38 protein-coding genes are annotated in these 46,704 nt (G+C 63.3%); 24 read left to right on the top strand and 14 right to left on the bottom strand.

Annotated elements, in window-relative coordinates; all coding sequences use genetic code 11:
• On the bottom strand, window positions 1-511 hold a 511-nt coding region (locus AWB80_RS38590; protein WP_143328233.1), incomplete at its 3' end, for an FUSC family protein.
• A gap of 4 nt (window positions 512-515) precedes the next feature.
• Window positions 516-1,025 (bottom strand): MarR family winged helix-turn-helix transcriptional regulator, encoded by a 510-nt coding sequence (locus AWB80_RS38585; protein WP_061179881.1) that lies wholly within the window; start codon window positions 1,023-1,025, stop codon window positions 516-518.
• 142 nt (window positions 1,026-1,167) lie between these two features.
• Between AWB80_RS38585 and AWB80_RS38580 the strand changes: the two genes are divergently transcribed.
• The gene (locus AWB80_RS38580; protein WP_061179885.1) at window positions 1,168-1,929 is read left to right on the top strand and encodes a YoaK family protein; all 762 of its coding nucleotides are present in this window, start codon (window positions 1,168-1,170) and stop codon (window positions 1,927-1,929) included.
• 2 nt (window positions 1,930-1,931) lie between these two features.
• On the opposite strand, the gene gcvA is transcribed toward AWB80_RS38580, so the two are convergent.
• The gene (gene gcvA / locus AWB80_RS38575) at window positions 1,932-2,813 is read right to left on the bottom strand and encodes a transcriptional regulator GcvA (protein ID WP_061179880.1); all 882 of its coding nucleotides are present in this window, start codon (window positions 2,811-2,813) and stop codon (window positions 1,932-1,934) included.
• Between the two features lie 108 nt (window positions 2,814-2,921).
• Between gcvA and ampC the strand changes: the two genes are divergently transcribed.
• The 5 genes from ampC to AWB80_RS38550 all read left to right on the top strand — a co-directional run bounded on the left by ampC (window position 2,922) and on the right by AWB80_RS38550 (window position 9,790).
• Window positions 2,922-4,085 (top strand): class C beta-lactamase, encoded by a 1,164-nt coding sequence (gene ampC, locus AWB80_RS38570; RefSeq protein ID WP_061179879.1) that lies wholly within the window; start codon window positions 2,922-2,924, stop codon window positions 4,083-4,085.
• A 222-nt stretch (window positions 4,086-4,307) separates the two neighbouring features.
• Complete coding sequence (locus AWB80_RS38565; protein WP_061179878.1) at window positions 4,308-5,276, top strand: ferritin-like domain-containing protein; 969 nt, start codon at window positions 4,308-4,310, stop codon at window positions 5,274-5,276.
• Window positions 5,277-5,346: 70 nt separating this feature from the next.
• Window positions 5,347-6,240, top strand: coding sequence for a LysR family transcriptional regulator (locus tag AWB80_RS38560; protein WP_061179877.1), 894 nt, complete (start codon window positions 5,347-5,349; stop codon window positions 6,238-6,240).
• A gap of 93 nt (window positions 6,241-6,333) precedes the next feature.
• Window positions 6,334-8,295, top strand: coding sequence for an aconitase family protein (locus tag AWB80_RS38555; protein ID WP_061179876.1), 1,962 nt, complete (start codon window positions 6,334-6,336; stop codon window positions 8,293-8,295).
• A gap of 52 nt (window positions 8,296-8,347) precedes the next feature.
• Entirely contained in the window at window positions 8,348-9,790 is a 1,443-nt protein-coding gene (locus AWB80_RS38550; protein WP_061179875.1) for an MFS transporter, read from the top strand.
• A gap of 18 nt (window positions 9,791-9,808) precedes the next feature.
• On the opposite strand, the gene AWB80_RS38545 is transcribed toward AWB80_RS38550, so the two are convergent.
• The gene (locus AWB80_RS38545; protein WP_061179874.1) at window positions 9,809-10,714 is read right to left on the bottom strand and encodes a LysR family transcriptional regulator; all 906 of its coding nucleotides are present in this window, start codon (window positions 10,712-10,714) and stop codon (window positions 9,809-9,811) included.
• A 104-nt stretch (window positions 10,715-10,818) separates the two neighbouring features.
• Between AWB80_RS38545 and AWB80_RS38540 the strand changes: the two genes are divergently transcribed.
• From AWB80_RS38540 to AWB80_RS38530, 3 genes are all read left to right on the top strand, one after another.
• On the top strand, window positions 10,819-14,355 hold the full coding sequence (locus AWB80_RS38540; RefSeq protein WP_061179873.1) for an indolepyruvate ferredoxin oxidoreductase family protein: 3,537 nt from the start codon (window positions 10,819-10,821) through the stop codon (window positions 14,353-14,355).
• Window positions 14,356-14,542: 187 nt separating this feature from the next.
• On the top strand, window positions 14,543-18,403 hold the full coding sequence (locus AWB80_RS38535; RefSeq protein WP_160147516.1) for an enterotoxin A family protein: 3,861 nt from the start codon (window positions 14,543-14,545) through the stop codon (window positions 18,401-18,403).
• 109 nt (window positions 18,404-18,512) lie between these two features.
• Window positions 18,513-19,451 (top strand): Gfo/Idh/MocA family protein, encoded by a 939-nt coding sequence (locus AWB80_RS38530; protein ID WP_061179871.1) that lies wholly within the window; start codon window positions 18,513-18,515, stop codon window positions 19,449-19,451.
• Window positions 19,452-19,453: 2 nt separating this feature from the next.
• On the opposite strand, the gene AWB80_RS38525 is transcribed toward AWB80_RS38530, so the two are convergent.
• Complete coding sequence (locus AWB80_RS38525) at window positions 19,454-20,485, bottom strand: LacI family DNA-binding transcriptional regulator (protein WP_061179870.1); 1,032 nt, start codon at window positions 20,483-20,485, stop codon at window positions 19,454-19,456.
• A gap of 150 nt (window positions 20,486-20,635) precedes the next feature.
• Here AWB80_RS38525 and AWB80_RS38520 point away from each other — a divergent pair, with 150 nt between their 5' ends.
• Both AWB80_RS38520 and AWB80_RS38515 read left to right on the top strand, forming a co-directional pair.
• On the top strand, window positions 20,636-22,024 hold the full coding sequence (locus AWB80_RS38520; protein WP_061179884.1) for an MFS transporter: 1,389 nt from the start codon (window positions 20,636-20,638) through the stop codon (window positions 22,022-22,024).
• Between the two features lie 36 nt (window positions 22,025-22,060).
• Window positions 22,061-23,218, top strand: a complete 1,158-nt coding sequence (locus AWB80_RS38515) for an L-talarate/galactarate dehydratase (RefSeq protein WP_061179869.1) — start codon at window positions 22,061-22,063, stop codon at window positions 23,216-23,218.
• 3 nt (window positions 23,219-23,221) lie between these two features.
• Here the strand turns inward: AWB80_RS38515 and AWB80_RS38510 are convergent, their stop codons facing one another.
• The 5 genes from AWB80_RS38510 to AWB80_RS38490 all read right to left on the bottom strand — a co-directional run bounded on the left by AWB80_RS38510 (window position 23,222) and on the right by AWB80_RS38490 (window position 29,334).
• Window positions 23,222-25,687, bottom strand: a complete 2,466-nt coding sequence (locus AWB80_RS38510) for a glycosyl hydrolase 2 galactose-binding domain-containing protein (protein WP_061179868.1) — start codon at window positions 25,685-25,687, stop codon at window positions 23,222-23,224.
• Between the two features lie 69 nt (window positions 25,688-25,756).
• Window positions 25,757-26,761: a DUF1839 family protein gene (locus AWB80_RS38505; RefSeq protein ID WP_061179867.1), complete on the bottom strand. Its 1,005-nt coding sequence runs from the start codon at window positions 26,759-26,761 to the stop codon at window positions 25,757-25,759.
• Complete coding sequence (locus tag AWB80_RS38500; RefSeq protein WP_061179866.1) at window positions 26,758-27,825, bottom strand: amino acid--[acyl-carrier-protein] ligase; 1,068 nt, start codon at window positions 27,823-27,825, stop codon at window positions 26,758-26,760. The genes AWB80_RS38505 and AWB80_RS38500 overlap by 4 nt, the downstream gene beginning before the upstream one ends.
• 4 nt (window positions 27,826-27,829) lie before the next feature.
• The gene (locus AWB80_RS38495; protein WP_061179865.1) at window positions 27,830-29,083 is read right to left on the bottom strand and encodes an acyl-CoA dehydrogenase family protein; all 1,254 of its coding nucleotides are present in this window, start codon (window positions 29,081-29,083) and stop codon (window positions 27,830-27,832) included.
• Window positions 29,080-29,334 carry an acyl carrier protein gene (locus tag AWB80_RS38490; protein ID WP_061179864.1) on the bottom strand — a complete coding sequence of 85 codons (255 nt, stop codon included), beginning with the start codon at window positions 29,332-29,334 and terminating at the stop codon, window positions 29,080-29,082. Before AWB80_RS38490 ends, AWB80_RS38495 begins: the two co-directional genes overlap by 4 nt.
• A 444-nt stretch (window positions 29,335-29,778) precedes the next feature.
• Between AWB80_RS38490 and AWB80_RS38485 the strand changes: the two genes are divergently transcribed.
• On the top strand, window positions 29,779-30,462 hold the full coding sequence (locus AWB80_RS38485) for a YdcF family protein (protein WP_244206976.1): 684 nt from the start codon (window positions 29,779-29,781) through the stop codon (window positions 30,460-30,462).
• Window positions 30,463-30,468: 6 nt separating this feature from the next.
• On the opposite strand, the gene AWB80_RS38480 is transcribed toward AWB80_RS38485, so the two are convergent.
• Together AWB80_RS38480 and AWB80_RS38475 are read right to left on the bottom strand one after the other, a co-directional pair.
• Window positions 30,469-33,138, bottom strand: coding sequence for an excinuclease ABC subunit UvrA (locus tag AWB80_RS38480; RefSeq protein WP_061179862.1), 2,670 nt, complete (start codon window positions 33,136-33,138; stop codon window positions 30,469-30,471).
• Between the two features lie 213 nt (window positions 33,139-33,351).
• Window positions 33,352-33,774: a hypothetical protein gene (locus tag AWB80_RS38475; RefSeq protein ID WP_061179883.1), complete on the bottom strand. Its 423-nt coding sequence runs from the start codon at window positions 33,772-33,774 to the stop codon at window positions 33,352-33,354.
• A gap of 600 nt (window positions 33,775-34,374) precedes the next feature.
• Here AWB80_RS38475 and AWB80_RS38470 point away from each other — a divergent pair.
• Together AWB80_RS38470 and AWB80_RS38465 are read left to right on the top strand one after the other, a co-directional pair.
• Complete coding sequence (locus tag AWB80_RS38470; RefSeq protein ID WP_061179861.1) at window positions 34,375-35,130, top strand: FadR/GntR family transcriptional regulator; 756 nt, start codon at window positions 34,375-34,377, stop codon at window positions 35,128-35,130.
• A gap of 212 nt (window positions 35,131-35,342) precedes the next feature.
• Entirely contained in the window at window positions 35,343-36,299 is a 957-nt protein-coding gene (locus AWB80_RS38465) for a sulfonate ABC transporter substrate-binding protein (protein ID WP_061179860.1), read from the top strand.
• A gap of 33 nt (window positions 36,300-36,332) precedes the next feature.
• On the opposite strand, the gene AWB80_RS38460 is transcribed toward AWB80_RS38465, so the two are convergent.
• Window positions 36,333-37,526 (bottom strand): porin, encoded by a 1,194-nt coding sequence (locus AWB80_RS38460; protein WP_061179859.1) that lies wholly within the window; start codon window positions 37,524-37,526, stop codon window positions 36,333-36,335.
• A 268-nt stretch (window positions 37,527-37,794) separates the two neighbouring features.
• Between AWB80_RS38460 and AWB80_RS38455 the strand changes: the two genes are divergently transcribed.
• Complete coding sequence (locus AWB80_RS38455; RefSeq protein WP_061179858.1) at window positions 37,795-38,019, top strand: hypothetical protein; 225 nt, start codon at window positions 37,795-37,797, stop codon at window positions 38,017-38,019.
• A gap of 15 nt (window positions 38,020-38,034) precedes the next feature.
• Here the strand turns inward: AWB80_RS38455 and AWB80_RS38450 are convergent, their stop codons facing one another.
• Window positions 38,035-39,024, bottom strand: a complete 990-nt coding sequence (locus tag AWB80_RS38450) for a sulfonate ABC transporter substrate-binding protein (RefSeq protein WP_061179857.1) — start codon at window positions 39,022-39,024, stop codon at window positions 38,035-38,037.
• A 221-nt stretch (window positions 39,025-39,245) separates the two neighbouring features.
• Between AWB80_RS38450 and AWB80_RS38445 the strand changes: the two genes are divergently transcribed.
• From AWB80_RS38445 to AWB80_RS38400, 9 genes are all read left to right on the top strand, one after another.
• Window positions 39,246-39,440, top strand: coding sequence for a hypothetical protein (locus AWB80_RS38445; RefSeq protein WP_061179856.1), 195 nt, complete (start codon window positions 39,246-39,248; stop codon window positions 39,438-39,440).
• 106 nt (window positions 39,441-39,546) lie between these two features.
• Window positions 39,547-40,674 (top strand): FMNH2-dependent alkanesulfonate monooxygenase, encoded by a 1,128-nt coding sequence (gene ssuD / locus AWB80_RS38440; RefSeq protein ID WP_061179882.1) that lies wholly within the window; start codon window positions 39,547-39,549, stop codon window positions 40,672-40,674.
• 35 nt (window positions 40,675-40,709) lie between these two features.
• Complete coding sequence (locus AWB80_RS38435) at window positions 40,710-40,931, top strand: hypothetical protein (RefSeq protein WP_061179855.1); 222 nt, start codon at window positions 40,710-40,712, stop codon at window positions 40,929-40,931.
• Window positions 40,932-41,235: 304 nt separating this feature from the next.
• A complete protein-coding gene (locus AWB80_RS38425) occupies window positions 41,236-41,703 on the top strand; it encodes a rhodanese-like domain-containing protein (RefSeq protein ID WP_061179853.1) in 468 nt (155 codons plus the stop codon).
• A gap of 34 nt (window positions 41,704-41,737) precedes the next feature.
• Complete coding sequence (gene epsC / locus AWB80_RS38420; protein WP_061179852.1) at window positions 41,738-42,682, top strand: serine O-acetyltransferase EpsC; 945 nt, start codon at window positions 41,738-41,740, stop codon at window positions 42,680-42,682.
• Entirely contained in the window at window positions 42,679-42,936 is a 258-nt protein-coding gene (locus AWB80_RS38415; RefSeq protein WP_061179851.1) for a helix-turn-helix domain-containing protein, read from the top strand. Before epsC ends, AWB80_RS38415 begins: the two co-directional genes overlap by 4 nt.
• A gap of 102 nt (window positions 42,937-43,038) precedes the next feature.
• Window positions 43,039-43,971 (top strand): family 2A encapsulin nanocompartment shell protein, encoded by a 933-nt coding sequence (locus tag AWB80_RS38410; RefSeq protein WP_061179850.1) that lies wholly within the window; start codon window positions 43,039-43,041, stop codon window positions 43,969-43,971.
• Window positions 43,946-45,922: a family 2A encapsulin nanocompartment cargo protein cysteine desulfurase gene (locus AWB80_RS38405; protein WP_061179849.1), complete on the top strand. Its 1,977-nt coding sequence runs from the start codon at window positions 43,946-43,948 to the stop codon at window positions 45,920-45,922. Before AWB80_RS38410 ends, AWB80_RS38405 begins: the two co-directional genes overlap by 26 nt.
• A 111-nt stretch (window positions 45,923-46,033) precedes the next feature.
• The coding region (locus AWB80_RS38400) for an NtaA/DmoA family FMN-dependent monooxygenase (RefSeq protein ID WP_143328232.1) at window positions 46,034-46,704 on the top strand (671 nt) is incomplete at its 3' end.

Genomic DNA, 46,704 nt, shown 5'->3' with positions numbered 1-46,704 from the left:
CGTCCGTTCGTTCGATGAGCGTCGGCGCGAGCCGGCTCGGAAACACCGCGCTGCCGACGACGCTCGCCACCACGATGCCGAGCAGAATCTCTTCGGTGCGCGTGATGGCGAGATCGAAAACGGTGGTCGGGTTGGTGACGGCCGGCAGTGCGATCAGCGGCAGCGTGTAGCCCGCGAGCAGAAACACATAGCTGCGCGCGCTGCGGTCGAACATCGAGAGATAGAGCAGCGTGCCCGTCCACAACGCGACGATCACGCTGAAGAGAAACGGCGACTCGACGAACGGCGGCACGATCAGCACCGCGCCCGCCGCGCCGATCATCGTCCCGAGCGCGCGATAGAGCGCCTTCGAGCGCGTCGCGCCGACGAACGGATTCGAGACGATATAGACCGTCGCCATCGCCCAATAGGGGCGCGGCAATTCGAGCGCGAGGCCGATATACAGCGCGATCATCGCGGCGGCGAAGGTCTTCGCGGAAAAGAGCCACTCGCGCGCGGATGGAAAGGCCATGGCGCTAGGCTCCGCGCTTTGCGGCGGAGCGGGCCGGCTTCGCGGATTCGTCGACCGCTTCGAGCGCGGCGAGCAGCTTCGCGTCCGGCGACGCGCCGAACGCGTTAAGCACGCGCAGCGTCGTTTCGAGATCCTCGCGGCTCACGCCTTTCAGGAGCCGCGCGCGCAGCGTGACGAGGCGCGCTTCCATGCGCGCGGTGACGGCGCGGCCTTCATCGGTGAGCGTGATGGTCTTCGCGCGCTTGTCTTCCGGGTCTTCGTCGCGGCGCACCAAGCCAGCCGAGCAGAGTTGATCGAGCAGGCGCACGAGCGACGGACCTTCGATGCCGACGTGCTCCGCGAGCGTCACCTGACGCACCGCCTCGCCGAGCCGGTTGGCCGTGAGCAGCGGCACGGCGCACGCTTCCGACACGCCGTACGAAGCGAGCACGCCGTGACTCGTGCGGCGCCAGCGTCGCGCGGCCAGCACGAGCGTGCTGCTCACGGAGCGGCGCAGAATGTCGAGATGGGTCATGCGGCGGCATTATAGCGAGAAGTCTATTCGTTAGCATCCTATCGACTTATGTTTTTTCTTTCAGAACGTGTACGGCGAAAGGAGGCCGGGCACGCAAATTGTCGTGCTATCTTTTCGGCTCGACCATCTCGAACGCGCCGCCATGCCGATCGCCTATCTCCGGGGCCTGACTTCGCCCAGCCGCACCGATTCCGCGAACCGGCGCCTCGGCTGCGCACTGGCCTTCGTCGCCGGCGCGGCGAATGCAGGCGGCTTTCTGGCTGTCGGGCAATACACGTCGCACATGTCGGGGCTCGTTTCTTCGATCGCCGATAACCTCGTGCTCGGGCAGGCCGCCTTCGTCTTTTCCGCGATCGGCGCGGTGGGCGCGTTTCTCAGCGGCGCGGCCACGTCCGCGGTGCTCATCAACTGGGGACGACGGCGTCGCGCGCACAGCGTATTCGCCACGCCGCTGCTGCTCGAAGCCGCGCTTCTACTCGTGTTCGGCGTGCTCGGCGCGAATCTGGAAACGCATCGCGTGTGGGACGTGCCGTTGACCGTCGCGCTGCTGTGCTTCGTGATGGGCCTGCAAAACGCGATGATCACGAAGATCTCGAAGGCCGAGATCCGCACGACGCACGTGACGGGTCTTGTCACGGATATTGGCATTGAAATCGGCAAGAGCCTGTACTGGAACCGTGGCGTCGCGCGCGATGACGCCGGCTATGTGCGCGCCAATCATGCGCGTCTCGCGCTGCTGAGCGCGCTTTTCGCGATGTTCATGCTCGGCGGTTTCGCGGGCGCAATCGGCTTCGCGCATCTGGGCTTCGCGACGACCGTGCCGCTTGCCGCGCTGCTCTTGCTGTTCTCGTCCGTGCCGCTCGCGGACGATCTTGCTGCGGGCCGGCGTCGCGCGCGCCGCTGATCTCACGGCGATTGCGCGGCCTCTGCGACGATCCAGTCGCGAAACAGCTGCATGCCCGGCGAGAGCCGCCGCGACTTGAGCCACGTGAGCCAGTAGCTGCCGGTTTTCACTTCGATATCGAACGGGCGCACGAGCAGTCCTGCCTGCAATTCGCGCACGAACATGCGCGGCGGCGCGAGCGCGACGCCCGCGCCTTGCACCGCGGCTTCCACCATCAGGCGCGATGAGTCGAACACGGGGCCGTTCATCGTCCACGCATCGAGCGCGGCAGCGTCGAACCAGTCGGTCCAGTCGTCGGCGCGATAGGAGCGCAGCAGCACTTCGTTCGCGAGATCGGACGGCTTGTTCAGGCGGCGCGCGATATCGGGCGCGCAGAGTGCGGCGAGCGGCGCATCGAGCAGGAGCGCGTTGTGGGTCGCGGGCCAGTTGCCGGTGCCGAAGCGGATCGCGAAATCGAGCCCTTCCGACGCCGGATCGACGAGATTGTTATGCGTGAGCAGCCGCAATTCGACGAACGGATGCGTCTCACGAAACGCTTTCAGCCGTGGCATCAGCCAGCCGACCGCGAACGTGCCGACCACGCCGACGGTCAGCACCTCATGAAAATGGCCGCCTTCGAATTGCTTGAGCACGGCTTCGATGCGGCCGAACGCGTCGCTCAGCACGGGCAGCAGGGCGCGGCCTTCATCCGTGACATGCAGACCGCGTGGCAGGCGTCTGAAGAGCGGCGTGCCGAGCCGCTCTTCGAGTGCGCGCACTTGCTGGCTGACGGCCGCCTGCGTGACGTTCAGTTCCTGCGCGGCGCGCGTGAAGCTCAGGTGCCGCGCGGATGCTTCGAACGCGCGCAGCGCATTCAGGGGAAGATGAGGTCGCATGGCTCGCATAAGATTTTCTATTGCCTGCGGCAAATTATCCTCGATTGTCGAAGCGCGAAAAAGAGCGGATATTTCGCTTCGTTCCAATCATGCAAACCAGAACGAAGGATCAAGACGATGAAGTTTCGTGCGCTGAGTCTGTTGGCGGCAGCCATTTTTTCTTTTGGCGCGATATCACGCGCCGCGTATGCCGGTGACGCGGACGGAATCCAGTCGACCGTCGATGAGACCATCAAGCCCTTGATGGCGCTGCACGGCATCACGGGCATGGCGGTGGGCGTGGTCGTGCAGGGCAAGCCATACGTGTTCGATTACGGGCTGGCGTCGAAGACGACGAAGCAGCCCGTCACGCGCGATACGCTTTTCGAACTCGGCTCGATCAGCAAGACGTTCACCGCGACGCTTGCGTCCTACGCGCAGATCGAGGGCGATCTCTCATTGAGCGATCCGGTGAGCAGGCATCTGCCGTCGCTCGCGGGAAGCGAGTTCGGCAAGGTGACGCTGTTGAATCTCGGCACGCACACGCCGGGCGGGTTGCCGCTGCAAGTGCCCGACCAGGTTCACGACAATGACCAGTTGATGCAGTACTTCAGAACGTGGCGTCCGGCTCAGCCGCCCGGCACGATCCGCACGTATGCGAATCCCGGCATCGGCACGCTCGGTCTGATCACCGCGAAGAGCATGCGGCAGGACTTCGATGTGCTGATGCAAACGCGCCTCTTTCCCGCGCTCGGCCTGAAGCACAGTTATATCGACGTGCCCGCAGCAAAGCAGCGCGACTATGCGCAAGGCTACGCAAAAGATGACACGCCGATCCGCATGAAGGGCGGTGTGCTGTCCTCGGAGGCATACGGCGTGAGATCGACCGCCGCCGACATGACGCGCTTCCTGCAGATCAACATGAACATGGTGCGTATCGATCCGGCGTTCCAGCGCGCCGTCGACGCCACGCACACGGGCTATTTCCAGGCCGGTGCGATGACGCAGGACCTCATCTGGGAGCAGTATCCGTATCCGGTCGCGTTGCAGGCGCTGCTCGACGGAAACTCGGCGGCGATGATCATGAACGCCACGCCCGTCACCCGCATCGATCCGCCGCAAGTGCCGCGCGACGATGTATGGATCAACAAGACCGGCTCGACCAACGGCTTCGGCGCGTATATCGCGTTCGTGCCGAAGGAGCGCGTGGGCATCGTGATGCTGGCGAACAGGAACATCCCGAACGAAGAGCGCGTGAAGGCCGCGTACGCGATCATCACGTCGCTCGTCCAACACCAGTAAAGCGATGTGCATCCGCACATCGAAATAGATCGGCGCATATGCATCCGGCTCGTTCATCGGGCCGTATGTCATAACGGAGACGCCGCACCCTCATGCCTTTAACTCAGGTCCTTCGATCCGGCCTCCGCTTGCATAACGCCAGCGTGAGCGCATCGTCGGACCGCATCTTCGGCCTTTCGTCCGCGCCATTTCATATCGTCGGAATGTTTTCGGAGAAAGGTCATGTCGAATGCGAAACCTCTCATTGAGACGCTGGATCGTCGTGTCGAGCGGCGCGAGCGTCGCCGTCAGTTTTTCAGGAACGCCGGGGGCCTGGGGTTGGGACTCGTCGGCGGCACATTGATCAGCGCATGCGGCGGCGGCTCTGGCGATAACGCGAACGCGAATTCGAGCGCGCCCACGGACGCGGAGATCCTCAACTTCGCGCTCAATCTCGAATACCTCGAATCGCAGTTCTACTCGTTCGCCACGACGGGAGCGGGGCTGGCCGCGAGCATGACTGGCGGTGTCGGGACGATGGGCACGGTAACCGGCGGACAGCAAGTGCCGTTTCAGGACCCGGTGGTGAAGGCCTATGCCAACGAGATCGCGAAGGACGAACTCGAGCACGTGACGTTCCTGCGCTCGGCTCTCGGCGGCTCGGCGGTCGCGCAGCCCGCGATCGATATCGGCGGGACCGATCCGAACGGCGCGTTCTCCATGGCCGCGCGCGCGGCGGGTCTCGTGGGCGCGGGCGTCGCGTTCAATCCGTATCAGGACGACAACAACTTTCTGCTCGGCGCGTTCATCTTCGAGGACGTCGGCGTGACCGCGTACAAGGGCGCGGCGCCGCTCATCAGCAACAAGACCTATCTCGAAGCGGCCGCTGGCATTCTCGCCGCCGAGGCCTATCACGCGGGTCTCGTGCGCACCGTGCTCTATGCAAAGGGTATCCAGATGGGCAGCCTCGTCACGGCCGCCAATGCGATATCGAAAGCGCGCGGCAGTCTCGATCACGTCGGCACCGACGATCAGGGCATCACCGGCGCGACGCCTGGCTCGTCCAACATCGTGCCGCTCGACGACAACGGCCTCGCGTTCAGCCGCAACTATGCCAACGTGCTCAATATCGTGTATCTGACGAGCGCGTCGACGACCAAGGGCGGCTTCTTCCCGAACGGCGTCAACGGCACGTTGCACATGAGCGCATAGTCCCGCCGACGCTTCGTGATTCGCAAGGGCCCGTGACATACTTCGCCATTGGCCCTTGCACGTCACACGAATGCGTATCGATCCCTACAGTCTCGAGCTTTTCATCTCGGTCGTCGAGGAAGGATCGATCGCGCGCGCTGCGAGCCGCAGCCACATCGCGCCTTCCGCGTTGAGCAGACGCATCGCGGATCTCGAAGCGGCCATCGGCGTCGCGCTGCTGATCCGCTCGCCGACGGGCGTGCAACTGACGGAAGCGGGTCAGCACGCGTATGCCAGCGCGCGTTCCGTCCACGGCCAGCTCGAAAGCATGGCGCGCGAAATCCAGTCGATGAGCGGTCAGATCGCGGGCGTCGTGCGACTGCATGCGAACGCATCGGCGATCGTCGGCTTCCTGCCGGAGCGGCTCACGCGGTTCAAGGCGCGCTATCCGCTCGTCGAGATTGCGCTGACCGAGCAGATCAGCGATGAAGTCATCCGCGCCTGTCTCGACGATCGTGCGGACGTCGGCATATCGGCGAGCGCGAAGACGCCCGCGGGCCTGGACTCATGGCACTTCGCCAGCGATCCGCTCATGGTCGTGCTGCCGCCCGCGCACGAACTCGCGCAGGCCGGCGCGCTGAGCTTCGCCGAAGTCACGCGCTTTCCGCTCGTCGCGTTGCAGGCGGGCGGCTCGCTCGATCAGACCTTGAAAGAGCACGCCGACGCCGCGCGCCTGCCGCTCAACGTGACGGTCACAGTCAATAGTTTCGATGCCCAATGCCGCATGGTCGAAGCGGGGCTCGGCATCGGCATCGTGCCGACGAGCGCGGCGTCCGCGTTCGCGGGGTCGCGCAACTTCGTGCGCGTGCCGTTGCGTGAGACCTGGGGCAGCGGCCGTTGCCTGCGCGTGCATGCGCCGCGCAAGTCGTCGCGTCTGAAGGCGGTGCAGGCGCTGATCGATACCCTCATCGACGGCAAGGGTTAATACGGACATCGCGTCTCGCGATGCCCCCTGTGACGAACGAACACTTCGTGCATGCGCGCATGTGCGTCTAGATTGACATCGAAGGAGAATGCGATGGCCAAACTGGATGTGAGCGGACGAGTCCTGTTTCTGTGCGTGGACCCGGCAAACGTCGAGCGCCAGCTCGCGGGCGAGGATCTGACGCCCGATGAAGCAGGCGCGCTGCGCGACGATGTTTCCACCGACGAAATCACGCCGATCAGCGTGCTCACGCGTTTCGACGAACGTCTCGGTCAGTGTCCGTATGTGGGTTTTCATACGGGCGGGCGCAATCCGGTGGGCGTCGATGCGGTGCGCGCGGGCCGCTTTCAGGTGACGGTTGCGGGCAATCGATATGGCAAGGGATCGTCGCGCGAGCATAGCCCGCTCGCGGAATATCACGCGGGCATTCGCCTCGTGATCGCGCGCAGCTTCGAGCGGATCTATCGGCAGAATGCGGACAATCTCGGGCTATTCACGTCGACGGATTTCGGCCTGATCGAGCGAATCCGGCGCGGCGAGGCGATCGATATCGACGAGCTCGTAGCCGGTCGCGATCCGCTCGCCGCCGCGATCCTGAGGAGCGGCGGGCTGCTGCGCTATGGAAAGTCGCACATGCAGCGAGTCGGCGCTGGCGCGACATCGGTCGATGACACGCCGCGCACGCTCGTCGAAAAGATTCTCGCGCGCCATGCATTGGTCACCGATGCCACGAACGCCTCGCTCGAACCGGGCAACGGCATCTTCGTGCGCGCGGACTGGCGCTTCATCCACGAGTACTACACCGGCATGGCGGCGCATATGCTGCACGCGGCGTTCGGGCGCCCGCTGATGCTGCGCGATCCGGGCAGCATGCTCGCGTTCGAGGATCATCTGTCGTATTCGCATCGCAGCGAACTGCATATCAGGAATGGCTTGCTGCCGAACGTGCGTGAATTGTCGGAAGCCCATCGCGCTTTCGCGCGTGACTACGATGTGCGCAATCACGGCTATCTGAGCGAAACGAAGAGCGATGTCGACGAAGGCTCGGAAGGCATTTCGCACGCGATGATGGCCGAGCGTTACGCATTGCCGGGGCAGGTCGCCGTCGGCACGGATTCGCATACGCCGCATAGCGGCGCGCTCGGGTGCGTCGCGTTCGGCGTCGGCACGACGGACATGGCGAACGCGTTCGTCACGGGCGCGGTGCGGATGACCGTGCCGCAGTCGTTGCGTATCGAACTGAGCGGTCCGATTCCCGAAGGCGTGACGGCGAAGGACATCGTGCTGCACTTGCTCGCGGATTCGCGCATCCGCGCGGGCGCGGGCGTCGGCAAGGTGTTCGAATTCGCGGGCACGGCCATCGCGAGCCTGTCGACCGACGAGCGCACGACGCTCACCAACATGACCGCCGAACTCGGCGGCTTCACCGGCATCGTCGCCCCCGACGATGAAACCGTGCGCTTCCTGAAAGAGCGGCGCGGCATCGACTTCACGATCGAGCCGTGGATGCACAGCGACCCAGGCGCGCGCTACGCCGACGTGATCGGCATCGATTGCGCGCGTCTCTCGCCGATGCTCGCCGCGCCCGGCGATCCCGGCAACGGCGTCGCGCTTGCCGCGCTCGATCAAAGGCCGCGCATCGATATCGCCTACGGTGGTTCATGCACGGCGGGCAAGCGCGAGGACTTCGATCACTATCACGATGTGCTTTCATGGGCCGCCGCGCGCGGCCTGCGCGTGCCGGATCATGTGAAGCTCTATCTGCAATTCGGCACGCAGGACGTGCGCGACTATTGCATCGAGAAACGTTATGTCGATGCGTTCGAGCGCGTCGGCGCGATTCTGCTTCAGCCTTCGTGCGGCGCGTGTGCGAACTGCGGACCGGGTTCATCGACCGACGCGCAGCAGGTCACGATCAGCGCGATCAATCGAAATTTTCCGGGCCGCTCGGGTCCGGGCAAAGTGTGGCTCGCAAGCCCGCCGACCGTCGCGGCGAGCGCGCTCGCGGGCAGCATCGCATCGTTTGCGGAATTGCAGCATCGGTTCATGAAGTAAGCAGGATCGAGCCGCCATCGATGCGGCATCACAATACATACAGGAGACAGCAATGGCCATCATGCAGGGCACTTCGCGTCTGCACGACGCTCCCGGCCTCGCGCTAACGGACGCGCCCGCGCTCGCGGACACCGCGGGCATTTCGGCGCGACTCGACCGGCTTCCCGCGACGCGCGCAGTGTGGAAGCTCGTCTTTCTGTTGAGTCTCGGCTTCTTCTTCGAGCTCTACGATCTGCTATTCACGGGATACATCGCGCCGGGCCTCGTGAAGAGCGGCATTCTCACCGCGACGACCGCGGGCCTGTTCGGCACGACGGGCGTCGCGAGCTTCATCGCCGCGTTGTTTTGCGGGCTGTTCATCGGCACGATCGCGTGCGGCTTTCTCGCCGACCGCTATGGACGGCGCGCGATCTTCACGTATTCGCTGCTGTGGTACGTCGCGGCGAATACCGTGATGGCGTTTCAGGACACGGCGCTCTGGCTCAACTTCTGGCGTTTCGTTTCGGGATTGGGTATCGGCGTGGAGTTGGTTACCATCGGCACGTATATGTCGGAGCTCGCGCCGAAGCATCTGCGCGGCCGAGCCTTCGCCGTGTGCCAGGCGATCGGCTTTTCCGCCGTGCCGGTGGTTGCGTTTCTCTCGTATCTGCTGGTGCCGCGCGCGCCGTTCGGCTTCGACGGCTGGCGCTGGGTCGCGATGGCGGGCGGCGTGAGCGCGCTGTTCGTGTGGTACTTCCGGCGCAATCTTCCGGAAAGTCCACGCTGGCTCGCGAGCAAAGGCCGTGTCGAGGAAGCCGATGAAGTCCTGCGCCGCCTGGAAGACAAGGTCGCGCTGCAGTATGGCAAGCCGCTGCCCGCACCGGGACCGTCCGACCCGATCGCCAGAAAGGCTGGTTTCGCCGACATGTGGAAACCGCCGTATCGCACGCGCACGGTGATGCTCATCATCTTCCATATCTTCCAGACGGTGGGTTTTTATGGATTCGCAAACTGGGTGCCGACTCTGCTGGTCAGGCAGGGCGTGACGGTGACGTCGAGCCTGCTTTATACGACCGTGATCGGGCTTGCTGCGCCGCTCGGTCCGTTGCTCGGCTACTGGATCGCTGATCGTTTCGAGCGCAAGCATGTGATTGTGTTCATGGCGGGGGTGAATATCGTTGCGGGCTTGTTGTTCAGTCAGGCGTCGGCGGCGGTGATGATCGTCTCGCTTGGCGTGATGCTTACGCTTGCGGGCAACATCATCTCGTTCACGTATCACACGTATCAGCAGGAGCTTTATCCCACGATGATCCGCGCTCGTGCCGTCGGTTTCGTGTATTCGTGGAGCCGGTTGTCGGCGGTGTTCAGTTCGTTCGTGATTGCGTTCGTGCTGAAAGAGGCGGGCGTGACGGGTGTGTTCGGGTTCATCGCGGGCGCGATGTTGCTCGTGATGCTGTCCATCGGATTGATGGGGCCGCGCACGCTTGGGAAGTCGCTCGAAAGCATTTCGCATTGAGCGCTTGATTCACGCGTGCTAACCCCCGCACGCGTGAATCAGAAACTGCTGCACGGCCGTCGAAGGCGTGCTCAGCGTCGCGCCCTTGCGCCAGATCATGCCAGCTTCCATGTGAGGAATGGCATCGTTTACCGGCCGCGCCTCGATGCGCTTGCCTTCGAGCGACCACGGTCTGAAGACCATATCCGACAGCACCGTGACACCAAAGCCGTGCGCCACGAGTCCACGCAGCGCTTCCATCGAACTCGTTCGAAACGCGATATTCGGCTCGATGCGCTTCTTGTGCCAATAACGCATCGTCGATTGCTCGCCTTCATCGACGGTAATGAGGATATAAGGATGCTCGGCAATATCCTTCAACGACACCGCCTGCTGCTGCGCGAGCGGATGCGACGGCGCGACCCACAACTGCCGCCGCGAGCGCATCAGCACCTGACTGTCGAAGCGATTCGGCCGCTGCAGATTCGATAGCAGAACCACGCCGATATCGACATCGCCATTCGCGACCGCGTCTTCTATCTGCGGCCGCTCCATGTCGCGCAGATCGAAATCGATAAACGGATACGTCGCACGGAAGCGCGCGAGCAATTCCGGCAAAAAATACCCGAGCACCGTATAGGACGCCGCGATGCGCGCAACGCCGCGCATGTCGTGCGAACGAAACGGCGTCTTGTGCAGCGCGTCACGCGCGGCATCGAGAACGCGGCGTGCATGGTTGTGGAAATCCTGACCACCGGGCGTCAGCGCGACCCCTTGCGGCAGGCGCTCGAACAGCTTCGTGTCGAGCGCGCTTTCGAGGGCCAGGACGGCGTTCGTGATCGCCGATTGCGACACGTGCTCGTTCGCCGCCGCCATCGAGAACTGGCCGGTTTGCGCGGCGGCCACGAAATAGCGCAATTGCCGGAGCGTGAGATCGAAGGCCATCTGATTTTCGAATACCAGAGTTGTTTATTCGTGATTTTACGATAGCAAGTCGGCTTTCTATACTCGCCAAAAAAGACCATTCCCGAATCTGGAGACACGCCCCCATGAATGCACCCGATCGCTCCGCACTAGCCGCCGCCGACGTTTCGCTGGACGACAAATACACGCTGGAGAAAGGCCGCGTCTATATCAGCGGCACGCAGGCGCTCGTGCGTCTGCCGATGCTGCAGAAAGCGCGCGATCGCAGGGCGGGGCTGAACACGGCCGGGTTCATCTCGGGCTATCGCGGCTCGCCGCTCGGCGCGCTCGACCAGTCGCTTTGGAAGGCCAAGCAGCATCTGAAGGACAACGACATCGTCTTTCAACCGGGCGTCAACGAGGATCTCGCCGCGACCTCGATCTGGGGCACGCAGCAGGTCAATCTGTGGCCCGGCGCGACGCGCGACGGTGTGTTCGGCATGTGGTACGGCAAGGGTCCGGGCGTTGACCGCACCGGCGACGTCTTCAAGCACGCGAATTCCGCAGGCACCGACAAGCACGGCGGCGTGCTCGTGCTCGCGGGCGACGATCACGCGGCGAAATCGTCGTCGGTCGCGCATCAGTCGGATCATGCGTTCATCGCGGCGGGCATTCCGGTGCTGTATCCGTCGAATGTTCAGGAGTATCTCGACTACGGCCTGCACGGCTGGGCGATGAGCCGTTACTCGGGCCTGTGGGTCGCGATGAAATGCGTGACCGACGTGGTCGAATCGACCGCATCGATCGATCTCGATCCGGACCGCGTGGAAATCGTCACGCCAACCGACTACGCCGTGCCCGAGGGCGGCCTCAATATCCGCTGGCCCGATTCGCCGCTCGCGCAGGAAGCGCGTCTGCTCGACGAAAAGTGGTACGCGGCCTTGGCCTATGTGCGCGCGAACAAGCTGAATCGCGTCGTGCTCGACTCGGACAAGCCGCGCTTTGGCATCATCACGGCGGGCAAGGCGTATCTCGATGTGCGTCAGGCGCTCGTCGATCTCGGTCTCGACGATGCAACCTGCGCGCAGATCGGCCTGCGCGTCTTGAAAGTGGGCTGCGTGTGGCCGCTCGACGCACAGGACGCGCGCGCATTCGCGACGGGTCTCGAAGAGATTCTCGTCGTCGAGGAAAAGCGGCAGATTCTCGAATACGCGCTGAAGGAAGAGCTTTATAACTGGCGCGAGGACGTACGGCCACGCATCTACGGCAAGTTCGACGAACGCGACAACGAAGGCGGCGAATGGTCCGTGCCGCGTGGCGACTGGCTGCTGCCCGCGCATTACGAGCTATCGCCCGCGCTGATCGCGAAGGCCATCGCGCGGCGTCTTTCGCGTGCGGATCTTCCCGACGATGTGCGCGCCCGCATGCTCGCGCGCGTCGAAACCATCGAAGCGAAAGAGCGCGAAGCGATCAAGCCGCGCGTCGATGTCGAACGCAAGCCGTGGTTCTGCTCGGGCTGTCCGCACAACACGTCGACGCGCGTGCCCGAAGGATCGCGCGCGCTCGCGGGCATCGGCTGCCATTACATGTCGATGTGGATGGACCGCAAGACCGAGACCTTCAGCCAGATGGGCGGCGAAGGCGTTGCGTGGATCGGCCAGATGCATTTCTCGGGCGACAAGCACGTATTCGTCAATCTCGGCGACGGCACGTATTTCCATTCGGGTTTGCTCGCGGTGCGCGCGGCGATCGCGGCGAACGCGAACATCACGTACAAGATTCTTTATAACGACGCCGTGGCGATGACCGGCGGCCAGCCCGTCGATGGCGTGCTGACCGTGCCGCAAATCGCGCATCAGGTGCATGCGGAAGGGGCGAAGCGCATCGTCATCGTGACGGACGAGCCGCAGAAATACGATGCGAAGATCGCATTGCCGGAAGGCGTGAACGTGCATCATCGCGATGAGCTGGATCGCGTGCAACGCGAACTGCGCGATACGCCAGGCACGACCATTCTCATCTACGATCAGACCTGCGCGACGGAAAAGCGCCGTCGCCGCAAACGCGGCACCTATCCCGATCCGGCACGCCGCGCGTTCATCAACGACGCCGTGTGCGAAGGCTGTGGCGATTGCTCGGTGCAATCGAACTGCCTGTCCGTCGAGCCGCTGAACACGCCGCTCGGCACCAAGCGCAAGATCAATCAGTCGTCGTGCAACAAGGATTTCTCGTGCGTGAACGGGTTTTGCCCGAGCTTCGTGACGGCTGAAGGCGCGCAGGTTCGCAAGCCGAAAGCCGCTGCGGGCGCGAAGCCCGATTTCGACAGCTTGCCGTCGCCTGCGTTGCCCGCGTTGTCGAAGCCGTACGGCATTCTCGTGACCGGTGTCGGCGGCACGGGCGTCGTGACGATCGGCGGATTGATCGGCATGGCGGCGCATATCGAGCGCAAGGGCGTGACCGTGCTCGATATGGCCGGTCTCGCGCAGAAAGGCGGCGCGGTGCTGAGCCACGTGCAGATCGCGCCCGAGCCGCGGGCGCTGCATGCGACGCGCATCGCGACGGGCGAGGCGCGCCTCGTGATCGGTTGCGATGCGATCGTGTCGGCATCGAACGATGTGCTCTCGCGCACGCGGCACGGCATCACGCAGGCCGCGATCAATAGCGGCGCGACCCCGACGGCCGAGTTCGTCACCAACGCGCAGTGGACCTTTCCCGCGACGCAGACGGAGCAGGCGCTGACGGACAGCATCGGCGCGGGCTGTGCCTTCATCGATGCCAACGCGCTCGCGCTGAAGCTGCTCGGCGACACGATCTATTCGAATCCGCTGTTGCTCGGCTTTGCGTGGCAGAAGGGCTGGTTGCCGCTGGAACTTGCGAGCCTGAAGCGTGCGATCGAACTGAACGGCGTGGCGATCGAAAAGAACTTGCTCGCGTTCGACTGGGGACGATTCGTCGCGCAACACGGCGTGGGCGAACTCATCAAGCCCGCGCAACACGCGATCGTGATGAAGATGCCCGAGTCGCTGGAGAATGTGATCGCCACGCGTGAAGCGTTGCTGACGGCGTATCAAAACGCGGCGTATGCGCGGACGTATCGCAGCGTGATCGAGCGCATCCGCGAAAAGGAAAAGCCGCTGAACGCGAAGCTGCCGCTCACGCGAGCGGTCGCGGTGAATCTCGGGAAGCTCATGGCCTATAAAGACGAGTACGAAGTCGCGCGTCTTTATGCGGACCCCGCGTATCTCGACAAGCTGCGCGAGCAGTTCGAAGGCGAGCCGGGCCGCGATTACAAGCTGATGTTCCATCTCGCGCCGCCGCTGTTCGCGAAGCGCGACGAGCGCGGTCATCTCGTGAAGCAGCGCTTCGGCGCGTGGATGTTGCCCGCGTTTCGCGTGCTCGCGAAGATGAAGGCGCTGCGCGGCACGTCGCTCGATGTGTTCGGCAAGACGGCCGAACGCCGCACGGAGCGCCGGATGATCGCGGATTACATCGCACTGGTCGATGAATTCTGCGCGACGCTCGATGAAGCGCGCCTCGATACCGCGCTGCAACTAGCGAAGCTGCCCGACGAGATTCGCGGCTTCGGCCATGTGAAGGAGCGCAACATGGCGGCGGTAGACAGCAAACGTGAACGCCTGATCGCGCGTTATCGCTCGTCAGTTGAAATCGCGGCGACGGCTTGAGCGTCTTACGCGCCGCGTTTCAGTGTTCGAAACTCGAGACATGCTATAGAAACACTAGCGGAGTACCACACGGGGAAGGAGGCTGACCGGACACTGACTGGAATTACTACGCGAGAAGTCGTTGCAGGTGCGATGGCTCTCTCGTCGTCTCGTCGATGCAAGACGAATGTCCAGTCGGGAGTTTCAAATGGATGTCTCGAACGCAACGTCTGTAGCCCCTGCGCCGGTGCAGGATTCCTCTTCGGGCCAACAATACAATCAGAACACTAACGGGTCGTCGGCTGGTGACGCGCCGAAACCATCCGATAACAACAAGGATGCCAACAGTAGTGGGGGCGCATCTTCAACTGATGCAACGAATTCTTCGGGCGACGGTGCAGGAACAACCACGAACGACTCGCCCGTAGCCACATCCGGATCGACTTTATCGAAGAGCAATCACGACCCCGCAGATCGAGCGCACAGCACTGATTCCGGACAATCCGGCACGGCCGCTTCAGCGGGGCAGGTCGACGCGTGTCGATCGACGCTCGGGCAGATCGGCACAGCGCAATCCAGTTCGGATGAGACATTCGGCGCGGCCTCACACGTTTCGTCCGTCACGACGACGCAGTTCCACGCGAAGACGGACGAATCGAATCAGACCTCGGTTCCATCGCCTGTCGGGAGCAAGGAGAAGAGTGACCTGACCACCGGCGCGGCGGGCGCTGCGCGCTCATCCGCCTCCGACGACGGAGGCAATGCGCAGCGACCGAAGGTCCAGTCCGGCGGAATTTCTACACGCTTGCCAGCCCCTCCGTCGATGCAAGTCGCAGCCGGGGCAGACGCCGAAACGACGCGGACGGCCCGCGGCGCGTGCGTTGGCAAATGTCCGGAGGGTTTTCGCGACAATCGTGGCGGACAAGCTTTGCAGACGAACGCGATCGCTTCGGCACGCTTCGATCAGGCCGACTACGAACAAACGCGCGGCTATGAAGCCGGAGGGATGTGCGAGGGCGTGGTGCGAGAGGCCATGCGCCGCGTCGACAGGTCAACCGAGACAAACCCGCCCTCGCTGGTTACGGTCGCCAACGGGATGAGCACGGATGCCACAAGCAGGTCGGGTGATCGCGCCGATATGTTCTCTCGCATCGATCGATTTCAGACCAATCGTAACTCGCTGAGTTTCGCTCAATACACCGCAAATCCACCGCGACTTTTCAACGACGCACATCAGACAAGAGACGCGCGCATCGATTCGATGCTCGGGGCTCTCCACGACCGCCTGAGCCCCAACGATCTCGCCTACATTCAGCTAAGCCTGGAATCGACGGTGGGGCCTAACCGGCAAGATTACGGTCATGCAATAGCCGTACAGCGGGAGAACGATGGACTTTACGCGATCTTTGATCCCAACAACGGTGCATTTGAATATCAGAATTGGGAGCATGCGAGCCAGGCGTTCCGTCAGTACATGAATTCCGCCTACACAGATACTCAATATCGGCTTGCCCCCTTCCTCGCTCAGATATATTCCCGACGGGCTCAGCCGGGTAATGCGCCAGCGCCGGCCCTTCCGGCCCGACTGGGCTCGGCCGGTATTGGACCACCGGAGGACGCATCTGACTATCATTTCTACCACGATAGCGCGGACCGGTCGAATAACCTTTCGATCGATGGGATGCTTAGTCGTGGATGGGGGAGGGAGGGCATTCGCGAACCCGAAGAGACCTTTGGCAGTTATGTCTTGACAAGAGCCGCCCAGAATGACGCAGGTCTTCAGGCGGCGACCAGGTCGATAGATGACGAACTGCACTCTCCGGGACGCAAGCGAAAGACAGTCAGCGCTATGACTGCCTTGCACGACCAGTATCAATCAGCCTCCGTCACTGACCTGCGGAATCGTATCCGCCACAGCGGAAGTCTCGACATTCAGAGCGCGAATGATCTGATCAGCGAACTGAGAACAAACTTCGGCGGAGGGTATACGTCGGACATGGCCGCGATGGGCCTCGAAAACGATATGGCCGTCATCGATCTGAGCGTTGGAAGACCAGCCACCTCACCGGGCACATCATCCGATGTACCGGTTAGCAGCCATCCGATCCTTGTGCAAAGGCTGCATCCTTCCAACCAATTTGAGCGCGACCAATACGAACTTTACGACTCAAACCACGGAGCGTTTCACTACGCGAATTTCGAACGCCTGGCCGCCGCTGTGCACGGAATTTACGATAATGGCTACTCTTTCGATGGCGGCATTCATCACGCAACGACAACCTGGTATGCCGACACTCGCGTAGCCCATATCGGGGGAGGCGTGACGCTGGCCGGGAACAATCCAATCGGGTTGTCACCGGCAGCGAACGTCACGCTGGATGAAGCAGCACGCAGGACTAACGCCACGAACGATCACGAATTTGCGCTGCCGCAGGCGGACATTCCCCCTCAACCGGACTTCGGCCGTCCTTCGACTGAGAGCGCGATGACGCATGTGGAATTCAAGCGTTCAACCAACGAACAGTCGAACTACAAACCATGGATGCTGCTGCGCCCATCGACGATCACGCCGGCCGACTTAGAGAAACAGGGTGGATTCAGCGCCGGTCAGACCCCTCTGCGCGACGTTAACCTGCAGACTCACAATTTCGATGTGGCCTCTCATGGGCGAGACATCGATAGCGCGGGGTATCTGGGCACGTTCGCGACCTCGAGGGTCGCACTCCAACGCCTTGCCCTTCAGTCGACAAGCGGCTACATCTATGCTGTTGCGCCATCCCCCAACATGGTAGACGTGAACGCCAGCCTGGGCGAGCAAAATACCTTGTATCCGGACGAACATGAATTCGCCGCAATGGGGCGCATTTTTCACACGCAGATCATGGGTTGGTGGCCAGTAAAGGATGGACACGTAGGCGCCTTGAGTCTGAATCCCGCGTACAGATGGAACATCTTTAGTTTCACAGATACGGCAGGGGCGCAGCCTCAACTGGCGCGGTTTCCGATGAACAGCTCCGCCTGGAAGGATGAATCCCACAAATCGTTTGTCACGCCTGTCTTTAGAGGCAGCAAGGAAGTTGGATTCGCTCTCAAGCAGGATCCGAATATTGCGCAAGCCGAGTTCTACAACGATGCGCTGATGAAACTCGAACACAGAGCGAAGGATATCGAGAGCGGAAAAGAGTATCGAGGACCTATGACCATTCGGGCGTATGGCGGTGATGGAACGCCGTATATCTTATATGCCGATCGCGGCGACAACGTCTATGTCGGAAGGGAAAGCAGCGCGAATGCCGCAGGCAACACCACCAAATTTGTGATGGGCGCCGATGGACGCTTCCACTATCCAAAAAATTACAGCAAGGTCTTGCGCGTTGATTCGAATGGTTCTCTCTTTGTCGGCTCGGTCTATTCCAGAGCGGGCAACACGAACGGTGTGTTCCAGATCATTGGAAATCACATCATGCATCTTCAGGATATGAGGTATTTGACAGTCGGGAAAAGTTGGTACACGCCGTTCCTGACGGACTATGATGCCGGGTCTCGCTCGAGCTGGAAATTCACGGATAGGAGCGGCGCGCGGGTATTGCCTTCATTTTCCCATCTCAATACATACAGTCGGGGGTCGTTTCCGGGCACGCCAGAACAAATGTATAGATTTGAACAGGATCCGGATACCGCGCTGCCTAAGGGGGCAACTAACTTCGTTACTGAAGTGCCGGGGAGTCGGCTCAAAGGAAATTGGGGGAAATTCGAGCCAAACTTCCTTACGTTTGACCTCACCGACCTGAGACATTCCGTTCAGTGGTTGGATCAGCATCGTGCTGCCTTGCTCTTCCGCGACGGTTTCTACGCAACCGTAGTTGGCCCAAACCACCTTGAAGTCCGTACACTAGGTGGAGAGCTTGTCTACGACGAGACACTTCCGACCGCTGAAACCGCAGGAACGTACAATGGCGGCTATTCCAATGCAAGGGGCGAGCGGATTCGGGACGATGTCTGGCAGAAGATCAGAGAACGCGAGGACGCGCGTGCAAGACTTGCAGCGAGTTTCGCCGAGCCCGCGTGAGGACGACGCTGACATTCTCGCGACGGGACGCGAGACGCTGATGTTGCGCCGGGTCAAAAAGCGTTATCGTTAGGCTTGCAAACAAACGCGGAGTCAAAGGAGACATCGCATGAAAGGCGTTCATAAGCTCGCCGTCGTCGGCATAGGCAAGATCGCGCGAGATCAGCACTTGCCCGCGCTCGCCGCGCAGTCGGGGTTCGAACTCGTCGCGTGCGCGAGCCGCAATGCGAGCGTCGAAGGCGTGCGCAACTATCCGGATATCGACGCGCTGCTCGCCGCCGAGCCCGCGCTCGACGCCGTGTCGCTATGCGCGCCGCCTCAGGTGCGCTACACGCAGGCGCTGGCCGCGCTCGAAGCAGGGAAGCACGTCATGCTGGAAAAGCCGCCAGGCGCGAGCGTGAGCGAAGTCGAAGCCTTGCATGACATCGCACGGGCGCGTGGCTGCACGCTGTTCGCTTCGTGGCATTCGCGCGCGGCGAGCGCCGTCGAACCGGCGCGCGCCTGGCTCGCATCGAAAGAGGCGGGCGCGATTCGATCCGTCGAAGTGCGCTGGAGGGAAGACGTGCGCTGCTGGCATCCGGGACAGCAATGGATCTGGGAGCCGGGCGGCCTCGGCGTGTTCGATCCGGGCATCAACGCGCTGTCGATCGTCACGCGCATCCTGCCGCACGAAGTCGCGTTGCGCGCGGCCACGCTCACGGTACCGAGCGATACGTCCACGCCGATCGCAGCCGAACTCGATTGCATCGCGACCAATGGCGCGCCGGTACGCGCGGTGTTCGACTGGCGTCACGGTCCCGTCGAAGAGTGGGATATCGATATCGATACCGACGCGGGCCGCCTGTCGATGTGCGAAGGCGGCAAGCGGCTGTCCATCGCGGGCAAGGAGATCGATCTCGGGCGCGAACGCGAATACGCCGCGTTATACGAGCAATTTCACGCGCTCATCGAAACGAAGTCGAGCGATGTCGATGTGCGTCCGCTGCGTCTCGTCGCCGATGCGTTTCTCACCGGACGACGCATCGAAACGGAAGCGTTCGGCCGCTGACCTCAGGTGCTCTGCCGCTCGATGATGGTGAAGCCGGTATCGATGCGCACATCGGCGGGCGGCGCATCGGCATTGAAGCGTTGCAGCAGCGCTTCGGCCGCCTTCATGCCGATGGTCGCGCCATCGATGCGCACCGTCGACAGCGCCGGGTAGACATGCGCCGCCGTGCTGAGATCGCCGAAACCCATCACAGCGAGATCGCGCGGCACGTCCATGCGGCGGCTCGCGGCTTCGGCGAGCACGCCTTGCGCGAGCGTATCCGAACTGCACACGACGATTTCAGGCGCACCCGATTCCAGCATGCGGCTCAATCCTTCGCGCCCCGCCTGCAAGGTCGCGGGCGCGGGCAATACTTCGAACGCGGGCTTCGCGACACGATGCTTCGTCAGCTCGCGCTTGAGGCTTTCGCAACGCCGCAAGCCGCGCGGATCGTCGACGGACACGATCCCGAACCTGCGATACCCTTTCGCCAGCAAATGTTGCGCGACCTGCTTGCCCACCGCCTCATGCGAGAAGCCGATCATCATGTCGATAGGCTTGTCCGTCAGATCCCATATCTCGACGACCGGAATGCGCGCCTTCGTGAGCCGCTCGATCGTCGCCTTGCTGTGACTCGTTCCGGCGAGCACGATGCCATCGGGACGGCGGCCGAGAATGGCCTCGACGAGCGCTTCCTCGCGCTCGGGCGAATATGCGGTCAGGCCGAGCAAGGTCTGATAGTTCGATGACGTCAGGCCGTCCATCAGCGCCTGTACGGTGTCGGAGAAGATCGAGTTCGCAATCGTCGGCAACAGGATCGCGACGAGACGGCTCTTGCTGCTCGCAAGTCCGCCAGCCAGCATGTTCGGCACATAGCCGGTCTTGCGCACCGCTTCGAGCACCTTGCGTTGCGTGTCGCTGCGCACGAGTTCGGGACGGTTGAGGGCGCGCGAGACGGTCATCGGCGCGACGCCGGCCACGCGCGCGACATCGATCAGCGTGACGCTTTCGCCTGGGCCCGATACGGCAGTTTTTCGTTCGAGTTTCTTCACCATCTCAATCGTCCCGTGCGCGCTCCCGTTCAATCATCGAATTAGACCACGCGCCGGATCACGCGCAGCGGCGTCAGTGTAAACCATGATGATTGCGCAATCACAAATGCTTGAATGATTGCGCAATCATTGTATCATCCAGTGCATATATCGATGCCGCCAGACTCAGGAGACGCCTTGGAAACCGCACTGCCCAATACGAAGCGCACTAACGTGCGCTGGCTCATCCTCGCGATGATCTTCATCGTCACCGTGTTCAACTATGTCGATCGCGCGACCTTGTCGATCGCCGCGCCGAGCATGCGTCACGAACTCGGCTTCGATGCGCTGACGATGGGCATCGCGTTCTCCGCATTCGGCTGGGCGTACACGGGCATGCAGATTCCGGGCGGCCTGATCCTCGATCGCTTCGGCGCGCGCATGGTGCTGGGCGTCAGTCTCATCGTGTGGTCCGCGCTCACGTTCATGCAGGGCTATGTGCATCTGTTCGCGTCGGCGTTCGTCGCGCTGTTCGTGATGCGGTTCCTGATGGGCATCGCGGAATCGCCCGCGTTTCCGTGCAACAGCCGCCTCACGGTGATGTGGTTTCCGAGCGCCGAGCGCGGTCTCGCTACGTCCGTCTTTCAGCTTGCGCAGTACTTCGCGCTTGCCGTCTTCACGCCGATCATGACCTACACGGTCAGCGCGTGGGGCTGGCATTACGTGTTCTATACGACGGGCGCGGTCGGCATTCTGATCGGCTTGTGGTGGCTCAAGGCGGTGCGCGAGCCGCAGCGCGATCATCGCGTGAATGCGGCCGAACTCGATTACATCGCGGCGGGCGGCGGTCTGCCGAAAATGGGCGACAGCCCGCAGCCGTTCAAGTGGAAACAGGTCAGCGCGATTGCGGCGAACCGCATGATGATCGGCATCTACATCGGCCAGTTCTGTCTCACGTCGATCACCTGGTTCTTTCTGACGTGGTTCCCCACCTATCTGATCGAAGCGAAGGGCATGTCGATCCTCAAGGTCGGTCTGGTCGCGGCGTTGCCGGCGATTGCGGGTTGCGTCGGCGGATTGATCGGCGGCGTGTGGTCGGACTGGATGTTGAAGCGCGGCTTCTCGCTCACCGCCGCGCGCAAGACGCCGATCATCTTCGGCCTCGTGCTGTCCAGTTCGATCGTCGTCGCGAACTATGTGCAGTCGACCTCCGTCGTGATCCTCGTGATGTCGATCGCGTTCTTCGCGAAGGGCGTGGGCAATCTCGGCTGGTGCATCGTCGGCGATGTATCGCCGAAGCACGCCATGGGCATCAGCGGCGGCATCTTCAACTTCTGCGGCAATCTGGCGAGCATCGTCACGCCGCTCGCGATCGGCTGGATGATCAAAGAGACCGGCTCGTTCGAAGTCGCGTTGACCTATATCGCGTCGCTCTCGCTAATCGGCGCGTTCGCGTATCTCGTGATTGTCGGCAAGCTGCAGCGGCTCGACCCGGACGAGCGCGACGGCGCATCCGGCGAGCGCAGCGCGCCCGCAACACTCGAACCGCGCCACGGCAGCTGAACGCGCACGCACTCACTTCTTCAAAGGACACGCTTCATGAACACGACCTCGCTCATCAACGGAACATCGCACGATCAGATCAAGTGGATTCGCATCGCGTCGACCTTTCTTCCGCTCGCCAATCCGATCAGCGACGCCAAGGTGCTGACGGGCCGTCAGAAGCCGATGACGGAAATCGCGATGCTGTTCGTCGAGATCGAAACGGCCGACGGTCATCGCGGCCTCGGTTTCAGCTATTCGAAGCGGGCGGGCGGTCCCGGCCAGTTCGCGCATGCGAAGGAAATCGCGCCGGTGCTGATCGGTGAAGATCCGAGCGATATCGCGCGCCTGTGGGACAAACTGGCGTGGGCGGGCGCATCGGTGGGGCGCAGTGGCATGGCCGCGCAGGCAATCGGCGCATTCGACGTCGCGTTGTGGGATCTGAAGGCGAAGCGCGCGAATCTGTCGCTCGCGAAGCTACTCGGCGCGCATCGCGATTCCGTGCGCTGCTACAACACGTCGGGCGGTTTTCTGCATACACCGCTCGATCAACTGCTCGTGAACACGGACGCGTCGCGCGAGAAGGGCATCGGCGGGATCAAGCTGAAAGTGGGCCAGCCGGATTGCGCGCTCGATATTCATCGCGTCGCGACCGTGCGCAAGCATCTCGGCGACAGCTTCCCGCTGATGGTCGATGCAAACCAGCAATGGGACCGTCCGACCGCGCAGCGCATGTGCCGAACGTTCGAGCAGTTCAATCTGATCTGGATCGAAGAGCCGCTCGATTGTTACGACGCCGAAGGCCACGCTGCACTCGCCGCGCAATTCGATACGCCGATCGCGACCGGCGAGATGCTGACGAGCGTGTCCGAGCATTGGGACTTCATCCGGCAACGCGGCGCGGATTACCTGATGCCGGATGCGCCGCGCGTCGGCGGCATCACGCCGTTCCTGAAGGTGGCGGCGCTCGCGGATCATGCGGGTCTGATGCTCGCGCCGCACTTCGCGATGGAACTGCACGTCCATCTCGCGGCGTGCTATCCGCGCGAGCCGTGGGTCGAGCATTTCGAATGGCTCGAACCTTTGTTCAACGAACGGCTCGAAACGCGCGACGGCCGCATGATCGTGCCGACGCGGCCGGGCCTCGGATTGACGCTGAGCGATCGGGTCGCGGGATGGACCGCGCAGGAAGCCGAGATCGGCGCGCGTGCGTGAGTTTCATCGAGCGCGATACGCCGCGCTGCGGATCGCGTTGATCGCGGACACATCGCCCTCGGGCGCGGCGCGTACGTTCGCGTGCCGCGCAACGAGCGGAATGCGCCGCGTGCTGCCCGGCGCGAGATGAAACCAGTCGATCCGCGCGTAGTAGTTCGGATCGACGACATGCACCCAGCGCGCAAGCTGATCCGTTCCGACGACGAGACTCCAGCCGTCGTCATCTTTCTCGACGGCGACATGCAGGCCGATATCGCGCCGCTCGCCAACCGACGGATCGGGAAAATGAAACGCTTCCGATAGCACCGCGCCCGTGTCCGTATCGCGCAGCACGACATGCGTCGCATCGTGCGCACGCGGGCCGAAGCGGTACGCATACGCAATATCGAAGAACGCGCCGATCAGCGCATTCGACGACACGCGCTGCACGCTGCGCGGCTGCAACACGAGATCGCGCGAGCCGCCCGCGACCTTCACCGCGCCATCACGCAGACAGACGAGTTCGACGCGTGCCCGAATTTCGCGCGCGGTTTCGTTGACGAGATGCACGTCGAGGCCATCGAGTCCTTCATCCAGAATCAGCGCCTGCACGGGCTGCAACACGCGTGCGAGTCCATGCAACGCACTCTTCGGTACGCCGAGCACATCGATCACGCCCCAGCCCGCGCCCGGCCGCACATCGAGCAGATTCCATACGATGCCGCCCGCGCAAGTTGATCCCTCGCGACGCCATTCCGAGAACACCGCGCCGATCACATCCGCAACGACTGCGCGTGAGAGTTCCAGGTATCGCTCGGGATTTTCATAACGCAGACGCGGCACATCCAGACGATAGAGCGAGTGCATGTAGTGCTCACGCACATCGTCGAAATCCCATGCGGAGCCGGGATCGCGCGGCACGCCTGCTTTCCAGCGCGGTTCGTGCGCACGCGGGTTCGGGATCGCGCGCAACGCGACATCATCGGGGACGTTCGCGAAGGCGAGGCACTCGGACGCGAAACGCACTTGCGCGCGACGGACGTCATCGAACGAGCGCTGATAGGCGGGCACGCCATAGTAATGCGTGATGCCGCCGCGAGTGTTGAAGGGCATCGATTCAGTGTCGCCGGGCGCCGCGCTCGGCGAATTCACGACATACGCGACATCAGGCCGCCGCGCGGCGATCGCATTCGGCAAGAGTTCGGTGAAGAGGCGTTGCTGATACGCGTCGAAAGGCAGGCCGAGCATCGCCGCCTGCTGATGCACTTCGCTTCCGCCGCACAGTACCGCAAGCGACGCGAAGCGGCGCGTGCGCGTGAGAAATTGCTCGGCTTCGCGCTGCACGCTGCCGCGAAAGGTTTCGTCGTCGGGATAGTCGAAGTTCGCGAACGCGAAGTCCTGCCATACGAGTACGCCGTGCTTGTCGGCGAGTTCGTAGAAGGTGTCGGATTCGTAAAGCGTGATGCCGCTCACGCGAACGATGTTGAGGCCAGCGTCGCGCATCAGCCTGAAGATGCTGTCGAGCTTTTCGCGCGGCGCATCGAGTGCGACGATATCGGCCGAGGTCCAGCACGCGCCGCGCGCGAACACGGGCACGCCATTCACGACGAGCTGAAAGCCCTTGTTATCCGCGCCACGATCGACTTCGATCGTTCGAAAGCCGACGTCGCCGAGCGCGATATCGCCGAGCTTCACGGCGTAAAGCGACGGCTCACCGTGCGTATGCGGAAACCACGCACGCACGTTCGGCACGCGCACCTGGCCCGTGAGCGTATGCGCGTCCTGCCATTTCAAAGTGGCTTGCGTTTCGCCGCATTGCAGCGTGACCGGCGTGTGTTCTTGCGCATGAAAGAAGCGCACGGCGATATCCAGAAGGCCGTCGTTTCCATCGATGCGCGTCTGCATGTCCACGTTGTCGATGCAGCTACGCGATTCGCCGATCAATTCGATTGCGCGCCACGGCCCCGCCGGTTGAATCGTCGGGCACCATCCGGACATATGCCCGAGCAGCGTCGTGCGCACGTTGCGCAGCGTCGCCGGTTGCGCGAGCTTCGGACGCCAGCGCGCGCGTCCACGTTTTGCCGCGAGCGCGGGCGCGATCGAGCGAAAGCACAGATGCAGCATGTGATCGCCGTTCAGATCGACATCGAGATCATGCGCGACGAACATCGAATCGGTATCTAACAGCTTGCGATCGTCGAGCCATATCTCCGCGATGGTCGCGAGTCCGTTGAAGCGCAAACGGCGCTTGCCGTTTCCCGAGAGCTTCACGCGATACCAGTGATCCGCGTGCGCGAACGGTTGTGCGAGCGCTTCATCGCTCACGCCCGACGCACGCAAGGCCGATGCGATCGTGCCGGGCACGGGCGCGTCGATCCACTGCGCGAACGTATCGAGCGATGCGGGCGTGGCGCATGCGCCCGCGGGCGTGCTCACGCACTGCCAGCCTTCGGACAGACGCCGCGGCGCGTGCGCGGACAAGACCTGCATGAACCTTCCTCGTTGATGGAATCCGATGAACGACACCGAAGCCGCGCGTTGACAGCGCGGCTTCGGCGTTCAGAGAAAGCGCGCGGCGAGCGGCTCGATGACTCTGTCGTAGGCAGCCTGCATCGATTCGAGACAGTCCTCGCACGGATCGATGCGCGAGCGCATGCGTGCGCGCGCGAGACGGAACTGCATGACCATCGCTTCGCTGGCGATGGACTGCGCGTTCGCTTGAATCTCGCTCGCCACTTCCACGCCGTGCCGGTTCAGCCAGCCGAGATACTTCGACAGCAACTCGAAGTTCGAGCCGAGCTGACGCATCACGTTGAACGTGTAGAGGTGATAGTACGCAGGGTCGCGTTCGAGCATCGCGCGCAAGTGCTCGGGAAATGCTGCACGCCATTGCGCGACCGGGTTCGTCGCGGGGTGCTCCACGAGCCGCAACGCGAGCAGTTCGACCGAGCGTTGCACCATCGCCTGGCCTTGCAGCGGTGCGCGCGCGCGCTTCACGAACTCGACGTAAGGGAAGAGCGCGTGCACATCGCTTGCGAGGCCGGGCAGCAGACGGAACACGCCATCGTAGTCTTCGCCCGACAACGCGAAGTAGCCCGCGTTATGGAAGTACGTGATGCGCTTCGCATCGGTATCGATCTTGTCGATGGCGATGGTCGTCTTCGTATGCGTCTGCCGGTACGCGGTCGCGCGCGTATCGGGCAGATAGTACGAGTCCATCTCGGCCACCACCATCTGCCCGCGCCGCGTCTGCTCACGCACGTGCGCTTCCAGCGTGTCGTAGATCGCGAGCTCCTGGGCCTGCAGGCCGTAGAGCCGCGCGATATCGTCGAGCGAGAACTTCGGGAACGTGAACTGATCGCCCTCGAACGCCTGCGTCACCGTGAAGCCGAGCGCCGCATGCGGATCGCAGCCATAGTGGTTCAGCAGTTCGATCCACAAGTCGACGTAGCAGTTCGTCTCCAGCCACACGCGCTCTTCGCGATGCAGCGCGTGCTGACGAAACTCGCCGTCCGCGGATGCGGGCGCTTGAGTCACGGCTTCTGCCGGCGAGGGTGCGTTCATGCTTCGCTGCCCAGGCTGGCGAGACCTTGCTCGATGAGCGGCGCCTTGTCGCCCCAGAGCAACTGACGCACTTGCTCGGGCCACGCTTTGACATCGAGACCGTGATGACGGAACAGCGCGAGCGTCGTGCGCTCCATGCCGAATCCGACACACGCGGTATGCGCGACCTGATCGTCGGCCTGGCTGATGTGCCACAGCTCGCCGAAGTGGTCCTGGTGATAGTTGAACGAGAGGCACGCGGTCGGACGGTCGGGCGTGGCGACCGGCACGAGCAGTTCGAACTTGAGCTGCTGCGCGCGCTGGCTATCCGCGACGATCATGCCGCCGCGACCGAAGAACGGATCGTTGGCGAGATCGATCTCGAAGGGCAGTGCGAGCAGATTCACGAGCAGCGAGCCGCGCTCGATCCACTTCTGACGGAACTCCATCACCTGCTCGGGGCTTCCTACGCGAATGTACTCGCGCATGCGGAACATCTGCATGCGGCCCGGATCGATGGACGGCTCGTGACGGAAGCAGTACGAGAACGCATCGAAGGTCGCGCCGTCTTCGGCGAGCTTGCCGCGCTTCGCGACGAGCGGATAGATCGGGTAGCAGGCGGCCGGCGTGAGCACGAGGCGCGTGGGCTTTTGCTGATCCATCCAGTCGTCGGAACGCTCTTCTTCCTCGCCGATATGCACGATCTTGTCGAGCGCTTCGAGCAGGCGATGATGCCCGCGGTCAGTGCCCTGGAACGAGTGGATCGTGCCCGCGAGATTCGGGAAGCTCTTCAGATACTCGCTGTCCTCGAAGTCGCGGCGGCGCATCGCGGGCGGGAAGCGCAGCACTTCCGCTTTTTGATCCGCGCCGAGCATCGTGATCGCCTGATTGAGACGCTCGACGACATCCTCGAATACTTCGCTGCGGCCGTAGAGACCGTCTTCGCCCGTGTCGAGCAGAATCCCGGCTTCGATCAGGCGATCGCGCAAGGTCAGGTCCGATTTGTCGTACGGTGCCCGAGTCTCTTGTGATTGTGCTTGTGCTTCGGCCTGCATCATGGCGGCCTGTTCCGTCGGCATGTTCATATCGTCAAATGGTTCCCGTTGCGGCGCGCTGAGCAAGCAGCAGATTCGCCGTGTTCAATTCGATGCGGTCGTTGCTGATCATGAGCGGGGCGGAATGCAGATCGCGCAGATGGCGCCCCACGCTGAACGGCGTGTCGTTCTTGTAACCGGCCATGCCGCAGATCATCAGCGTCTCCTGCACGACATGCACCGCCGATTGCGAAATCGCCAGCTTGAGCATGTTCAGATCCGCGTTGATGCCGATCGACGCCGCGAGCGGCGCGTCATCGTCATTGCTCTGGCTCGCCTTGCGCGCCGCGCGTTCGGTCTGCGCGGCCTCGACATTGGCGAGCGATTCGCGCAGACGCGCCTGCATCATCTTGATGAGCGTGAGCACTTGCGAGAGCCGCGCAGCCGAAGGCGGCAACGCGGGTTTGCCACGCGCCTGATTGCGGAAGAACTGATGCGCGCGGTTGGCCGCGTCGCTCGCGATCCCGCACCATACTGACGACCACAAGGTATGCGATACCGGCAGCATGCTTTCGTCGGCGATCTTCGAGAACGGCGTCGGCAGGATCTGTTCGGCCATGCCGCTCGCGACGAGACGATGCCCTTCGCTGCACGTGCCGCGCATGCCGAGCGTGTCCCACGTGCCGCGCTGTTCGAGCGTGAAGGTATCGCGGGGAGCGACGATCAGCACCTGATCCGAAGGCGGCGCATCCGGATGACGGCGAGCCGTCACGAGAATGCAGTCGGCATACTTGCCGTAGGAAATGGTCGGCGCGAGCTTCTCGATGCGAAACGCGTTATCGACGAGATCGACCGCGCATGCGCTGGTACGCATGTTGCCGCCGATGTTCTCTTCCGATGTCGCCGATGCGAGCAGCAACTGCTCGTTGACCATGCGCGCGAGGAAATCGCGCTGCCACGCGACGTTCACGCCATGCTCGACGATGCACACGACCTGGCTCTGATGCATCGCGTAGATCATCGCGGAGGATGCGCAGCCTTGCGCCAGCGCTTCGCACAAGCGCGCGACGCCGGTGAGCGAGAGGCCATCGCCGCCATACGCTTTCGGGATCATCGCCGAGAAGAGGCGTTCATCGCGCATCGCGGCGATCGCTTCTGCGGGAAAGCGCGCCTCGCGGTCCACTGCATCGGCGTGTTTCGCAGCAATGGCCGCGACGCGCTTCGCGGCTTCGATCAGCTCGCTTTCGCCGCGCGCGTGCACGCTTTGCGCAAGCTCGGCTATTTCCAGCTCCTGAGCGGGCGCGTTCATGCTGCCGCCTGCTGCTGACGACGCAATTCGTCGACGGCGGACGCGAGCGAATCGACGCTCGAGAACAGGCGGCGCGTAAGCATGTGATCGGGAATCTCGATGCCGAATTCGTCTTCGATCGCGAGCATCACGTGTACCGTGGCGAGCGAGGAGAGACCTGCGGCATAGAGATCGTCGCCGTCGGCGAGCGTGTCGATAGGCACGTCGAGACGAGCGGACTCGGCGAGGATGCGACGCAATTCAGTTTTCATTGTGTATGTTTTCCCTTGTACCCGGCCAACGGTGCAGCTAATCCGGAGTGCGGCGATGAATTCTTATCGAATGCCGCAGTGCTCCGGGACTCAAAGTCAGTATTGTTGTTCGCGTCTCGTGAAGACGCCTTTGCAAGCGCCCTCGCGCGTTACTGTCTTGTTTCTCGTTTGATCGTATTTAACGAATTACGAGGCCCCTGCGTCCGTGCGATGCCGCACGGTTGGCTTCGATGAGAATCCGGCGCTTTGTGCGATATCAAGCATGCTGCGAAGTAACGGCATCATTCGAACTGACGCGGGGCGCGGGTTGCGGCGATGCAGGTAACTCCTGCTTCTTTTGCGAAGTGGACCTTGCAAAAACTATGCGCAGGTCGAAAGGTGTTTGAAAACTTATTGAACGGGGTGAGGTAATTGATACTGACAGTTTTATTGGTGACATTTGCTGTGTTGGCCATCGCGTGGAAGAGGCGACGCATCGCCGTTATTCTCGCTGCGGGTGTCGTGTTCTGGCTGCTAGGGAGTTGGTTGCCCGGTCCGCTCGTGCGGCTTGCGAATCATGGCTACGGTTCCATGATCGAGCCGAAGCTCGGCGCGCGTACGGCAATCATCGTGCTTGGCGGTGGGACCTGGTATGACCGGCATAGGCGTCTAGTGCCGAAGGGCGATTCGATGACGCGCGTCGAACTCGCGGCATCGCTTTATAAACGCTGCGTCGAAACGGAGAGGCAATGCTTCGTGCTTATGAGCGGAGGCAATCCGCAACATCATGAACAGAGCGAGGCGGATTTATACGGCGGCTTGCTCGTCGATGCCGGCGTGAAGCGCGCCGACCTGATTCTGGAGAACGAGAGTCTCGATACCTACGAGAACGCCCGCAATACGGAGAAGATACTGCGCGCGCGGCAATACGATGCTTCAGTGCTGATTACGTCGTCTTTGCATATGCGGCGTGCATTGCTCGCTTTCGATGCTTTCGACCTTCATCCTCAACCGGCGGTCGCCTTTATTCGGGTTCCAAGAACGTGGTGGGTACCGCACAGGAGGGGATGGTTCGATGCGGACAGCGCGTTGCATGAATTGATCGGTATCGCACGGTTTCATGTGTGGCGATGGGTCGGGTTGTATTAGATGGACCTAAAGATTCATGGCGTCCCGCAAATAAGTGGACGTTCTACTGGAAGCAAACTTCGCGACGCTCGACGGCGCACCCGCGACCACGATCCTGCCGCCATCCTCACCCGCGCCGGGACCGATATCGATGACCCAATCGGACAGCGATGCAACGCGCATGTCATGCTCCACGACGACCACGGTATTGCCCGCATCCACGAGCCCATGCAATTGCGTCATCAGCCGGTCGACGTCGGCGGGGTGAAGGCCCGTCGTGGGTTCATCGAGGATATAGAGCGTATCGCCTCGATGCGCTCGCTGAAGTTCCGTCGCGAGCTTGATGCGCTGCGCTTCGCCGCCCGAAAGCTCCGTCGCGGGCTGCCCGAGCCGCAGATAACCCAGTCCGATATCGCGTAATACGGCGAGCGCGCGCATCACGTTCGGTTCATCGGCGAAGAAAGCGCAAGCGGCGTCGACGCTCATGTCGAGCACATCCGCGATGTTCTTGCCTTGCCATTCGATTTCCAGCGTCTGCGGGTTGTAACGCGAGCCCTGACACGTCGCGCAGGACGTATAGACGCTCGGCAGGAACAACAGTTCGACGCTGACGAAGCCTTCGCCCTCGCATGTCGGGCAGCGCCCTTGCGCGACGTTGAACGAGAAACGCCCCGCGCCGTAGCGGCGCTTGCGTGCGGCGGGCGTATTCGCGAACAGCTTGCGCACGTGATCGAAAAGGCCCGTATAGGTCGCGAGGTTCGAGCGTGGCGTGCGGCCGATCGGTTTCTGATCGACACGCACGAGACGCCGGATCGTTTCCATCCCTTCGACGATGCGTCCGTCAGCCGATGCAGCCGCTGGCGTGAAGAGCGGGTCCTGTTCGTCTTCCTCCGTGTCGTCGAGCGCGCGCCCGAGCCGTTGCGCGACGAGCTCGGGCAGCGCCTGACTCACGAGGCTCGACTTGCCCGATCCCGATATGCCCGTGACCGCCGTGAAGGCGCCGAGCGGAAACGCGGCGTCGATGCCATGCAGGTTGTTGCGCGTGATGCCTTCGAGCCGCAGCCAGCCGCGCGGCTCGCGCGTGGCGCGTGCGATCGTCTGCTTCGGCGCGAACAGATGCTTGCGCGTCTGCGATTCCTCGATCGATGCGAGGCCGTCGGGCGGCCCGCTGTACAGCACGTGACCGCCGCGCTCGCCCGCCTCCGGACCGACATCGACGAGCCAGTCCGCCCGGCGCATCGTATGCAGATCGTGCTCGATGACAAAGAGCGAATTGCCCGCGGCCTTCAGGCGTAGCAAGGCGGCGAAGAGCGCTTCGCTGTCGGCGGGATGCAGGCCCGCGGAGGGTTCGTCGAGCACGTACACGACGCCGAAGAGTTGCGACGCGAGCTGCGTAGCGAGTCGCAGACGTTGCAGTTCGCCGGAGGACAGCGTGGGCGTCGCGCGGTCGAGCGACAGATAACCGAGGCCGAGATCGATCAGCGTGGCGAGCCGCTCCAGCAGTTCAGCGGCGATGCGCTCGGCGGCGGCGCGTTTCTCGCTGGAGAGGTTCGCGGTGCGGCGCACGTCCGGCGCGGCCTTGTGCGCCGAGCCGCCTGCCGCGACGCGCTTGGCGGTGGCCGCGATCCGGTCTTTCTTCGCGAGCGGCGAAGCTGGCGCGCCGTCGTCATCGGGCCACTCGCCGCGCGCGATGGGCCCGAGCAGATCGGCGAGACGGTTGAGCGGCAAGCGCGCGAATTCGGCGATATCGAGGCCCGCGAAGGTCACGGACAGCGCCTCCTTCTTGAGCCGCTTGCCGTGACACGCGCGGCAATCGCTGCCAATCATGAAGCGCGACACGCGCTTTTTCATGAGCGCGCTTTGCGTGTGCGCGAAGGTATGCAGCACGTAACGGCGCGCGCCGGTGAAGGTGCCCTGATAGCTCGGTTCCGCGCCGCGCTTCAACGCCGCCTGCGTTTCCTTCGGCGTGAGTCCGGCGTAGACCGGCGCCGTCGGCTGGTCTTCGGTGAAGAGAATCCAGTCGCGGTCCTTCTTCGGCAAGTCGCGCCACGGTGTATCGACGTCATAGCCGAGCGTCACGAGGATGTCGCGCAGATTCTGCCCGTGCCACGCAGGCGGCCAGGCGGCGACGGCGCGCTCGCGGATCGTCAGCGAGTCGTCGGGCACCATCGACTTTTCGGTGACTTCGTAGACGCGTCCGAGGCCGTGACACACGGGGCACGCGCCCTGAACCGTGTTCGGCGAGAAATCTTCGGCGTAGAGCATCGGCTGCTTCGGCGGATAGCTGCCGGTGCGCGAGTAGAGCATGCGCACGAGGCTCGAAAGCGTCGTCACGCTGCCGACCGACGAACGCGCATTCGGCGCGCCACGCTGCTGCTGAAGCGCGACGGCGGGTGGCAAGCCCTCGATGGAGTCGACCTGCGGCACACCGACCTGTTCGATGAGACGCCGCGCATACGGCGCGACCGACTCGAAATAGCGCCGCTGCGCTTCGGCGTAGAGCGTGCCGAATGCCAGCGACGATTTGCCGGAACCCGATACGCCGGTGAAGACGACGAGCGCATCGCGCGGCACGTCGACATCGACGTTCTTCAGATTGTGCTCACGCGCGCCGCGCACACGGACGAAGCCGGCGCGCGACGGGGCCGCGCTTTCGTCGTGAGCGGCTGATTTGCGGGTATTTTTGCGGACATCCATGAGCAGGGCCGATATGGCGGCGTCGGAGGGCGAAGATTTGCATGCAGCATGCCATATACCCGATGGCATTTTGCGTTATGCATCTTGAATGCGAAATGCAAGCCGAGGCGAGGCAAGGCTTGTGCGTTGAGAGGGAGGGCGGCGCGTCAGGGCGAAAGATGGGGGCGCACGCGACGAGGAACGTGCGCCTTCGCGAGGTTCAATCGGCGCGAATCAGACCGTCGCGCCTTCCACGTCGATATCGTCGGTGCCGAGTCGCGAGAAGATGTCGCAGACCGCACGCATCTCCGCGTCGTCGCGAATGCTGACGATCACGCGCGTGACCCCGCACACCGCGTCCGCATCGCCGCCGTCGGCGCCGAACGAGGGGAGGATGTCGTCGCCGGAAACGTCGAGGCCGAACGGATAGTCGTGCGTATCGACAACGCCGAGATGTTCGCCGTGGCCCGCATATTCCGCCGTGATCCATTGCGTCTGCAAGGCGGCATTCTGTGTCTGCGATGCACGGAAGTCGGCAAAGCCGCTCATGTTCGCGAGGCGGACCCGGTCGCCCGCGATGCCTTCCGCGCGTAGATCTTCCAGTGCTTCGTCCAGCTTACGGGAGCCAAAGAACGCTCCACTGACTTCACGCATCATTTGCTCGTCTCCTTGCCTGCCAACTTCGATGCCGCGCCTCAGTATCGCCGCGAATCCGGCGAATGTGAATACGGAGATGCACCGGCAGCCGCCTGATCGATGAGCGAGACGCGCGAGAGGCGCAAGCCGCGTGGTGTAGCGCATAGACACGCGCGGCGACGAGCCGGTGAACCGCTGATTCTGGCCCGCGAGTGCGCGAGAAGATGGCGAATCCAACGGATGCGGACATGGATTCGCGAGCCGGCCGATAAAGCGAACCTGCATTGTTCCAGACGAACTGCGACCGCCCGCGTGCGGCGTATGCCGTCTGGCTGGCGCGGTTTCACTTCATGCGGTACTTCAACTTTACGCCGCAACAGACGGTTTATCAACGGTTTGTTTTGTCCCTAATCGCATGATTTCGCGGGGGTTTTCCATCATGGTCAAAGCAGCCCGATGCGTATCCGCGCCGGGGCCGATTCGATATCGCCAGTACAGCGAGTGCTGCTTCTAAATGACGCACGGGTGCCGCCGCAAATTCGATCTGAAGTCGATAGTCATCGTACAAGCTGTCCCGCGCCCTATAATTGCTCATCGAGCACATCAAAGATCGGCCCTTCAATGTCCCAAGCCCTCGCGTCCGGCGCGCTTCGCCGCTCTCGCAATCTCACCGAGGAAGTCGTCGCCGAGTTGTCCGAGCGGATTCGCAGCGGCGCGCTGCAACCCGGCGACAAGCTGCCGACGGAATCGGAAATCATGGCCCAACTGGGCGTGAGCCGAACGGTCGTGCGCGAATCCATCTCGCGGCTGCAGGCAGCGCGGCTCGTGCAGACGCGTCACGGCATCGGCACTTTCGTGCTCGAAGCGGGCGATCAGGACCGTTTCCAGATCGAGGCCGCGGGCGATCTCACGGTGCGCGACGTGATGGCGATCCTCGAGTTGCGCATCAGTCTCGAAGCGGAGGCGGCCGGGCTCGCCGCCATGCGACGCACGGATGAAAACCTCGCGCAGATGCGCCGCGCGCTCGACGAATTCGAGCGGCTCATCGATGCGGGCGAGGGCAACGCGGTCGTCGCCGATGTCGCGTTCCATCTCGAACTCGCCAAGGCCACCGGCAACCGTTATTTCCACAGCATCCTGAGCCAGCTCGGCAACACCATCATTCCGCGCACGCGCGTCAATTCGGCGGCGCTCGCGCACAACGATCCGGGCAGCTATCTCGACCGCGTGAACCGCGAGCATGAAGACATCTACGATGCGATCGAGCGCCGCGATCCCGAGGCGGCGCGTGCGGCCATGCGGATGCATCTGTCGAACAGCCGCGAGCGCTTGCGGCGTGCGCACGAAGCGTCGTCGAAGACGCAGGACGCGATTTAACGTAGAAGCACACGCGGCGTATCGTCGCGTCAATCGAAAATACTTAGTAAAACGAATAAACGCGCTCGAATCCGCCGCGTTCTGACTTGCGCTGCTTAGCTTAGCTCGAAAGATCATTTTGCCGTTGCCGACGCGCGGGATAGCATGGCTCGCCCTCCGCGCGGCGGACCGCGCACGGCTTCACTCTCACTGATCACCACGGACGCTTTAGCATGAATCGAACGACCTCGCGGGGCCGCCGGACCTTCCTCGCCACGCTTCCCGCCGCGCTGGCCGGCATCGCTTTGCCGTCATGGGCGAAGTTCGCCGACGATCAGTTTCGCATCGGTTATCAGAAGGCTGCGAGCACGCTCGTGCTGCTCAAGGCGAAAGGCACGCTTGAGAAGCGGCTCGCGCCGCTGGGCGTGAAGGTCACCTGGACCGAGTTCCCGGCGGGACCGCAGTTGCTCGAAGGCCTGAACGTCGGTGCGATCGACTTCGGCTATGTGGGCGAGGCGCCGCCCGTGTTCGCGCCGGCCGCTGGCGCGGACTTCGTCTATACGGCCTACGAGGTGCCGACGCCGCGCGCAGAAGGCGTGGTGGTCGCGAAGGATTCTCCGATCAAGACGGTCGCCGACCTGAAGGGCAAGAAGGTCGCCTTCAATCGCGGATCGGACGTGCACTGGTTCATCATCGCGCTGCTGCGCAAGCACGGCCTCGACTATGGCGATATCCAGCCGGCCTATCTCGCGCCTGCCGATGCGCGCGCGGCGCTCGAGCGTCAGGCCATCGACGCCTGGGCGATCTGGGACCCGTTCCTCGCCGCAGCGCAATCGCAAGGCAACGCGCGTTTGCTGGCCGATGCGCAAGGCGTAGCCAGTCATCACCAGTTCTTTCTCAGCCAGCGCGAGTACGCGCAAAAGCGCAAGGACGTCATCGCCATCACGATGGACGAACTCGGCAAGGAAGGACAGTGGATCAGGCAGAACGTCGGGGTCGCCGCCGCGCAGCTCGCACCGATTCAGGGGCTCGACGCCGCCACGATCCAGACCGGCTTGCAGCATTACGAACACGTCTATCGACCGATCGACGCGGCCGTTCTCGACGAGCAGCAACGCATCGCCGATACGTTCCACGAACTCAAGCTGATCCCGCGCAAGATCACGACGAAGGACGCGGTGCTGGCCTGAGTCGTGGAATCGCCAGTCACGAAGCCATCGGCGTCAGAAGCGCACGCGCACGCCGCCGAAAGCCGCGACCTGCCGGTTCGTCGATGAAGGCGTGCCCGCGTCCGCGATCGCCGCGATCTTTTGATAACCGCTGCCCACGCGCGTGGACGCATCGCCCGATGCGAGCTGATACACGGCGGACAGATACAGATCGGTGCGCTTCGAGAGCACATAGTCGACGCCAAGCGTGAACTGATGCCAGCGCGGTTTGAGCGTCGCGCCGGCGGTGCCGGGCAGGCTGTTCGCGCGGCCGTCGGTGAACGTGTAGACGCCGACGAGCGTCGTCGCGGGCGTCAGGTTGTAGCGCGCGTTGACGTCGTAGTTGTTGAACTTGCGTGACGAGCCGTCGTTGTAGTCGAGCTGCGTGTGGCTGAACGCGAAGCCGAGCGTCGCGACGGCGCCGAGCGCGTAGTTCGCGCCTGCAACCGCAATCTGCTGACGCGCCACGCCGCTGTTCAGGCCGTAGAAGAACGCGCCGCTGTAGTCATCGCCGGTCGTGGCCGATGCGCCACCCACCGCGCCTGCCGTGTTCGATGCGACGTTCGGATGATCGAGCAGCACATAGCCGCCGCCGACGGAAAGCGGCCCGTTCACGTAGTTCGCCGCCACACCCCACGCCCGGTTGTTGCCGAAGCCCGTGCCCGCGCCGCTGTTGGCCTGGTTGCTGAACGCATAGAGTGCATCGACGCTGAACCCGGCGATTGTGTCGCTGCGAAACTTCACGGCATTGTTGATGCGGAAGGTCTGGTTCAGATTGTCGTTGTCGCCGACGTGCGTGGACGGAGACCAGAAGCCCGGACCCGCGTACGCGGCGACGAGGTCCGTGTTCGGATCGTATTGACGTCCGAAGGTGAGCGTGCCCACGCCGGTCTTCGCGACGCCCACGAACGCCTGCCTCCCGAATTCGCGGCCGCCCTGTGCAAGCGTGCCGTCGTTCACGCGAAAGCCGCTTTCGAGCGTGAAGACCGTCCTGTAGCCGCCGCCCAGATCCTCGACGCCCTTCAGGCCCCAGCGGCTGCCGTTGAGCTTGCCGCTCGTCGCCTGAAAGTTGTGCGCGCCGCGCTGATTGTTCGTATAGGCGATACCCGCGTCGATGAGCCCGTACAGCGTGACCGAGCTTTGTGCCTGCACGATGCCCGGAAGAGTGACCAGAATGCCGGTAGCGCCGGCGAGTGCGACTCGTTTCATTGACTTCCTTGTACGTGTTAACCACGAGTTTTTGGGGAAGCCGATCTTACGGTCGCGCTTACTGAAGTCGAACGATCGATTTCTCATGTGTAATCGTTCTATTCAGTCATTTGTAATCCGAACAATTTATGCGATACATCGCAATTCACGCAGCGCGATGTGATGATCAACTGATGCCGCCGCTGATTTGCTTTCGTCAAAGCATTGGTTGGGGAAGCGTGCGCAGGCCCCTAGCATTGAGCGCTTGGGACGACATTGGAACACCCTCATGCGATACAAGGGATATGACGTGGCGCCGTCCGCGTACGCTTTGCCGAGCGGTCTGTACGCGGCGAATCTGATCATCGAGAGCGCTACGCCGGAGAGTCGCGCATCGCATACGTTCGATGCGCTCGACTACTTTTTCGAAGCCGATCATGCCATCGCGTATGCGGCGCGCTGGGCCCGGCTCTGGATCGATCAGCGCGGCAAGTCCGGGCGCGCCGGCGGCTGAGCCGGCGCACGTGCTTCAGGCGAGATCGGGCGGCGCCGCCTTGAGCACATCGACGTGCTTCGGTATCAGGCCTAGCTCGACGAAGGTATCCGCGATCTGTTGCTGTTCATTGATGATGCTGCGTGTAATGGCCTCGGTGCCGAACACCTGCCGGCTCACCGCAAGCTCGACGACCGGCTTCGGCAAGCCCCACAGCCGCGCGAGCTCGCTCGCGAGTTCGTCGGGATGCTGCTTGCCCCATTGATCGACCGCCTTGATTTCCTCGATGACGATGCGAATCACATCGGAATTCTTCGCCACATAACTCTGCGATGAAAAGTAGTACGCGCGATTGCCGACGACACCGCTCGCATCCGCCACGATGCGCGCATCCAGCGTCTTCTGCGCGGCGGCGAAGAACGGGTCCCAGATGACCCACGCGTCGATGGAGCCGCGCTCGAACGCGGCGCGCGCATCGGCGGGCGCGAGAAAGGCCAGCTCGACGTCGCCATATCGAAGGCCATGCTGATGCAGCAGCTTCGCGAGAAAGTAGTGAACGTTGCTGCCCTTGTTCAGCGCCACGCGCTTGCCCTTCAGATCCGCCACGCTCCGGATGGACGATTGCGCGGGCACGATCACGGCTTCGGAGCGCGGCCGCGCCGGCGTCGCCGCGACGTAGGCGAGCGGCGCGCCCGCGGCCTGCGCGAAGATGGGCGGCGCTTCGCCGACATCGCCGAAATCGATCGAGCCGACGTTGAGCGCTTCCAGTTGCACCGGGCCGGCGGAGAACTCCGTCCAGCTCACCGATACGTTGAGCGGGGCCAGCCGTTTCTCCAGCGTGCCGCGTCCCTTGAGCAGATTCAGATAGCCTTTCTGGTTGCCGACACGAAGCACGCGCGCTTGTCCCGACGCGCCTTGCTGCGCAAACGATGCGGGCATCGCGGCGAATGCAGCGGCGCTCGCAGCGGCGCGGACGGAGAGGGACAGGAAAGCGCGACGATCGGCGGTTGTTCTGCTTTTGGACATGACAGGAATCGGGAGTTATTTAAGGAGCTCAGATGCTAGAGCGAAGGCTCAAGCGGACCAACGTAGTAATGGAGATATCGCTATCGCAATCGGTGTCATATGCATTTGCTTCCCTCGCCCGCCGTACATGAATCGAGTGGAATGCATCGCAGAAAAGCTCGTTTGTGAAACGACTCGCAGCAGCCTAGATTGAAGCCTTCAAGAACTGAAGGAAGCGACCCATGCCGCAATTGCTGACGCATTACTGGCGCATGCGCGAAGTCCGGCCCGCGATGAACCCATGCGCCTGTGAGACGCCGCGCCGCGATGAAGAGGCGAGCCGCGCCGAGCGGCTCGAATACATCGCGTTGTTCGCCCAGGCCGGATACTTCAACATGGGCAGTGCAGTCGATCTGTTCCAGCCTCCGCCTTTCTGAAGCGTCTCTTAGCGCCTTTGGGCATATCCTTATCGGCATTCGATGGTTAGCCGGTCATCCGCGCGTCGCTAGACTCGGCGCGGTTCACGCTGCTTCGGAGTGCATGATGAGTCTCGATGTCTTCTGGTTCCTGCCCACCTCGGGCGATACGCGCTATCTCGGCGCGTCCGATTTCGGCCGTGCGCCGACCAACGCCTATATGCGGCAAATCGCCGTCGCCGCCGATGAACTCGGCTACGACGGCCTGTTGATTCCCACCGGCAGCAGTTGTCTCGATCCGTGGGTGACCGCCGCGAGTCTCGCGCCGGTCACGCGCCGCATCAAGCTGCTGGTCGCGCTGCGCACTTCGCTCGGTAATGTCACGGCGTCCGCGCGTCAGGCCGCCACGCTCGACGAGGCGCTGGGCGGCCGGCTGCTGCTCAACGTCGTGCCGGGCGGCGATGCGACCGAACTCGCCGCCGATGGCGTCTTTCTCGATCACGAAGCGCGCTACGAATACGCAGACGAATTCCTCGGCGTATGGCGCAGGCTTTTCACAGGCGAATCGATCGATTTCGACGGCAAGCACGTGCGCGTGAAAGGCGCGAAGAACTTCCATGAATCCGTGCAGAAGCCGTACCCGCCGCTTTACTTCGGCGGTTCGTCGGAGGCGGCGCACGAGATCGCGGCCGAGCACGTCGATACCTATCTCACCTGGGGCGAGCCGCCCGCCGCCGTCGCCGCGAAATTCGCCGATGTGCGCGAGCGCGCCGCGCGCCGTGGCCGCACGCTGCGCTGCGGCGTGCGTCTGCACGTGATCGTGCGAGAGACCAGCGACGAAGCCTGGGCCGCCGCCGATTCGCTGATCAGCCGCCTCACCGACGAAGACATCACACAATCGCAACAGAACTTCGCGAAGATGGACTCGGTCGGCCAGCGTCGCATGGCGGAGTTGCACGGCGGCCGGCGCGACCGGCTCGAAATCAGCCCGAACCTGTGGGCGGGCGTCGGGCTCGTGCGCGGCGGCGCGGGCACGGCTCTGGTCGGCGACGCACAGACGGTGGCGGCGCGTCTGCGGGAATATACGGAGGCGGGCGCTGACAGCTTCGTGCTGTCGGGCTATCCGCATCTGGAGGAGGCGTATCGCTTCGCGGAGCTGGTGTTCCCGCTCCTGCCCGGCAAGGGGCGCGTCACGACCGGCGCGCGGCAAACGGGCGGCGCCTTCGATATTCGCGCGGGCCACGGCCCGCGCTAAAAGGGCGGCGTCTGCCGCCGTCACGAGGAGTAGGGATGAAGATGGCGCACCGGATCAGTTCATCGGCGACAGGACCCGCGTGGGAACTGGTGTTCGGCGCGATCATGACGGCGCTGGGCGTGGCGCTCTGGTGCTACGGCAAGCTGGCATGGCCCGACAACGTCGACCAGTCGCTCGGCGTCGCGGCCTTGCTGATCGGCGTTTTCATCTCGGTGTATGCCGGCCACGAAATTCTTCGCGGACGTCGGCGAAGGTAGCGGCATCTGCGTTCATATCGCCTCGTGGGCGAAGCGGGCGTGCATACATGCTCGCTATTCTGGGCGGTCTCTTTGCGCATTGGCCAGCCGGCCATCTTGCGCGCCCTCGTCGGCGTGGACGCGTAGCAACGCGTCGTCGACGCAGTTCTTCTTCCATCGTTCCCTGCCTGCAATCGGTCCAAAGCAAGTCGTCATTTGCAAATGAAAAATGCTTGGTTCTGATTCGCGCCCGTGTCTCGCATAGTCGAGCGTGATGGCTATAGACGCCATCGCTTCTGTGACGAAACGAAGATACGGAGACGTCATGACTGACGAAGTACAGGAACGTGTGATTCATCCGGTGCTGGAGGCGGCACGCGAAGCAGGCGTCGGGGCGCATCTGCCTTATGCAGGCAGCGTAGCGCCGGCCGACGCATGGGCGCTCGTGCAGGCAGGCGACGCCGTGCTGGTCGACGTGCGCACCGTCGAAGAACGCAAATTCGTGGGACAGGTGCCCGAAAGCCTGCACGTCGCGTGGGCGACGGGCACGAGCCTTACCCGCAATCCGCGCTTCGTGCGCGAACTGGAAGCGAAGACCGGCAAGGATGCAATCGTGCTGCTCTTGTGCCGCAGCGGCAAGCGCTCGGCGGCGGCCGCCGAAGCCGCGACGAAAGCCGGCTTTGCGCATGCATTCAACGTGAGCGAAGGATTCGAAGGCGAACTGGACGAGCAACAGCGGCGCGGCACGCAGAACGGCTGGCGCTATCTCGGCTTGCCCTGGGTTCAGGATTGAAGCAGACGACCAATCAAATCCAAAGGACTGCACTGTGGCTGTATTCGACATCGACGACATCGTCCAATCGCTTCAGACGGTCCGCCAGCAGTGGCGGGAAGTGCAGAAGCGCTCGCTGGAGCCGGGCGGGCGCGAGCTTCCCGCGCGCGAGGCGCTCGCCGACATCGTCGGGGCGCTGAAAGGCGCACTCTTTCCGATGCGGCTCGGCCCGCCCGATCTGCGTCAGGAAAGCGAGAACTTCTACGTCGGGCATGCACTCGACTTCGCGTTGCAGGGCCTGCTCGCGCAGGCAAAGCTGGAGCTGCAATACAAGGCGCGGCATCAGCCGCGCGACGACCACGCGATCGAAACACGCGCCAGCAACGCGATACGCGCGTTCGCCGGCACGCTGCCGCGCATCCGCAGCCTGCTCGACAGCGACATCCTCGCGGCCTATCAGGGCGATCCGGCGGCGGGCAGCGTCGATGAAGTGCTGCTCTGCTATCCCGGCATTCTCGTGATGATTCATCATCGCATCGCGCACGAGTTGTACCGGCTCCAGTTGCCGTTGCTCGCGCGCATCGTGGCCGAGCTTGCGCATGGCGAGACTGGCATCGACATTCATCCGGGCGCGCGCATCGGCTCGGGCTTTTTCATCGATCACGGCACGGGCGTGGTGATCGGCGAGACGGCGGTGATCGGCAACCACGTGCGCATCTATCAGGCGGTGACGCTCGGCGCGAAGCGCTTTCCGCGCGATGCGCAGGGGCATCTGGAGAAGGGGCTCGCGCGTCATCCGATCGTCGAGGACGACGTGGTCATCTATGCCGGCGCGACCATCCTCGGACGCGTGACGCTCGGGCGCGGTGCGGTCATCGGCGGCAACGTGTGGCTCACGCATGACGTCGCGCCGGGCGCATCCGTGACGCAGGCGCTGTCGCAAAGCGGCGAGGCCGCGACGCGCATCCCGATACTTCAGACCGAGCAGGTCTCGCCATGAGCACGCTAGTGCGCCATTTTGGCGCGACGGTGCGCGAGCTGCGCGAGTCTCACGGCTGGACGCAGGAGCAACTCGCGGAGCACGCAGGCTTGAACCGCTCTTACGTGGGCGAGATCGAGCGCGGCTCGTGCATTGCATCGATCGTGACAGTCGACAAACTCGCGCACGCGCTGCGTGTGCCGATGGCGCGTCTGCTGGCGCCCGCGCAACCCGTCGAAGCGGAACCGCTGACCGACTCGGCAGCGGAAAAGTAAAAAGTGACGGCTATAGCATGTTGAACGGGGTTTGTGGCCTCGTGATAATGACGCCCGTTCATAAGCATTCCCGTCCTTCTTCTATAGACCCCGGAGCTTCCCATGACCGCAACAGTCGGCGGCGCGTCCGCGCTCGGCGATACCGCAGCACGGCAACTAGCCAACGCCACCAAGACGGTCCCGCAACTCTCGACCATCACGCCTCGCTGGCTCACGCATCTGCTGCAATGGGTGCCGGTCGAGGCGGGCATCTATCGTCTGAATCAGGTGAAGAATCCCGAGGCGGTGCGCGCGCTGTGCACGCAGCGCGAAGACGACAGCATGCTGCCGCGCACCTTCGTGCCTTACGAAGAGGCGCCACGCGAATACTTCCTGAACGCGGTGAGCACGGTGCTCGACGTGCAGACGCGCGTGGCCGATCTCTACAGCAGCCCGCACGATCAGACCAAGGAGCAGTTGCGCCTCACCATCGAGACGATCAAGGAGCTTCAGGAAAGCCAGCTCATCAACAATCCCGATTACGGCCTGCTCGCGAATGTCGCCGAGGAACAGCGCGTGTTTCCGCTGACCGGCGCGCCGACGCCCGACGATCTCGACGAACTGCTCACGCGCGTCTGGAAAGAGCCGGCGTTCTTCCTCACACATCCGCTCGCGATCGCCGCGTTCGGCCGTGAATGCACGCGCCGTGGCGTGCCGCCGCCGACCGTGAGCCTGTTCGGTTCGCAGTTCCTGACGTGGCGCGGCATTCCGCTGATTCCGTCGGACAAGGTGCCGGTGGCGGACAACAAGACCAAGATTCTGCTGTTGCGCGTGGGCGACAAGCGGCAGGGCGTGGTCGGCCTGTATCAGCCGGGGGTGGCGGGCGAGCAGGGGCCGGGTCTGTCGGTACGCTTCATGGGCATCAACAATCACGCGATCGCGTCGTATCTGATCTCGCTGTATTGCTCGCTCGCGGTGCATTCGCCGGATGCGCTGGCCGTTCTGGATGACGTGGAGATCGCCAAGTACCATGACTATCCCGACACCTACCGCTAATCCCGTCAGCCACGCGTCGCCGTCGCTGCCGCAGGCGGATGCGCCCGCGGGCCTGCCCGACGTGGCGACGCTCGCGCGCCTCGCCAACGCGTTTTTTTCGAGCGTGCCGGGCAGCGCGACGCCAGCCGCCGCGAGTCTCGGCAGCGGCGGCGGCGAGTCGATTTCGGCGGCGCTGCCGTTCACCGCACCCGCGACGAGTGTAGCGAGCAATCCCGCGCCGCCGGGCTCGCCGCTCGCCGGACCGGGCGGCACGGGTACCGGCGTGCCGGGCCTGTCGATACCGCAAGGCATCGCGCCGGGGGCGAATCTCGCGCCGTCGTCGCCGCTGCATGTGCTGTCGATCGGCAATCGCGCGCCCGCGCTCGTGCCGCATGCCGTCGCGCATGACGGCGTGCCGGATCTGGTGCATACCGTCGCGCCCGCGATGGAACCGCGTCTGGGCGGCGCGGCGCTCGGCGCCGAACCGGTGCAGATCGAGCGGCCTGCGGCGTCGGGCGCGGCGACTTCCGGCTATTACTTTCTGAACGAAGGCGCCGATGCGCCGCACGCGCAACGCCACACGCCCCCGCGGGGATACGCCGCGACGCCCGAATCGTTCGGCCTGCCCGGCGACGACTTCCTGCGCTCGCTCGCTGCGGAGCCGCGCAGCGCACCCGCCGATTTCGATCGTACGGGCTCCTACTATTTCGCCGATGACAGCCGCAGCCAGACGCCGTATGCGAACTCCGCGCATCCGCCGTTCGACGTCAACGCGATCCGCCGCGACTTCCCGATTCTTCAGGAGCGCGTGAACGGCCGCCAGCTCGTCTGGTTCGACAACGCGGCGACCACGCAAAAGCCGCAGGCGGTCATCGACCGGCTCGCGTACTTCTATGCCCACGAGAACTCGAATATCCACCGCGCGGCGCATGCCATCGCGGGCCGGGCAACCGATGCCTACGAAGGCGCACGCGAGACGGTGCGACGCTTCCTCAATGCGGCCTCGACGGAAGAGATCATCTTCGTGCGCGGCACGACCGAGGGCATCAACCTGGTGGCGAAGTCGTGGGGCGTGAAGAACGTCGGCGAGGGCGACGAGATCATCGTGTCGCATCTGGAGCATCACGCGAACATCGTGCCGTGGCAGCAGCTCGCCTCACTCACGGGCGCGAAGCTGCGCGTGATCCCGGTCGACGATTCGGGACAGGTGCTGCTCGACGAATACCAGCGCATGCTCAACGGGCGCACGAAGATCGTGGCGGTCACGCAGGTGTCGAATGCGCTCGGGACCGTCGTGCCGGTGCGGGAGATCGTCGCGATGGCGCATCGGGCGGGCGCGCGGGCGCTCGTCGACGGCGCGCAGTCGGTGTCGCACATGCGGGTGGATGTGCAGAGCATCGACGCTGACTTCTTCGTGTTCTCGGGCCACAAGCTGTTCGGGCCGACGGGCATCGGCGCGGTGTACGGCAAGCGCGAGGTGCTCGAAGATATGCCGCCGTGGGAAGGCGGCGGCAACATGATTCAGGACGTGACCTTCGAGCGCACCGTGTTCCAGGGCCCGCCGAGCCGTTTCGAGGCGGGCACGGGCAACATCGCGGATGCGGTGGGGCTCGCGGCCGCGATCGACTACGTGACGCGCATCGGTATCGAGAATATCGGGCGGTACGAGCATGATCTGCTCGCGTATGCGACGAACCTGCTGCGGCCCGTGCCCGGCGTGCGGCTGATCGGCACGGCGGACGACAAGGCGAGCGTGCTGTCGTTCGTGCTGAAGGGCTATCAGCCGGAAGAGGTCGGACGTGCGCTGAACGAAGAGGGCATCGCGGTGCGCTCCGGGCATCATTGCGCGCAGCCGATCCTGCGGCGCTTCGGCGTCGAGGCGACGGTGCGGCCTTCGCTCGCGTTCTACAACACCTGCGATGAAGTGGACCGCATGATCTCGGTCGTGCGCAATCTCGCCGCACGGAGGTGAAACGGCGCGGTACATGACATCGGTTGCTATCGATATGCCCGGATGATCGAGCGTGTTTTCGCGAGTTGGAGTACCTTGGCGCGACCTGCCATTCGTTCTCCAACCGACGCGATGCCACACTCCCGACAACTCCATCTCGGCGCGTTCATGCGCCCGGTCAGTCTGCACACCGGCGCGTGGCGCTATCCGGGCGCATTCCCCGACGCCAACTTCAACTTCAGGCATCTGAAGCGCTTCGTGCAGACGCTGGAAAAAGCCTGCTTCGATGCGTTCTTCATGGCTGACCATCTCGCCGTTCTCAACATGCCGGTGAACGCGCTCAAGCGCAGCCATACCGCGACATCGTTCGAACCGTTCACGCTGCTCTCCGCGCTCGCCTCGGTGACCGAACGCATCGGGCTGGTGGCGACGGCGTCGACTACATTCGACGAGCCGTATCACATCGCGCGGCGCTTCGCTTCGCTCGATCATCTGAGCGAAGGGCGCGCGGGGTGGAATCTCGTCACGACATCCAATCCCGACGCCGCGCGCAACTTCGGCCGCGAAGAGCATATGGAACACGACGAGCGCTATCGGCGCGCGCGCGAGTTCTACGATGTCGTCACGGGCCTCTGGGATAGCTGGGCCGACGACGCCTTCGTGCGCGACGCGCAAAGCGGCCTGTTCTTCGATCCGGACAAGCTCCACGTGCTCGATCACAAGGGCGACTACCTGTCCGTGCGCGGGCCGTTGAACATCGCGCGGCCGGTGCAGGGCTGGCCGGTGGTGGTGCAGGCGGGGGC

The organism is Caballeronia pedi (genome assembly GCF_001544915.2).
GTDB classification, from domain to species: domain Bacteria; phylum Pseudomonadota; class Gammaproteobacteria; order Burkholderiales; family Burkholderiaceae; genus Caballeronia; species Caballeronia pedi.
Note: the sequence above shows the minus strand (reverse complement) of the source record. Positions and strands in the feature narration are given on the sequence as shown.

Excerpts from the sequence above, each read along its gene's own strand:
- AWB80_RS38585 (WP_061179881.1), bottom strand. The coding sequence starts at position 1,025 with ATGACCCATCTCGACATTCTGCGCCGCTCCGTGAGCAGCACGCTCGTG.
- AWB80_RS38580 (WP_061179885.1), top strand. The coding sequence starts at position 1,168 with ATGCCGATCGCCTATCTCCGGGGCCTGACTTCGCCCAGCCGCACCGAT.
- gcvA (WP_061179880.1), bottom strand. The coding sequence starts at position 2,813 with ATGCGAGCCATGCGACCTCATCTTCCCCTGAATGCGCTGCGCGCGTTC.
- ampC (WP_061179879.1), top strand. The coding sequence starts at position 2,922 with ATGAAGTTTCGTGCGCTGAGTCTGTTGGCGGCAGCCATTTTTTCTTTT.
- AWB80_RS38565 (WP_061179878.1), top strand. The coding sequence starts at position 4,308 with ATGTCGAATGCGAAACCTCTCATTGAGACGCTGGATCGTCGTGTCGAG.
- AWB80_RS38560 (WP_061179877.1), top strand. The coding sequence starts at position 5,347 with ATGCGTATCGATCCCTACAGTCTCGAGCTTTTCATCTCGGTCGTCGAG.
- AWB80_RS38555 (WP_061179876.1), top strand. The coding sequence starts at position 6,334 with ATGGCCAAACTGGATGTGAGCGGACGAGTCCTGTTTCTGTGCGTGGAC.
- AWB80_RS38550 (WP_061179875.1), top strand. The coding sequence starts at position 8,348 with ATGGCCATCATGCAGGGCACTTCGCGTCTGCACGACGCTCCCGGCCTC.
- AWB80_RS38545 (WP_061179874.1), bottom strand. The coding sequence starts at position 10,714 with ATGGCCTTCGATCTCACGCTCCGGCAATTGCGCTATTTCGTGGCCGCC.
- AWB80_RS38540 (WP_061179873.1), top strand. The coding sequence starts at position 10,819 with ATGAATGCACCCGATCGCTCCGCACTAGCCGCCGCCGACGTTTCGCTG.
- AWB80_RS38535 (WP_160147516.1), top strand. The coding sequence starts at position 14,543 with ATGGATGTCTCGAACGCAACGTCTGTAGCCCCTGCGCCGGTGCAGGAT.
- AWB80_RS38530 (WP_061179871.1), top strand. The coding sequence starts at position 18,513 with ATGAAAGGCGTTCATAAGCTCGCCGTCGTCGGCATAGGCAAGATCGCG.
- AWB80_RS38525 (WP_061179870.1), bottom strand. The coding sequence starts at position 20,485 with ATGGTGAAGAAACTCGAACGAAAAACTGCCGTATCGGGCCCAGGCGAA.
- AWB80_RS38520 (WP_061179884.1), top strand. The coding sequence starts at position 20,636 with ATGCCGCCAGACTCAGGAGACGCCTTGGAAACCGCACTGCCCAATACG.
- AWB80_RS38515 (WP_061179869.1), top strand. The coding sequence starts at position 22,061 with ATGAACACGACCTCGCTCATCAACGGAACATCGCACGATCAGATCAAG.
- AWB80_RS38510 (WP_061179868.1), bottom strand. The coding sequence starts at position 25,687 with ATGCAGGTCTTGTCCGCGCACGCGCCGCGGCGTCTGTCCGAAGGCTGG.
- AWB80_RS38505 (WP_061179867.1), bottom strand. The coding sequence starts at position 26,761 with ATGAACGCACCCTCGCCGGCAGAAGCCGTGACTCAAGCGCCCGCATCC.
- AWB80_RS38500 (WP_061179866.1), bottom strand. The coding sequence starts at position 27,825 with ATGAACATGCCGACGGAACAGGCCGCCATGATGCAGGCCGAAGCACAA.
- AWB80_RS38495 (WP_061179865.1), bottom strand. The coding sequence starts at position 29,083 with ATGAACGCGCCCGCTCAGGAGCTGGAAATAGCCGAGCTTGCGCAAAGC.
- AWB80_RS38490 (WP_061179864.1), bottom strand. The coding sequence starts at position 29,334 with ATGAAAACTGAATTGCGTCGCATCCTCGCCGAGTCCGCTCGTCTCGAC.
- AWB80_RS38480 (WP_061179862.1), bottom strand. The coding sequence starts at position 33,138 with ATGGATGTCCGCAAAAATACCCGCAAATCAGCCGCTCACGACGAAAGC.
- AWB80_RS38475 (WP_061179883.1), bottom strand. The coding sequence starts at position 33,774 with ATGATGCGTGAAGTCAGTGGAGCGTTCTTTGGCTCCCGTAAGCTGGAC.
- AWB80_RS38470 (WP_061179861.1), top strand. The coding sequence starts at position 34,375 with ATGTCCCAAGCCCTCGCGTCCGGCGCGCTTCGCCGCTCTCGCAATCTC.
- AWB80_RS38465 (WP_061179860.1), top strand. The coding sequence starts at position 35,343 with ATGAATCGAACGACCTCGCGGGGCCGCCGGACCTTCCTCGCCACGCTT.
- AWB80_RS38460 (WP_061179859.1), bottom strand. The coding sequence starts at position 37,526 with ATGAAACGAGTCGCACTCGCCGGCGCTACCGGCATTCTGGTCACTCTT.
- AWB80_RS38455 (WP_061179858.1), top strand. The coding sequence starts at position 37,795 with ATGCGATACAAGGGATATGACGTGGCGCCGTCCGCGTACGCTTTGCCG.
- AWB80_RS38450 (WP_061179857.1), bottom strand. The coding sequence starts at position 39,024 with ATGTCCAAAAGCAGAACAACCGCCGATCGTCGCGCTTTCCTGTCCCTC.
- AWB80_RS38445 (WP_061179856.1), top strand. The coding sequence starts at position 39,246 with ATGCCGCAATTGCTGACGCATTACTGGCGCATGCGCGAAGTCCGGCCC.
- ssuD (WP_061179882.1), top strand. The coding sequence starts at position 39,547 with ATGAGTCTCGATGTCTTCTGGTTCCTGCCCACCTCGGGCGATACGCGC.
- AWB80_RS38435 (WP_061179855.1), top strand. The coding sequence starts at position 40,710 with ATGAAGATGGCGCACCGGATCAGTTCATCGGCGACAGGACCCGCGTGG.
- AWB80_RS38425 (WP_061179853.1), top strand. The coding sequence starts at position 41,236 with ATGACTGACGAAGTACAGGAACGTGTGATTCATCCGGTGCTGGAGGCG.
- AWB80_RS38415 (WP_061179851.1), top strand. The coding sequence starts at position 42,679 with ATGAGCACGCTAGTGCGCCATTTTGGCGCGACGGTGCGCGAGCTGCGC.
- AWB80_RS38410 (WP_061179850.1), top strand. The coding sequence starts at position 43,039 with ATGACCGCAACAGTCGGCGGCGCGTCCGCGCTCGGCGATACCGCAGCA.
- AWB80_RS38405 (WP_061179849.1), top strand. The coding sequence starts at position 43,946 with ATGACTATCCCGACACCTACCGCTAATCCCGTCAGCCACGCGTCGCCG.